57 protein-coding genes (2 of these 57 cut by a window edge) are annotated in these 56,460 nt (G+C 61.6%); 9 read left to right on the top strand and 48 right to left on the bottom strand.

What is annotated here, in order from left to right; translation table 11 throughout:
• The 19 genes from A4F85_RS06730 to A4F85_RS30370 form a co-directional block, all read right to left on the bottom strand.
• Positions 1-1,606: the 5' portion of a DEAD/DEAH box helicase gene (locus A4F85_RS06730; protein ID WP_156516965.1), read on the bottom strand. The gene continues 782 nt to the left of window position 1, outside the view; the window shows 1,606 of its 2,388 coding nt (coding positions 1-1,606); its start codon is at positions 1,604-1,606; its stop codon lies off the left edge, out of view.
• A gap of 116 nt (positions 1,607-1,722) precedes the next feature.
• Positions 1,723-2,325 (bottom strand): hypothetical protein, encoded by a 603-nt coding sequence (locus A4F85_RS06725; RefSeq protein WP_063326099.1) that lies wholly within the window; start codon positions 2,323-2,325, stop codon positions 1,723-1,725.
• Between the two features lie 65 nt (positions 2,326-2,390).
• Positions 2,391-2,645, bottom strand: coding sequence for a hypothetical protein (locus tag A4F85_RS06720; RefSeq protein WP_063326098.1), 255 nt, complete (start codon positions 2,643-2,645; stop codon positions 2,391-2,393).
• Positions 2,638-3,129 (bottom strand): hypothetical protein, encoded by a 492-nt coding sequence (locus A4F85_RS06715; RefSeq protein ID WP_231890467.1) that lies wholly within the window; start codon positions 3,127-3,129, stop codon positions 2,638-2,640. Before A4F85_RS06715 ends, A4F85_RS06720 begins: the two co-directional genes overlap by 8 nt.
• Positions 3,130-3,215: 86 nt before the next feature.
• Positions 3,216-4,160 carry a hypothetical protein gene (locus A4F85_RS06710; RefSeq protein ID WP_156516964.1) on the bottom strand — a complete coding sequence of 315 codons (945 nt, stop codon included), beginning with the start codon at positions 4,158-4,160 and terminating at the stop codon, positions 3,216-3,218.
• 68 nt (positions 4,161-4,228) lie between these two features.
• Positions 4,229-4,516 (bottom strand): hypothetical protein, encoded by a 288-nt coding sequence (locus A4F85_RS06705; protein ID WP_063326095.1) that lies wholly within the window; start codon positions 4,514-4,516, stop codon positions 4,229-4,231.
• On the bottom strand, positions 4,516-4,833 hold the full coding sequence (locus A4F85_RS06700) for a type I restriction endonuclease subunit M (protein WP_156516963.1): 318 nt from the start codon (positions 4,831-4,833) through the stop codon (positions 4,516-4,518). The genes A4F85_RS06705 and A4F85_RS06700 overlap by 1 nt, the downstream gene beginning before the upstream one ends.
• Before the next feature lie 129 nt (positions 4,834-4,962).
• Positions 4,963-5,220: a hypothetical protein gene (locus A4F85_RS06695; RefSeq protein ID WP_156516962.1), complete on the bottom strand. Its 258-nt coding sequence runs from the start codon at positions 5,218-5,220 to the stop codon at positions 4,963-4,965.
• Between the two features lie 64 nt (positions 5,221-5,284).
• Positions 5,285-6,412 (bottom strand): DUF6094 domain-containing protein, encoded by a 1,128-nt coding sequence (locus tag A4F85_RS06690; RefSeq protein WP_063326092.1) that lies wholly within the window; start codon positions 6,410-6,412, stop codon positions 5,285-5,287.
• Positions 6,413-6,502: 90 nt separating this feature from the next.
• Entirely contained in the window at positions 6,503-6,733 is a 231-nt protein-coding gene (locus A4F85_RS06685) for a hypothetical protein (RefSeq protein WP_063326091.1), read from the bottom strand.
• Positions 6,734-6,855: 122 nt separating this feature from the next.
• Entirely contained in the window at positions 6,856-7,101 is a 246-nt protein-coding gene (locus tag A4F85_RS29370; RefSeq protein ID WP_082848135.1) for a hypothetical protein, read from the bottom strand.
• A 202-nt stretch (positions 7,102-7,303) separates the two neighbouring features.
• Positions 7,304-7,588 carry a hypothetical protein gene (locus A4F85_RS06680; protein WP_063326090.1) on the bottom strand — a complete coding sequence of 95 codons (285 nt, stop codon included), beginning with the start codon at positions 7,586-7,588 and terminating at the stop codon, positions 7,304-7,306.
• Between the two features lie 72 nt (positions 7,589-7,660).
• Positions 7,661-7,978 carry a hypothetical protein gene (locus A4F85_RS06675; RefSeq protein WP_043792687.1) on the bottom strand — a complete coding sequence of 106 codons (318 nt, stop codon included), beginning with the start codon at positions 7,976-7,978 and terminating at the stop codon, positions 7,661-7,663.
• A 450-nt stretch (positions 7,979-8,428) separates the two neighbouring features.
• Complete coding sequence (locus A4F85_RS06670; RefSeq protein WP_063327895.1) at positions 8,429-9,118, bottom strand: DUF3275 family protein; 690 nt, start codon at positions 9,116-9,118, stop codon at positions 8,429-8,431.
• A 449-nt stretch (positions 9,119-9,567) separates the two neighbouring features.
• Complete coding sequence (locus A4F85_RS31025; protein WP_231890466.1) at positions 9,568-9,981, bottom strand: hypothetical protein; 414 nt, start codon at positions 9,979-9,981, stop codon at positions 9,568-9,570.
• Between the two features lie 265 nt (positions 9,982-10,246).
• A complete protein-coding gene (locus tag A4F85_RS30380) occupies positions 10,247-10,534 on the bottom strand; it encodes a hypothetical protein (protein ID WP_156516961.1) in 288 nt (95 codons plus the stop codon).
• Between the two features lie 133 nt (positions 10,535-10,667).
• Positions 10,668-11,420, bottom strand: a complete 753-nt coding sequence (locus tag A4F85_RS29360) for a DUF3577 domain-containing protein (protein ID WP_082848257.1) — start codon at positions 11,418-11,420, stop codon at positions 10,668-10,670.
• 210 nt (positions 11,421-11,630) lie between these two features.
• Positions 11,631-12,230, bottom strand: a complete 600-nt coding sequence (locus tag A4F85_RS30375) for a hypothetical protein (protein ID WP_156516960.1) — start codon at positions 12,228-12,230, stop codon at positions 11,631-11,633.
• Between the two features lie 92 nt (positions 12,231-12,322).
• Complete coding sequence (locus A4F85_RS30370; protein ID WP_156516959.1) at positions 12,323-12,781, bottom strand: hypothetical protein; 459 nt, start codon at positions 12,779-12,781, stop codon at positions 12,323-12,325.
• A 291-nt stretch (positions 12,782-13,072) separates the two neighbouring features.
• Here A4F85_RS30370 and A4F85_RS29355 point away from each other — a divergent pair, with 291 nt between their 5' ends.
• Positions 13,073-13,354 (top strand): H-NS histone family protein, encoded by a 282-nt coding sequence (locus A4F85_RS29355; RefSeq protein ID WP_082848256.1) that lies wholly within the window; start codon positions 13,073-13,075, stop codon positions 13,352-13,354.
• Positions 13,355-13,761: 407 nt separating this feature from the next.
• Here A4F85_RS29355 and A4F85_RS30365 read toward each other — a convergent pair whose 3' ends face one another.
• From A4F85_RS30365 to A4F85_RS06605, 15 genes are all read right to left on the bottom strand, one after another.
• Positions 13,762-14,061 carry a hypothetical protein gene (locus A4F85_RS30365; protein WP_156516958.1) on the bottom strand — a complete coding sequence of 100 codons (300 nt, stop codon included), beginning with the start codon at positions 14,059-14,061 and terminating at the stop codon, positions 13,762-13,764.
• A gap of 214 nt (positions 14,062-14,275) precedes the next feature.
• Positions 14,276-16,300 carry a DEAD/DEAH box helicase gene (locus A4F85_RS06650; protein ID WP_231890465.1) on the bottom strand — a complete coding sequence of 675 codons (2,025 nt, stop codon included), beginning with the start codon at positions 16,298-16,300 and terminating at the stop codon, positions 14,276-14,278.
• Complete coding sequence (locus tag A4F85_RS30360; protein WP_156516957.1) at positions 16,300-16,641, bottom strand: hypothetical protein; 342 nt, start codon at positions 16,639-16,641, stop codon at positions 16,300-16,302. The genes A4F85_RS06650 and A4F85_RS30360 overlap by 1 nt, the downstream gene beginning before the upstream one ends.
• Positions 16,642-16,702: 61 nt before the next feature.
• Positions 16,703-17,035: a hypothetical protein gene (locus A4F85_RS29350; protein WP_082848134.1), complete on the bottom strand. Its 333-nt coding sequence runs from the start codon at positions 17,033-17,035 to the stop codon at positions 16,703-16,705.
• Between the two features lie 41 nt (positions 17,036-17,076).
• A complete protein-coding gene (locus A4F85_RS06645; RefSeq protein ID WP_063326085.1) occupies positions 17,077-17,499 on the bottom strand; it encodes a single-stranded DNA-binding protein in 423 nt (140 codons plus the stop codon).
• Between the two features lie 61 nt (positions 17,500-17,560).
• On the bottom strand, positions 17,561-18,157 hold the full coding sequence (locus A4F85_RS29345; RefSeq protein ID WP_231890464.1) for a hypothetical protein: 597 nt from the start codon (positions 18,155-18,157) through the stop codon (positions 17,561-17,563).
• Positions 18,114-19,262: a PFL_4669 family integrating conjugative element protein gene (locus tag A4F85_RS06640; protein WP_063326084.1), complete on the bottom strand. Its 1,149-nt coding sequence runs from the start codon at positions 19,260-19,262 to the stop codon at positions 18,114-18,116. Before A4F85_RS06640 ends, A4F85_RS29345 begins: the two co-directional genes overlap by 44 nt.
• A gap of 156 nt (positions 19,263-19,418) precedes the next feature.
• The gene (locus A4F85_RS29340; protein ID WP_082848132.1) at positions 19,419-19,784 is read right to left on the bottom strand and encodes a hypothetical protein; all 366 of its coding nucleotides are present in this window, start codon (positions 19,782-19,784) and stop codon (positions 19,419-19,421) included.
• 274 nt (positions 19,785-20,058) lie between these two features.
• The gene (locus A4F85_RS30355; protein WP_156516956.1) at positions 20,059-21,978 is read right to left on the bottom strand and encodes a hypothetical protein; all 1,920 of its coding nucleotides are present in this window, start codon (positions 21,976-21,978) and stop codon (positions 20,059-20,061) included.
• Positions 21,979-21,992: 14 nt separating this feature from the next.
• A complete protein-coding gene (locus tag A4F85_RS06630) occupies positions 21,993-22,421 on the bottom strand; it encodes a hypothetical protein (protein ID WP_063326082.1) in 429 nt (142 codons plus the stop codon).
• Between the two features lie 6 nt (positions 22,422-22,427).
• A complete protein-coding gene (locus A4F85_RS29335) occupies positions 22,428-23,051 on the bottom strand; it encodes an STY4526/YPO1902 family pathogenicity island replication protein (protein WP_082848131.1) in 624 nt (207 codons plus the stop codon).
• Between the two features lie 15 nt (positions 23,052-23,066).
• Positions 23,067-24,797, bottom strand: coding sequence for a hypothetical protein (locus A4F85_RS30350; protein WP_156516955.1), 1,731 nt, complete (start codon positions 24,795-24,797; stop codon positions 23,067-23,069).
• Positions 24,798-24,822: 25 nt separating this feature from the next.
• Positions 24,823-25,704: a ParA family protein gene (locus A4F85_RS06615; RefSeq protein WP_063326079.1), complete on the bottom strand. Its 882-nt coding sequence runs from the start codon at positions 25,702-25,704 to the stop codon at positions 24,823-24,825.
• Positions 25,705-25,942: 238 nt separating this feature from the next.
• On the bottom strand, positions 25,943-26,203 hold the full coding sequence (locus tag A4F85_RS06610) for a hypothetical protein (RefSeq protein WP_156516954.1): 261 nt from the start codon (positions 26,201-26,203) through the stop codon (positions 25,943-25,945).
• 766 nt (positions 26,204-26,969) lie between these two features.
• Positions 26,970-27,839 (bottom strand): LysR family transcriptional regulator, encoded by an 870-nt coding sequence (locus tag A4F85_RS06605; protein ID WP_063326077.1) that lies wholly within the window; start codon positions 27,837-27,839, stop codon positions 26,970-26,972.
• A gap of 82 nt (positions 27,840-27,921) precedes the next feature.
• Between A4F85_RS06605 and A4F85_RS06600 the strand changes: the two genes are divergently transcribed.
• From A4F85_RS06600 to A4F85_RS06580, 6 genes are all read left to right on the top strand, one after another.
• Positions 27,922-29,184, top strand: coding sequence for a multidrug effflux MFS transporter (locus tag A4F85_RS06600; RefSeq protein WP_224986315.1), 1,263 nt, complete (start codon positions 27,922-27,924; stop codon positions 29,182-29,184).
• The gene (locus A4F85_RS29330; RefSeq protein WP_080736894.1) at positions 29,181-29,717 is read left to right on the top strand and encodes an NADPH-dependent FMN reductase; all 537 of its coding nucleotides are present in this window, start codon (positions 29,181-29,183) and stop codon (positions 29,715-29,717) included. The genes A4F85_RS06600 and A4F85_RS29330 overlap by 4 nt, the downstream gene beginning before the upstream one ends.
• A gap of 294 nt (positions 29,718-30,011) precedes the next feature.
• Positions 30,012-30,959: a Dyp-type peroxidase gene (locus A4F85_RS06595; RefSeq protein WP_013802400.1), complete on the top strand. Its 948-nt coding sequence runs from the start codon at positions 30,012-30,014 to the stop codon at positions 30,957-30,959.
• 215 nt (positions 30,960-31,174) lie between these two features.
• Complete coding sequence (locus tag A4F85_RS06590; protein WP_034393786.1) at positions 31,175-31,747, top strand: DUF3455 domain-containing protein; 573 nt, start codon at positions 31,175-31,177, stop codon at positions 31,745-31,747.
• Positions 31,748-31,812: 65 nt separating this feature from the next.
• Positions 31,813-32,391, top strand: coding sequence for a sigma-70 family RNA polymerase sigma factor (locus tag A4F85_RS06585; protein ID WP_063326076.1), 579 nt, complete (start codon positions 31,813-31,815; stop codon positions 32,389-32,391).
• Entirely contained in the window at positions 32,388-33,134 is a 747-nt protein-coding gene (locus tag A4F85_RS06580; protein WP_063326075.1) for an anti-sigma factor, read from the top strand. Before A4F85_RS06585 ends, A4F85_RS06580 begins: the two co-directional genes overlap by 4 nt.
• 98 nt (positions 33,135-33,232) lie before the next feature.
• On the opposite strand, the gene A4F85_RS06575 is transcribed toward A4F85_RS06580, so the two are convergent.
• Together A4F85_RS06575 and A4F85_RS06570 are read right to left on the bottom strand one after the other, a co-directional pair.
• A complete protein-coding gene (locus tag A4F85_RS06575) occupies positions 33,233-34,411 on the bottom strand; it encodes a porin (RefSeq protein WP_063326074.1) in 1,179 nt (392 codons plus the stop codon).
• 119 nt (positions 34,412-34,530) lie between these two features.
• Complete coding sequence (locus A4F85_RS06570; RefSeq protein ID WP_063326073.1) at positions 34,531-34,983, bottom strand: nuclear transport factor 2 family protein; 453 nt, start codon at positions 34,981-34,983, stop codon at positions 34,531-34,533.
• Between the two features lie 169 nt (positions 34,984-35,152).
• On the opposite strand from A4F85_RS06570, the gene A4F85_RS06565 reads away from it, so the two are divergent.
• Positions 35,153-36,433 (top strand): LysR family transcriptional regulator, encoded by a 1,281-nt coding sequence (locus tag A4F85_RS06565; RefSeq protein WP_063326072.1) that lies wholly within the window; start codon positions 35,153-35,155, stop codon positions 36,431-36,433.
• An 18-nt stretch (positions 36,434-36,451) separates the two neighbouring features.
• Here A4F85_RS06565 and A4F85_RS06560 read toward each other — a convergent pair whose 3' ends face one another.
• The 12 genes from A4F85_RS06560 to A4F85_RS06505 all read right to left on the bottom strand — a co-directional run bounded on the left by A4F85_RS06560 (position 36,452) and on the right by A4F85_RS06505 (position 54,133).
• Positions 36,452-37,171 (bottom strand): alpha/beta fold hydrolase, encoded by a 720-nt coding sequence (locus A4F85_RS06560; RefSeq protein WP_063326071.1) that lies wholly within the window; start codon positions 37,169-37,171, stop codon positions 36,452-36,454.
• Positions 37,168-38,040, bottom strand: a complete 873-nt coding sequence (locus A4F85_RS06555; RefSeq protein ID WP_012205638.1) for a class III extradiol dioxygenase subunit beta — start codon at positions 38,038-38,040, stop codon at positions 37,168-37,170. Before A4F85_RS06555 ends, A4F85_RS06560 begins: the two co-directional genes overlap by 4 nt.
• Positions 38,040-38,447 (bottom strand): protocatechuate 4,5-dioxygenase subunit alpha, encoded by a 408-nt coding sequence (ligA, locus tag A4F85_RS06550; RefSeq protein WP_013802391.1) that lies wholly within the window; start codon positions 38,445-38,447, stop codon positions 38,040-38,042. The genes A4F85_RS06555 and ligA overlap by 1 nt, the downstream gene beginning before the upstream one ends.
• 68 nt (positions 38,448-38,515) lie before the next feature.
• A complete protein-coding gene (locus A4F85_RS06545; protein WP_063326070.1) occupies positions 38,516-39,856 on the bottom strand; it encodes an MFS transporter in 1,341 nt (446 codons plus the stop codon).
• A gap of 291 nt (positions 39,857-40,147) precedes the next feature.
• Complete coding sequence (paoC, locus tag A4F85_RS06540) at positions 40,148-42,400, bottom strand: aldehyde oxidoreductase molybdenum-binding subunit PaoC (RefSeq protein ID WP_063326069.1); 2,253 nt, start codon at positions 42,398-42,400, stop codon at positions 40,148-40,150.
• A gap of 4 nt (positions 42,401-42,404) precedes the next feature.
• Positions 42,405-43,355: an FAD binding domain-containing protein gene (locus A4F85_RS06535; protein ID WP_063326068.1), complete on the bottom strand. Its 951-nt coding sequence runs from the start codon at positions 43,353-43,355 to the stop codon at positions 42,405-42,407.
• Positions 43,352-43,996 carry an aldehyde dehydrogenase iron-sulfur subunit PaoA gene (gene paoA, locus A4F85_RS06530; protein ID WP_013802387.1) on the bottom strand — a complete coding sequence of 215 codons (645 nt, stop codon included), beginning with the start codon at positions 43,994-43,996 and terminating at the stop codon, positions 43,352-43,354. Before paoA ends, A4F85_RS06535 begins: the two co-directional genes overlap by 4 nt.
• Positions 43,997-44,252: 256 nt before the next feature.
• Positions 44,253-49,841: a DNA repair ATPase gene (locus tag A4F85_RS06525; RefSeq protein WP_231890463.1), complete on the bottom strand. Its 5,589-nt coding sequence runs from the start codon at positions 49,839-49,841 to the stop codon at positions 44,253-44,255.
• A gap of 140 nt (positions 49,842-49,981) precedes the next feature.
• Positions 49,982-52,057 carry a hypothetical protein gene (locus A4F85_RS06520; protein ID WP_012205645.1) on the bottom strand — a complete coding sequence of 692 codons (2,076 nt, stop codon included), beginning with the start codon at positions 52,055-52,057 and terminating at the stop codon, positions 49,982-49,984.
• A 98-nt stretch (positions 52,058-52,155) separates the two neighbouring features.
• Positions 52,156-52,824, bottom strand: a complete 669-nt coding sequence (locus tag A4F85_RS06515) for a hypothetical protein (protein WP_063326066.1) — start codon at positions 52,822-52,824, stop codon at positions 52,156-52,158.
• 74 nt (positions 52,825-52,898) lie between these two features.
• Positions 52,899-53,609 carry a PspA/IM30 family protein gene (locus A4F85_RS06510; protein WP_063326065.1) on the bottom strand — a complete coding sequence of 237 codons (711 nt, stop codon included), beginning with the start codon at positions 53,607-53,609 and terminating at the stop codon, positions 52,899-52,901.
• 41 nt (positions 53,610-53,650) lie between these two features.
• Positions 53,651-54,133 carry a YjfI family protein gene (locus A4F85_RS06505; protein WP_231890462.1) on the bottom strand — a complete coding sequence of 161 codons (483 nt, stop codon included), beginning with the start codon at positions 54,131-54,133 and terminating at the stop codon, positions 53,651-53,653.
• Positions 54,134-54,573: 440 nt separating this feature from the next.
• Here A4F85_RS06505 and A4F85_RS06500 point away from each other — a divergent pair, with 440 nt between their 5' ends.
• A protein-coding gene (locus A4F85_RS06500) for a bifunctional diguanylate cyclase/phosphodiesterase (RefSeq protein WP_063326063.1) crosses the window boundary here: on the top strand, positions 54,574-56,460 show its 5' portion. It continues 747 nt past the right edge of the window; only the first 1,887 of its 2,634 coding nucleotides appear in the window; its start codon is at positions 54,574-54,576; its stop codon lies beyond the right edge, outside the window.

The raw sequence follows: 56,460 nt of genomic DNA, 5'->3' as shown, positions 1-56,460 counted from the left end.
AGGACTCGGCATAGGACGGAAGCACCTTCTGCCCGATGTCGCGCAGTTTCAGGAAGACGGTGATGGGCAGCACGTAGCGCATGATGCCCACAGGGCCAAAGCCCGGGGCCTTGGAAGTGCGCACCGTGAGCTGCTTGCCCTTGGCCGTGCGGTGGGAGGTCGATGCCGACTCCTTGTACACGTCCTTGAGCACGCCGTGCGTTCGCATGAAACCCATCGTGGCCGCAGCCATGGAGCCATTCTTTGACGGCTTGAATCCGTCCTCGATCAGAGCGGCCGGGTTGATCCGCCAAAGCAGATGGAAGAGATCGTCTGCATAACCGCCCATGAGCGTTCCCGTCAGCAGCAGCACCTTGGAGCACTGGCTGGCCAGCACCCCCATGGCCTGACCCTGGGCCGAGCCCTCGTTCTTGTACTCATGGCCTTCATCGACCACCAGCAGCCCAAAGTATTCCTTGGGCAGATAGCGCTTAATGAACTCGGTGGGCTGATATCCCCCCTGCCCTATCGAGAACTCGAAGTTGGCCAGGCGCCGCTCCATGCGCTTGGCTTGTCTGTCGGAAAACACCAGATCACCGTTCTCGTCCATCAAGTTCACGAACTCGTAGACGTTGTCCTCCAGCATGGCCGCCAAGGTCTTCTCCCCGAAGGTTTTGAGCAGACGCTTGGCCGCCACCGGCCCGATGGTCGGCAGCTGCTGCAGCGCGTCGAGCACCAGGTCGTACATGGACTGGATGGGCTTGCCACTGCGAATGAGCGTCCACAGCGTGGAGCTGCAGCTGTCGCACTTGCGCCGGCGTTCGCTCAGCAGCTGCTTGGCCAGAGGCGCAGACAGCGGCAGAGTCTCGCCCTCTTCCCCCTTGGATTCGAGCGGCCGCATGCAGTTGGGACAGCACGCTGCAGAGAACATCTGGCCCTCGATCAGCAGCTTGCGTTCGATGAACGCCGGCCGCCAGTGAAAGCCCATGCGCATACGCACGCGACCGAGCACGAAAAACTCCGGCTGGCTGGATTCCAGGCCCAGGCGCGATCGCAAGGCCAGCAGCTTGCGCAGCGTGTCAGGGCCGTTGAGCACCCACACGCGTGCACCGGGAACGGTCTCCAGGATCTCGCGCCGCCACTTGTAGACCAGGTGGGGCGGCGAGATGATCAGTGTGCGTGGATTGCGCTGCTGCAGGCGCTGCAGCAGCACGGCAGTGCAGATGGCCATCATGGTCTTGCCCGTGCCCATTTCGGCGTTCAGCACGGCCGCAGGCTCGCCCTGGTCGGCCAGCAGCTTGACGATGGCCTGGACGGCCTCCGACTGCGCGGCGAACGGTTTGCGTTTGAGCCCCTGCAGGATCTCCTGGCGTTCCTGCCAGACGCTTGTCTTGCTGTCTCGCTCAGGCATGTAGACAGGCGGGTGCTGGGCCCGAACTTGGTCAAGCAGGCCCTGGCCAAACTCGCGGATGAAATCGCCCAGCGGGATGGTCTCGCTGATCACATCGGCCAGGAAGTCCTCGCCCTCGATCTGGCCAAATTCGCCCGTGGCATCCGATGCTGCAACAGGTGCAACTGTAGTTGTGTCCTGCTCCAGGACGGGTGTGGTGGGTGTGGAAACTTCCATGATTTGCTCCAAAAAATAAGGGCGCACCGCTGAAGAACAGCGGTGCGCCCTGGTAGGTGGTTGAGAAAGCGGGCCCGAGGCCTGGCGCGCTGCCAGGTAGGACTCACAAGGATGGTTCAGGCGACGAGCAGACGCTCGCGGACGCCGGCACTGACGTGCCGGATGAAGTGGTCGGTGATGCTCACGCGGAGCGCGCGAAGATCCCCGATGCGCGGATAGAGACCTTGACCGAGCTCGTGCACAGCGCCTTTGTCTTGACACCATGCCAGCAGCGGCTGCTGCCAGGCGTCGAGCAAGGCGATGGGCGCCAGTTCCTTGACAAGGCTCCACACACGCGCCTCGATGTCACCAGTGGTGGCCAGCACCCAGCCGATGCGATTTGCCTTGTCCAGGGCACGCAGGCGTTTGTCGTAGAGCCACAGGTGGCTCAGCGGCCCGAACAGGTTCTGGCGTGGCAGCCGGCCGCTGAACTTGGCCAGGCGGTCGGTAGGCCCGAGGTCCACCAGCTGACGCTGGCCGCCGGCGCCGACCAGGCTGAAGCGGCTGATGCCGGCATCAGCCTGGCTGCCGAGCTCGGCGGCCGCGATGAACTGCATGGCAGAGGCATCACGGCCGTAGAACGACAGGAACATGAGCTCGCCTTCGTCGTTGCGCAGGCACGCGTCAACCCAGAGATCCGCGTAGCCTTCGATACGGTAGAGGCTGCGATGAGGTGTCAAAAGATGCTCCAAAGAAGACGGAGCAGCCCCATGCGGGGCGTGCCCCACATGGGTTGAAGGTTGGATCAGCGAGCGTTTGGCACCCACAGCCACGCCGCTACGAAGGTGCCCTCTTGCGAGGGCGCCACCAGTGGAAGCGTGTCAATCAGGCAGGTCTCGGAACAGTAGATCTCGCGCGCCCGGGCGATGGCCACTGCATAGTCCAAGCGCCATTGGTTCTGGTCCTGCAGCGAACAGTCCAGAGCACTGACGGCCTGGGCCAGGTTGCCCTGTTCCCAGGTGTTCACAACGCCGCGCGCAGCAACTTCGAGGTCATGCATGAGCAGGCTCCTTGCGTTCCTGCGCCGCGTAGTGCATTTCCACGGCCAGCTTGATGGATTCGACTTGGGCCAGGATCAGCGTGTGCTGTTCCCGTGCCACCTTCTCGGTGACACGCTTGGGGCTGGTCGAAAGGAAGAGGCGATTGAAGTCGCCATCGCCGTTGAAACCAATCACGTGGCGGCGAGAGTTTCCGGAGCAAAGGTGGACCGAGGCACGGGACTCCAGTGCGCCTCCGAGTCCCTTGCGGGTGCTGATGTCGAGTTCCCGGGCGCCGCCCAGTTCGATGATCGTGACGAGTTTGTGGCCATCGCGTGTGGAGTGGCTGTAGTGAGTACGCATGAGATGCTCCTTCAAGTTGGATTGAGAGAGCGAGCGCCGCCCTTGCGGGACGATGCCCGCAGGGGTGGTTGGAAAAATGCCTGGTCTTGCGACCGGCGCGCTTTCAAGGCTCAGCGCGCCTAAAACCGTTTTTGAGTGGTTCAAACGGTTTTCCGCAGCTCACCCCTTGGCAAGCTCTGGAAAACCGGCTGTAGCCGGTTTTGGTTGAATTCAGCGATGCTGAAAGGTGGTTAAGACGACCGTGTGCGCTCGAAGGCGATCACGTCCGCAGTAGAGAAGACCTGCACGAGCTCAGCGCGCGCCAGGGCTTCAAGATCCGGTGCTGGATCTGTGTCGCCCCAGGCCTCGGGATCGCAGTCGGTTGCATCATCGAGTTCCTTGCCCTCCGCGACGTGCATCAGCTCGCCATCGATAATGAAGATCGCTCCACGCGCATCCTTGAGGCCCGTGCCTTTGGGATGTCCGACCAGCAACTCCATCACCGCGCATTCGTACTCCAGTGCACTCATGCGAGAGGTATCCACTGGCGCCGACAGTGCGAACCTGCTGCACGTCGATGGCTCTTCCTGCAGGTACGCCTCCAACTCTTCGGCGGTGAACCGCTGAATGAACTTTGGCGCAATCAGTGCCTTCAGATCAGCCTCCATCGAGGACCAGTCGCTGGCATCTCGCAAGCAAATGCCGTCGATGCTGGACTGGCTCTCGATGCAGCTGAGCAGACCACCGACCAGGATGTAGTCGAGGTGTCCAGGCACTTGCAAGGCAGTGCCGGCAGGATGCCGAATGAGCACCGCACGAACGAGACGGGCGAAGTCTGTATAGGTTGGATCTCGATGTGGCTGCCGCTGCAGGAAGAAGTTGAGGATCTCCAGCTCATGCGACTCCACCTGGTCGGGAGTGCACCGCTGAAAGAGCTCTCGGGCATACAGAGCCCGCTTGCAAGACGCAGCGTTTTCTTCGTCCCAGGCCGATGAATCGCAGCTGCCGCCATCCCTTACATCGTCTCCTGTCTCAAGGTAAATAAGCTCCCCCATTACCAGCAGAATCGCACCGTGCTGACCCAGCTTCAGGGCACAGCCTTTGGGCTGCTTCACAAGAAGCTCGATCACGGCTGATTCCCATTGCTGGAACGACAAAACCGCTTCGGGAGCAGGCAGGTGTGTAGTTTGGTTCATGGCTATCTCCATAAGAAATGGGACAGCCTCCCCCGAGGGCTGCTGCCCCGGGTGGGTGATGAAAGGTGTCAGTGCAGCCTGCTGCCAGGCTGCCCCGAGAGGACCTGCAGGGACTGCAGGAGCTCGGTGGCCACAAGGTCGCGCGCACGAAGATCGGCGGCGGTCATGCGGTTGCCAAGATGGCAGAGGACGTTCTCCAACGATGCTTGCGCATCGCTGGCCAGGTCCAAGGTTTTCAGGATGTCCGGCACCAGTGCCGGCAGCGTTGCAAGCAGATCCAGCATCGATTCATCCAGGGCCGTAAGGCCATGGCGATCCAACGCTGCAATCTGCTTGAGGGTCTCGATCGCGGACATCAACGCTCGTAGGGCAGCAACAACGTGGTTGTCTGCCACCCCGCATCGGTGATGACCCAGATCGTGTGTTTGCCCACCTTGTAGACGGACATCACGATGGCGCGATCGACCAGCGAGTGCTGGTTGAGCGCGCGATCGAGCGAGTGGATCTCACCCCAGTCCCCGCATTGGTGCCGGCGCAGCAGCTCGTGCGGATCGACTTCACCTTTGCAGATGAGATCGTCCACACCGAGCGATGTCGCCCAGCGGCCCGCGTGGAAAAGGGGTGTGGTCTGTGGAGTGGTGGCGGCCGGCCGCACCAGGTCATCAATTTCCATGGTCATCTCCTGTGGTGCAGGGACGGCCCCCCAATGGGGCTGTCCCCATTGGGTGAAAAGAAAAGAAGTTCTGCCCTGACTTGCCTTGCTCAACGCCAGGCCAGGCGGGGGCCTCAGCAAATTTGTAGGTCAGTCAATCGCAGGCTGGTTGCGGTTGTAGTCGCCATATTTCTCGGCCATTTGCCGGGCCACATCCCGGGCAATCTCTTGCCAGTACGTGCCGTCAAAAAGCCCGCAGTCATAGCGCTCCGGATGGGGATCATTGGCGATCTCGTCCGCCTTCTCGTGCAAGGCCTGAATCACGAAGCCCTGAACCATTGGCCCGAACTTCGAGTACTCCATGAGCTCGGTGAGGAACTCCACATTGGTTTGGTGTTGACGTGGCATGGCCACCTCCTTGGTTGTCGAGGCGGCCGGCCCGTGGGGCTCGGTGCCCCAGGGGGTTAAAAAATCAGGCGATCTTGACGATCTGCCCAAGGCGCGCATCGGGCGTGAGCTCGATGGCGTTGATGACGGGAACGAAACGGTCCAGCAGCACGGTGGACTGCGAGGTATTGCCCTTCTCGTCCACGTCGATGCTGAGTTTTCGCTCCTTGCGTTTGTAGGTATCACCCTTGATCAGGAAGGTGCGGCCGTTGCCGGCCGTGATCTTTCCTGTGACCTGCCCAGCGGCCAAGGCCAAAGCCAGGTGCCAAGGTGTCAAGTCACGAAGCGGCGGCCGGCATGCGCCGGTTGCCTGGGCGAAGTGCCCCTGCAGGCCCTCCCACAGCAGGCTGTGAGAGAACTTGGCCAGCTCATCGACCAGCTGCTCTTCATCGATCTGCACGGCATGGAAGTCGAGCTCCAGATCCCCCTGCAGCGCAGGGATCACATAGGGCTCCAGCTCCCACGAGTCCGGTAGCAAGGGTGCACCCTCCTCCGAGGCCTGCGCGTCCACCAGAGGCTGCAATGCGGCCTTGGTCGCATGCGTGGGCCGACAGCGGGTGCCGATCACGATGCATTGCTTGAAGCGCCGCTCAGGTGCCATGAACACCCGCAGGTCCTGGAAGTTGCGAACCAGGTAACCGCGGATCTCGTCGTCAAGGGCGTAGTGCGGAATGAGGTAGACCAGCACACCGCCGTAGGCTAGATAGGGCACAGACTTGCGTAGGAACGTTCGTTCCAGTCGCTCGGCCTTTTCCGCATCGTCAATTAGGGAGCGCTGCGCAGCCTGGTCAGAAACACCGTAGCCGTATGGCGGGTTGAGAAACAGAAGACCCATGCTGCGCGGCCGCACGATGACATCGTGGACATCGGCTTGCAACACGCGATCGAGGATCTGCTTGGCGTGCCGCGCACGTTCGCGGTCCAGCTCGATGCCGAAGGCCTCGGCGCCGGCGGCCGTACCGCGTGCCACGGTCAGCAGTTGGCGCACATCGGCCAGGGCCGTGCCCTCGCCGCAGCAGGGATCCAACAGGCGCACATTGCCGTGATCGGGCATGCGCAGCAGATTGGCAATGCGGGCAATCGATTCTTCATCGGTCGGAAAGTACCCGGCCTTGATGTAGTTGCGCGCCAGGCGCGCGAAGATCAGGGCCATGGCCTGCTCTCCCCAAAAAAGAAAGCCAGCCCAAGGAGATCCCTGGTGCTGGCTGGTTGGAAGATGGCAAAGCAAGCTTTGCCTGGTAGATCACAGCTGGGTCCACATTCCGGAGTTCCAGGCCGAGATGGCTTGGCGCTCGCTGTTCCAGGACTCATCAGACTCCCGCGTGAATGGACCATGCTCAGACCTCGTACCGAGGTAGAAGTCTCCATTGCTGGACAGCACCTGCAGCTGCAGGAACTCTCCGCGTTGGGCTGCGAGCAGGCCGAAGGGCGCGATTGAAGACTGTGTGGACGTTGCGAATTGAACTTGCGACATGTCATTTCTCCTTGGGGGGAAATGGACGAGCGCCCCCGGACGGGACGGCCCATCCGGGTTGAAGTTGAGTTGAGGTATTGAAAGTCCCAGCCACAGGAGGACCTGTGAACTGGGTGGTGGGGTCAGAGATAGGTGCGCTGTGTCCAGCGTCCTTCATCCCATGCCTTCTTGGCCTTCTCACGGGTCGGCCAGTACTGGGTTGATTCGCGCGTGTACGGACCATCTTCGTCGGAATAGGTCCCAAGGTAGAAGCCCGCAGCACTTTGCAGAATCTCCATCGGATACTCCTTTCCGCTAGCACGGGCAAGAGCACCAACTTGAACGGTTTCATCTGCCTTGGCTGCGCTTGGGTTTTCGGTTTGCGTCATGACATTTCTCCTTGAGAGGGGGGAAATGGACGAGCGCGCCCGGACGGGACACGGCCCATCCGGGTTGGGGGGAAGTTGAAATCGTGAGACACTTTTCGGATGACCGAAACGCGCCCCACACTGAGAGTGATTGAAGGAAGCCCCGTCGAAGAACTGGACCTGGTCCACCTCTTCGAGGAGCTCGATGCGCGGGATGCGCTTCCTATCCTGCGGCAGCGGATGCGACAGCAAAGGGCTGCGGCAAATTCCGTTCTCGCATCAGTTGAACCAGGCCGGCAGGCAGACCAGCAAGCAGCTCCGGACGTGCGTAGCACGATTGGACCAGCTTGACGATCGAACAGACCTCACCAGGCGCGACCTGCTCGCGCAGATCCATCAGCTTCTGATACTCCTGCTCCGTACAGGCCAGCAGCCAGCGATTGAACGCTTGATGCGTGCGCGCGCGCTGCTCGGCCGTCCAGATTGGGAGAACTTGGGGGTTCGACATGGCTGTCTCCAAAGAAATGGGGGCAACCGGCCCTGGGGGACGATGGTCCCCGAGGGTGGAAAAGAAGCAGAACTACAGAAGTTTGACCGCCGCGATGGCAAGCCCGACAACCGTAATTTGCGTAGTGATGATCCAGCGGAGCTGGTCATTGAGACGGGCATTGAGACGAGTCTCAGATGCCGAGATTTCAGTTCGCACATTGGCGATCTGAGATTTCAGCTCGGCGCCATCCGATTTGGTCATGACTTGGTCGCGCATCTCTGCACGCACAGCATCCTGACCTGTCTGGATGGCGTTTTCAAGCTCACGCTCCACAGCACGGGCCTTGTCTGGCGTGACGCCAGCCTCGGTTAGTGCTTCAAAGACGCTCAGTTTGATGGGCATGCCCATGAGTCTACTCCTCCCGAAAAAAAGAGCGGGCACGCCTTCCCTGGCGGGCTCTTGTGCCCGCGAAAGGGTGGTGATGATGGCAATGCCCAAGCAGCGAACTGCTTTGCACATTTGCGGGGCTCAATGTGCTCGAAACCATACTGAATGGTTGGATGGTTTCCCTCAGCAGCCGCAGCTGCAGCTGCTGAGGGAACCCATCGGGTTCCACAGATTTCACAATGCTCCTGGCCGCCAGTAGAAGGCCGGTCACCAGTTGGAGCTCAGGTGACCAAGGAAGGGCGCGGTCACAGGCACGGCTTGGCTTTCACCGTGGCTGCACTATCGCAAAGCCGCTGCGCATCAGGTCGCAGCCACCCCAATTTGAGAGCCCCCTACCCTATTGGGTCCAGCGGGTTGTCTATTGAGCACCGCTCGATGCGCAAGAGACAACCCGCTACGCGGGCTGAAGTGTCAGATGGGATGCCAGGTCTGGCTCTGGATGTCTGCCATGCTGTAGCCTAGGTCTTTCAGGGCCGCCACTTGCTGACGCAAGCGAAGACGATCGACGGTCGGGTCGAGCTTCACAGCATCACGGTTATGCACCCGCGGCCAAAGCTCCCCGAAAAGCTCCTGCAGCTGCGCCTGTTGAGCTGACTGCGGATCTTCAGCAGGTTCGGGGTCAGAAGCCGACACAGCTGTCGAAGACTGGTCCCCTCTCGCCAGCCGCTTCTGGATGCGCTTTTTGAGCTCTTCCACATTCGCTCTGGACTGGGCCGGGCTCGAACCTGGTGGAGGCGTCGATGTGGTGCTGACAGGTGCCGCGCGAGGTGGCGGTGCCGTAACGGCTCGCGGCTCTTCATCCGCTGGGTCAGCCTCGACAAGATGGGTTTCTGCAGGCCTCTCTTCCATGTCATCGACCTGAAGATCGTGCAGCACGGCGCGGATCTCAGTGATGGACTTGTTGAAGTGGATGTACTGCTTCAAGAAGATGCGCTCAACCCAAGCCGTGCCTTTGTAGACGCCGTCATCGAACTGGTCGAGCAGCTGGTCGAAGACGCGGAATTCACCGATCTCGGTGAACAACTCTCCCACGCAAAAGTCGCCGTTGCGACCACCACGAATTTTCTTGACTCTCAGCGTGATGCCGGAGAGCTTAATCATGTGCTCTTGCTCCAAAAGACGGAGCCTGAGCCCATGGGCAAGGCCCCATGGGTGAAAAAAAACACTCCATACGAAAAACGCATGGAGTGCTGGTTGGATGTTCCGGGAGATTTCCAGTCAGCCGGCTATGTGACCTCGCACACGTGCCGAAGGGTGTGCGTCAACGAGGTAGTGTGCCAGATCAAAGTGCTTCAACCCGAGGGCGCGCATGTCTCAGAAGCTCACATGCCTTGCCACAAAGTGGCCGCAGGTTTGAGCGATACCTGCAAACGCTTGGAAGCCTTGAGCATAGCGCAAAACTTGGGGCTAGGGACGAAAACACTTCAACGCACGCAGAAGCGCAAAAGTCGTCTTCTAGCGCATCCAGTCGCTTCTCACCGTGCGGCACCGAACGTGTCTTCAAAAAGTGCAAACTCGTGAGGCTCCATTGCCAGAAGCTAGGTCTGTACCTAAGCTCTCACTCTTCTCTTTCTTGCGGTGACGGCAGCTTTGGCAGCACTGAGCCGGTCCTTTGCTAGCGAATATTCATTTTCACTCAGCAGCTTAGTATCCGGGGGTAAAAACCAGCCTAGAACACATTTGTTGTTCTTTAGTGCAATTTGTACATGCGTACGCAGCCGAAATCCACTATTTACCGATACCTGATCACCTTGAGCGAAAGCTCCACGAACCGCATCGAATTCACCAGGCTTTGCTTCGTGGATGAAGTTGAAAACTGCTCTATCTCGTGCACGATGAAGAATATCTACATCGTTCTCATGAGCTGGCGAATTTTTAGGAACTTCACTACGATTTTCCACAAGGGAATTAATTAGAACCTCATCTGCTTCCCTAAAAAGTTGCAAACCATCTTGATTCGTCATGTCAATCCAATTCCGCACTCTCAGGATGACACCAACCGCCGACGGCGTAGTAATCGGTTGAGCAGAATACCGCATCTCAGGGCATCAGCTGAGGCCTTAGCGAAAATAAGCGCACGTTCAAGATCATTCTCGAAAAAATAAGCGCCTGGACCCAACCAGTCATACTTATTGTTGCTGTGGTTCAGATGAGCAATTTTTCCTGTAACAAGATCATCGCGCAATGTTACATCACAACCGTGGTAAGCCACCACCAGGCTACCAGCACTCACTTAAAAGTCTCGGTGAGTTTTTTATCAGATGTAACTATACCTGCCTTGACAGCCATCTGAAACACCTTCCCTGAAGAAGCCGAAAATCGATTGTTTGAGACAAGCATAGTTTTATTATGATGATCCGTGTCAGGTGGCACATTCCTCGTTTCCGACTTTAAAGAACCGGCTGCAGAATGGATAGTCTCCTTGCCCAAAACGGCCTTGCCCGGACCTGCCTTGACCGTAGCGGCCTTGACCGGACCTGCCTTGACAGATTGATGTTTGGATTGAGATTTAGACATGTAGTTATTTTCTCACAACGCTGAACTGTAGCTGGTACACCCCAGCGCGAGAAGTGTCATTGGAAGTGTACGAGCATGAGCGAAAAAGCCCCCGGTCTGCTAATGCAGAACGGGGGCTTTTTTGCTGTTCAGCTTAACGCTGACCGGCATGCTGCGTGTAGCCAGCTCCGCTGTGCGGTGCTGGACGACGGGCATATGCCGACGGACCATGGCCACGAGCAGCCGGCGCGGCTGCTTGTCGCGGCTGGGCGTAGGCGCCCGGCCGTTGGGCATCCACAGGTCGTTGCTGCTGAGCACCCTGACGGACCTCTTGCTGTGACGCATGCTGTGAAGCTTGACGCGGCGGCTCCTGCTGTTGCTGCTCTTCAGGCCAGGACTCGTCCTGGTAGAAGCCTTCGCCCTGTGGTGCATGCTCACGAGGAGCATTCTCACCTGCAGGTGCAGCAGCATCAGAATCAGCGTTGCGCTTGTACACCGACTCCCCATCGACCGAAATCGAATAGATGAGAATCAGGCGTCCTTTGATGAGCGCGGCCATTTCCTTCTGCCCTGTGGGGCGTCCGGTTTGCTGGTCGCGCACATCGCGCTCGTAGACATGAGGATAGGTGTCTGCGATGCGGAAGGTCACAGTGACCTTGCGACGTTCGTCAACACTTTGCTTCATGCTTTCGATCAAGCCGATGGCTTCTTCCCCGCTTACACGGAGGTCGAAGTAGGTCGTGTCGGAAGAATCAGAGCTCCCACGCAACGCACTGATGGCGCATGCGAGGAAAGGCTCAGACTTGCGGCCACGGCCTTGCGGCGTAACCCAGCGGACACGGCTCAGATAGCCGACACCGCTGGTGTGCAGGTTGAAATACTCGCGTTGTGCGTTCGATGCTTGCATGGTGATCTCCAAAGTTTCCAGAATATGGAAAGGGAGCGCAGATGCACGCACCGGACCACGAGGTCTGGATGGGGCAGCTGGTCCCCATCCGGGTTGCGAAAAGTGCTCTACATAGTCCTTGGGAGACCATGCTGTGACTAGAAAGAGCTCAGTCACTGTGTGCCTTGCGGCGGTTCACGAAATGAAGGCTAACAGACCGTTTTCAACAAGTCAAATGCGGTTGACAGTTTCCTCCAGCCCAGCCTTGTCCTGCTCCAGCATGTCCGTGATCCGCAAGATCAAGGCTGCATGTTTCTGCTTAAGAGAGGGAAGTTTTTCCTGAAAATTGCTCCAGGCTCTATCCAATTGTTCGGCAACTGGCTCAGAGCTATAAGCAATACTATCAACCATAGATTTCAGGCATTCTCTATGGCAATCACGGTAAAAATACAAAACGCCTGATCTGTCATCATTGAACCAGGAAATTTTATGGAAGTCTATAAGACTTAAAAGTGCTATATTCTCGCCAACGGTATTCAGCTTAGCAAAGAGGCTAGCATTCACAGCTTTCTCAACTTCTGCACGTCGCTTCGCTCTACGCTGTTCATCTTCAAGCCTGAGCTTTGCTGTTTTTTTCAGGATTTGAGCGCCTTTTTCCAGTATAGAGATAGCCTCTACTATAGCAAGGGACTCTTTGGCATCCAACTCAAGATCGCCATTCTTAAAATTTCGCAGCCCACCGATCAAACGCATCATGGTAGTTGCTTGAGTCTTCCTGGCGTTACTATTCTTTGATATCAGTCCCTTGGCCAATTCTTCAGCTTTAATCATTTTCAATCTCCAAGATACAAAGGAAACTACACAGTAAAAATCCCATCACCAAGCGCGTGCTCGATGATGGGATTCGTTTGAAGCCGAAAGGCTTAGCGGTCTGTTCCAGTTGGCCGTTGAGCCATTGGAAGGCAGATCACGTTATCGCCTTGTGGCTTAAAGGGTGCAGTTTTATTAGCTTGTTTCACAGTTGACTCAGCACGAGCTTTTAGGATTTCTTGTCGCACAAGGCGATAGAAATCACGCAAGAGACGCACTGACCAGGTTACGCATTTGGCTACCTTGCGGCGCCGATCTGCATACTTCTGCCCTGCTTCGTAAGCTCTTTCCCGGATCTGCTCAGCTCGACGCAGAGTTTCCCAGGCTTTGGTGTAGACACCCAGGTACTGCATCTTTAGATCGGGATGCTCTTCGAGCAGCCCAATCAAAATATCAGCGACCAGGGGATCTTGAACCCGCGAAACCATATCTGCCAGATGCTTGGCATCCCACTGGGAGGCGCTGACAAAGGCGGATGCGGCTTGTTGGGGTTTGCGCGTGGAGGAGGACATGTCGTTGCTTTCAAGTGAAGGACAACGACTCCCAGCTGGGACTCGTTGGTCCCGGTGGGAAGGTGAAGAGGTGTGCCCTGCCTGCATCTGCAGGCGCGCGTCTCACAAGGGCTCAGACGCTACGTGGTGCTCAGAGAGCGGTCACGAGGCAATTGTACCGGCTCTGAACCAACAGCGAAAGCTCAAGATAAAGGCGCCACCAATACGTAGTACCCACAACGAATTTAATATCAACAAACCATCTGAAATTTAGTTATCATTTACGCTTCATTAACTTTGAAGGCGAACACCGTGAGCACCTCATACAAAGAACTTCTCGCCCAGCGTGAAGCACTGGAAGCCCAGATTGAAGCCGCTCGCAAACAGGAAGTTAGTGATGTGGTTGCAAAAGTTCGAAGCCTTGTGGCGGACTACGGTCTTACTGCAACAGATATTTTCACTTCAAAGCGCCCCAACAAGGCAACAGCTGGCGAAGCAAAGTTTCGTGATCCCGCTACAGGAAAGACTTGGACTGGACGTGGCAAGCCGCCAGATTGGATCAAGGGCAAGGACCGTTCTTCTTATGCCCTATGAGAGCACGCAAAAAAAGACTACCAAGGTAGTCTTTTTTTTCGTTCAATCACCGTGAATAATTCCTGAGCACTCAGCATTTGCGAAGCTCGATATGCTCCAGCTTTTCAATATCAGCTGGCCGTGGTAGCTTCCATAGCATCGGAGATCGTGCTTTCGTGCACTTTCACGTATATGTGACGAAGTGCCCCTTCCGAGGTGCGCAAGCCAATCCTAGTGTTGTGGCCGCTTTTCCGGCTGTAACTCGGAACCAACGCATACGCAACGATTTCATCAACACGCACCTTCCATTTTCCAACGTCTTGCGTTGAGCAATTGACTTCCTCAACGACTGTCACAGTGAGAAATTTTGGTGTTGTTGGCATATCCCTACCCTGGGCTCATCTACTTTGGGCGCTGCACCACTTGATTTATCTTTTAGGCCCACTCCGACCTTCTTGTAGCTTTTCAAGCTCAGTCGCTTTGGAATCCAACTCTTTCGCAAGGGTGCGCAGAAATTCGGGCGAAGCGGGTATTTCAAATTTAATTCCTGATTCATCGGACCTTTCACCCATATAGTGAATCTCTGCCGCTTCAGGCGTGAACTCAATGTGGATTCCATCGGGCTCCCATTCAAAAAGCTTGCCCTTGAGGTTATTTTTAGGCGTCGAGACCGTAAACTTCTCTGGGAACTTAACGCGAACTGCGTTATCACTTCTTCCTTTTGGCATAGCGATTTCCTATTAAATGCTTGGCGGACCGTTGCGCGGAATGCAGTAGTTTACAGAAGCTGCAGGCGCTGTAGCCGTCATCGCAGCATCTGCGTTAAGTTGCCTCGCCCTGGTCTATCCATCTTTAAGCTGGAAGTTGCCACGCTCAACGTGGTGATGGGGACGCGTCCACGCTGGCCAATCTTCAGAGCCAGAAGCACCTTGCAGCATCACCTCACACCAAAAGAGCCGCCCCCTCCTCAACTACTTCAGGTGGCACCACCACAACCATCGACCGCTGTGCTGGAGGCAGCGCCGTTTTGGCTGCTTCAATGACCTCCTCCTCGGTCATGCGTTTGTTCTCCTGCAGAGCGAGAACTCCTTCGTCGATAGTTTCAGGAATCACCGGCACCAGCACCAGGACATCCCTTTTCTGTCCCAGGCGGTAGGCCCGATCTTCCGCCTGGCGCATCAGCGCTGGGGTCCAGGGCATGGAGGCGAAGGCCACGATGTTCGCGGCCGTCAGCGTGATGCCCACGCCGGCCGCCATGGTGGTGCCGATGAACACCTTGATCCCAGCATCGGTCTGGAAGGCATCTACAGCGGCCTGGCGGCGCTTCGCACTGTCTGCGCCTACCAGGCTGACGCTGCGCATGCCCATCGCTTCCAGGGCCTGTTTCAGCGCCTCCACGGTGCTCATGTACTCGCAGAAGATGATGAGTTTGTCGTCCTCGCCCAGTGCCTCTGCAGTCTCGACCAGGAACGGGATCTTGAGAGTCTCCAGGGCCTTGCGCAGCCGCACGATCTTGGGCATCGCCTGCAGGCTCATGTCCCCATAGATCTCTTTGTAGGCATCCAAGCCCTCGGCCGGCGACAGGTAGCGCATCTGCCGCTCCTTGCTGCCCAAGTCTTTGAGCACCGACTTGCTGCGGCGGATCATCCAGCCCTGGATCGCCTCGGCCAGGGCCGCACGCTTCTCAGGCGCACCGGCGAAGCGCTTTCGGAAGTCGGCCAACGTCAAGTGTCCCAGCTCGTGGCCAGTGATGCGCAGCAGCGTGTGCATCTCGACTTCCCGGTTTAGCAGCGGCGTGCCCGTAACCACATAGCAGCGCTCGATGCGAGCGCCGAGCAGGAAGACGTTGCGCGTGCGCCCGCTTTGGTATTCCTTGAGGTAGTGGGCCTCGTCAACAGCCATCACGGCGAAATCCAACCCTGCTTCGCGCACCAGGCCGCCCATGCGTTCATAGTTGCCGATCACCCAATCGCAGCCCTGCAGAGTGGCCATACGATCCTCGCCCACCATGCCGATTCGGGCGTCCGGGTAAATCACGCGAATCTCGCGCTCCCAGTTCAACCGCAGCGATGCAGGGCACACGATCAGCACCCGGCCGGTGCCGGCGGCCATGCGCGAGGCAACCACAGTCTGGCGGCTCTTGCCCAGGCCCATATCGTCGCCCATGCACGCGCCCGACTGGCGCAACATGTGGACCACGCCCTCGGCCTGGTAGTCGCGCAGCGTGCCGCACGCGACCATGCTGGCCAGGGCCACAGCGTCATACGGTAAATCCGCGACATGGCAGCGCTCCGTCGAGAGAAAGCCACTGCCCTCCTCCTCGCCTGTGCCTGGTCCACCACCAGAGGGCGGTGGCGCAGACGGCACGCTGATGGGAGAGCCTTGATTGCCAGTGCTTGCCAGCTCCTCAATGACAACCGGCTGCTCATGTACAAATACGAACTCAGGCGCCACCCCAGCAATCGACTTCAGGCGGTCTTGGATCTCCTGTGGTGTGGCCCTGACCTGCCAGGCAGAGGCATGCTTGTGAAAGTAGCCGCCCAGAGCGCGCATGGCACGCACGCACAGCGGGTCGTATGTGAAGCTGACGGCGTACCGGCCTCGGCTGAGATCACCCTTCGCAAGCGGGAACACCTGCACGTCGAGCAGCTGCGTGAAGTAGTCCTGCTGGGGCGCCGCCGCAGCGGCCCGGAGCGTCACATCAATGCGCTCCAAGTCCACGAACTGACCGGCGAAGGCGTGCTGCAGGATCTTCTCGACGCGCGAGGGATCATTGACATCCAGCATCCACATGCGGCGTGATGCACACCACCAGGCATCGTAGGCTGCCAAGGGCCGTTTCAGGCCTGGCACATGCGTGAGCTGCAAGCCAAACCTGAGCCCGTCGAAGGCAGCCTGCAAAAGCAGGTCCGGGGGCGTGATGGTGACTGGGCCGATATGCACAGGTTTGATCGGACGATCAACCATTAGGCCACCCACTCCACCTGGTCAAAAGCGGTACGCTTTTCAATGGGGTACAGCCCCCGCCCCTTCAATTCATCTATTCTCAGATGCCTAATGTCAGAAGATTCATAACCCCAGTTTTTGGCTATTTTTATTGCCTGAGGATGTACTGCAAAAGGGAGAAGAGCTATCGCATCATTAAAGTCTTCACATGCCATCAAGATAAATTGATCGAACGATGCACCATATTCAATAATATTCTTCTCGAATATGGCATTGCAATAATCATCCCAATTCGACTCAACCAAACGGCCATCTTGAATCAATGGTCTGCCATTGAAATTGCAGCAACAATTTAAATTCACCACCTACTCCTGTGACAGCTTATATATTGGCTGGCGGTCGCAAATGTGTCACTAGGAGATATTATTTATTGTGCAGAAAATAGCTTGATTCGTGACGGCGGCGCCACATTAAAACGATGGCCTCAACACGGCTGTCAAAATCGCCAACATGAACCGAATCTGACTCGGAAACTTCGTCGTATGTGACGGTGATTCGTGTATTCCAAGCGCCATCGAGCTCAAGTATCGCGCTGCCGACGCATGGATCTTTTCCTCCCCTAGTCTCGCGCATCAGCAGAAAAGCAGAAGCGTCTTCTTCACGCTGACCCGCACTCTTGACAACTACGACATAGAAACGGCCGTCGTCCAGGACGCATATCTCATCGCAGCTTGCCGGTTGGCTCGTACTTTTCAAGGCTTTCTCCTTCAGTTGCTACACAGTCCTTAAAAGGTCGCTCAAGCGGCGGGCGCCATTTCTTGCTCGCCTTCGGGCTCTGGTGCTTGCCGTCGAGCCGTCTCAAATTCGATGCTCTTCACACGCGACAACTGGAGGGCGATGTCTTCAGCAACGACCTTGATGACCTGCACCTCAGCGCCCGTTGACCCATCCTTGGCCATGAAGTCCCGCTCTTCTCCGAAGACCAGGACGCGACTTCCCTTGCGCAGTAGGCGCGCTGCATCCCGGGCTTTCTGCCCATAGATTTCCACTTCCCGCCAGAAGCCCCCAACTTGCTCAACGTCCCCCGTGGTTTTGTTGCGCGCATAACGGCCAAACATAATGCGCATATTCGCAACTTCGAAATCGCCATTAGTTCCGGCAATAACGCGCAGGTCGGGCGACTGGGCCAGGTTTCCCTTACCGATAAAAATATTCTGCATTTAAAGCTCCAATAGTGCGTGCTAGAGAATTGCCCGGCTGCACCACTGCCAGGCAACTCGATTAAGAAGAAAAACTAGAACGAGGGTAAAGATGGGGCTCAGAAACCTCCAAAGCCCTTCGCGCAATCTTGATTTTTGAGCGCAGTTGAAGGTGCTCTTCGTTGAGTAGTTGGGCCTCCCTAGATGCGCGAATACACCAAGCGCGAAGATCACCAGGCAGATTTGAAGCAATCTCTTCGAGCTCTTCCCAACTCAGATGCCGGTTTGCGCCCAGCCGCTGACGCCAGCGCAGAAACACAGAGCCACGGGAACTGCGCTGATGAACCACGAGATATGCTCCGACGCCCTTAACAGTCTTGGACTGCTCCGAAAGGCGCCGCATCTTCTCAGCCACCTCATCAAGACTGGCAACACCTTGGCGCAGGGCGGCGAGTCCGCCCCTACCCGTAAGGGCCTTTACGTCAACCTGATTTTGACAGTCTTGATTCACTGCGGTATGCCTTGCCCAAACCACATGATTGACGATACGTTCATCGCCGGCATGCTGGGATTGCCCTTTCAACACCTGCCCTTTCACACCATCCCCTTTCATACCAATACCCCCGATATTCAAATCACACAGTTTCTGTGCTGCTCGTTGGCTCTGCTGGAGCCTCATTAGCAGACTCAGTCTCGTCATGACGCTGAGCCTGCTCATCGGCCTCCAGTTGCGCGCCGACCTGCTGCAAGACTGCACGCTCCGCATCAGAGAGCGAATAGCGACGACGCGAATGCGAAGGTGCAACTTCGACCTTGTAAATCACTGCTGGTACAGGACCGAAGACTTGCATGGCAAACTCAATGCGCTTACGTGCATGCTCGTCTGCACCGACCCAGTCTGCGCGGTTGAGATCAGCCATCTCACTGCGAGACAACCACCGTGAAAAGCGCGCCGTGTCATAGAACACTTTCAGGATTGCCCGGGAGGCAATGCTCAGGGACTCTCGCATTTGCGAATCACTTTGCAGGCTCTTGCGGTTCAGCGTCTTTTGCAAGCGGACGAAGTAGTCGTATTGAACGATCAGTGTCGAGATGTCGTAGCCATATGGACTCTTGAATCCGAGATTCACATTGACGGGCTTCGAAGAGGCTGCAACCGTGTAGATGAGCCCCAGCTTGCGCTGTTGATCCATACTCTCCTCGCAGTGCTGGATTGCCCCGCGCAGATGCTCTTGCACCTCCTGCAGGCCTCGCTCGTACCGCACCAGCGCCCAATCGGCATAGGGATTGTTGTTGGCCGTCAGCAGCCACAAGTTCCGAAGTGAGGCCGCGATTCGCCGACCACCGATGATGGGAGCCACTTTCGAGCCGGGTTCACGGGCACGGCCATAAAACATCCGCAGTGCTTCGATGGTATGGATCGTCATCTGGTCAACACCATCATCGATCAGCATGCCCAGATCATCTATGGCTTGAGCATCCGAGATGGGCACCAACGGGTCCGCCCCTCTGCGTTCGTGATGCTCTGCCTTCATTTGAGACAAGCGTTCACGGCGGTCGAGCAGTTCGACATACCGATCGAATCGAGGATCACTCTCAGAAGCGCCGGATGCGATGAATTCAGCCAACACCTTTTCTTCACCTTGGATGGAATAACCATCCGCGAAAGGTGAGCCCGCTTCCTTCTCGAAATTCATTCTTGCCGCACCCAAAATGCTCTGCAGGTCAATGGCTTCAATACCATTGCCGCGCTTAGTCTCTTGTTTACCTTGATTTGTCGCCATCTTCTTCTCCCAGTTAGTGTTGTTCCAAAAATTTGACCCCGTGGTCAGGGTAGCAAGTCCAGCTAATTCATAAGTCACTTGATGATCAGGAACTCAAGAAGCAGCAACACAGCTAAACATAAGCACCAAAAAATGAATTCCACATTCATCATTAGCCTAACCTGCCTCGTCTGCTGCCCAAGCATTTAAAAACTCGAACTCTTTTTTGCTGATCGCGGGCAGTCGCGCTGGTAATGGATCACGAAGAAAATTCAGAACAGCTTCCCGGTCTACGGATACGAGTGTCTTTGTGTTTTTGTGCACACGAACAGATATGAATCCTGCACCCGCCAAACGATCGATTGCTCGTCGCACTGTGCTTTCAGAGACTGTTCGACAAAGGTGCTCTTCAGCCATTTTGCCGGCCGTCATTCCAAATTCTTTGACATCTGCCTCTTCTTTCAAAAGGACCCAAAGTACCGCTGCGACCTCGTAGTTATGAAATCGTTGCACCAATTGAACGAACAGCGAACTAGCATTCATCAAATATCTCCTATCATTAAATTAGGTATAGCTTTCTAGATAACAAAATTCATGCTCATCTCGGTACGTCATGCGCGGTGCACCAATTTGGCGGACTCGGCACGCCGTGCGCGGTACTCCAATTTGACGGACTCGGCACGCCGTGCGCGGTAATCCAATTTGACGGACTCGGCACGCCATGCGTGGTGACCCGAAACGGTTTACGCGGGCAAACTGAAGAGATGCCAAGCCAGCCTTTAGATCGTTGACTTGAATTGAAATCGAGTTCATCAATTCATTCCTCGGCTGGGAAAAGATCGTTCTCTCGCAAGGCACGAACAACAGGGCCAGCGTTTAGCCAGACAAACCACGCTCGCTGATCCGCCTTTTTGATGCGCAGCACGTTTGAAGAAACGTCAATCTGCACAAGCGAACCCGTAGAACGAATGACGTAAACCACGCCCGGCGTCAGTTTTGAAAACACCTCGTTCATCTCGATGTCCTGCACAAACCGCTGATTTGGCTCCGCCGGCTGCCCAAGCCTCTCTCCAAGTTCCTCAAATTTCTCGCGCGTCATTGTTTCCATGCGAGCTTGCGCAACTTGAGCTGCATAGACGAAGGCCACGGGTTGCCCTTTGGACTTCTTCGAAATGATTCCGTGCAGCCAGCCAGCAGGGCTGCGAATCTCTTTGCCGCGCGTCATTTGTCCGTGCAACTCATCCAGCAGTTCTTGCTGATCAGGAAAAGCCAGTCCGCGTATGACGCCCTCAACAGCTTCGCGTTGGGAGGGTGACAGGGCGATAGGGAACACAAGCGGGGCTTTTCCCTCCTGCAGACCGACTTCTACTTCTTCAGGAGCAAACTCAAGACCACTACTACTACCTTCAAGTTCTTGAGCAACCTCTGTTGTAGTAGTAGTTATTGAAAAATCGTCTTGTATATAGAGTGCAGGAAACGGCAAATCGAGCCTGCAGGATTGGGCAGAACTTTGGAAAGTTTCGTTGCAGGAAACGGCAGATTCGGAAGACCCAAGGATGCAGGAAACGGCATTTTTCTGAGGTGGTGCATGCACTCGATCAAGGGGGCTCGGAAGATCACGTAAGTCACTGTCGCTATTACGTTTTACGGATGATTCCAGCGGCCTTTCGGAGTCATAGGTCACCTTGCCAACCTGTCGATTTCCGACAGGTGCAGGGAAGCTGTCCTCCAGGAAGTGAAGGAGCAAATCCCGTGAACGCTTCGGCTCAGGAGGTCGAGTCGATGTAACTCCTTCAAGAGTCAGGGTGAGTTGCTGCAGACCGATCCCTAGACCAGACAAGTCCAGACCAAGCCCAGACACAGCTGGACGCTTAGGCAATGCGTTGGAGGCGTCTGGGGCCTCGCTGGTCGTGGGTGTCGTGGTGCCAGCACCCAAGTCCGCAGTACGCGCCGATTTCTTCAGAGGCTTGATGGCCTGGCCACGCAAGCACAGCAACAACGCTTCAAAGTTGAGCCGGACAAGCGAGCCACCTGGGCCGCACTCCTGGATGAGACCGGCTTTTTTCAAGCGGTCACGGGCGTTTCGCTGCACCTTCGTTCCAAGTGCCAGGGATTCGCTGATGTCGAGTTGAGGGGCAGAAATACAGCCGTTGTCCAGCTGGCCAGACCGCAACTGATCGCGATGGCATTGAAGAAGGTATGAGAGGTAGAGGCCTGCGGCGATGTTGCTGGCGATGTCGGCCAGGGGCTTGTAATAGACACGGCAGCTTCGCATCCAGGATGCGACCGCATCCAGGCTGGGCTTTGATGGCCCGTGCTTTGTGCCTCCCAGCGCTGCGGTGAGAGCTTTGACGTTGATGCGGTAGTTCAGCACGCTGGGGCGACCGATCAGCTGTTCTTCGAGAACCCCGGCCTCCATCAACTCGGAGCGCACAGTGGCTTGCTCAGTCCTGGTCAGACCTATCGAGGTTTGCCACTGCGCTATGGACATGTGGAACCATCCACCGCGTTGTGGATGGTTGCGCAGGCTATGGCGTGTCCAGTACAAAGCCATTCCAACAAAGATGGCTGCCTTGTGCCCAAACCTTTCGGAGAGAGCGGGGTGAAAGGGCACGAAGCCGCGGTCTTCGAGATGAAGGATGATTTGTTGGGCAATAGGCCCGGAGCTTTCGACTGCACCGGAGTCATTGCCACCCGCCATGGGTGCATGCTCAGCAAGCAGTGGTTGAAGACGCACTGAGTGACTCCTACTCAGTCCCGGCTTGCAGGCATGTCGGCTGCCGCAAGCTCAATCCCCAGATCACCTTTGGCCATGGCGGCAGCAAGGGGCTGTGCCTGCTTCTGCAGCTGCTCCATGAGCCGGTCGAGATGCACGCGATACATGAGCGTGCGGCCCTTGCCGCCCTCTTCTGTCAGCAGACCCATTGCGGCCAGGGTGCGGCGGCATGTCTGCTGCTGAGCACGCGTTATGCCCGTATCCTTTTCCACATCACTAGCGGAAAGCTCCAGGACAAAGGAGGGTCCATTGTCCCTATCCAAACCCTTCTCAACTGCATAGGACAGCCAGAGAGCAGCGAGAACATTCCCGGTCAGATCAACAAATGCACGATTAATTGTTATAGGCGCCTGACCGACCAGGTCAAGAAGCATTGCGGATTGGATATAGTTTTCGTCCGTCATACTGAATCAGTGGTTACCTAGTGCTTTTTGGCTTGTATTGGAATCGTCACTCCCATAGAAGCTTTCATATTCCTTCACGCACGTATGAAGTGAATCTATAGAGTAGTCTGGAAATTTCTGATGAAGCGCAAATAGCCAGTCCCTCAAATTCTCAGCGGGGCCGGCATTACGCCTTATTTCGTGCCAAACGATATGAATATGGTCAACAACATCGTGTTCTTTTGGGAGCTTTGTTCTCCCAACACTGGCACCACCCAGCAAATCGCGCAATCTCCGAACTTCGTCGGAGGAACGCTTAAATAATCTTGTGACCAGCGATCTTGTTGCACCGTTGCGAACAAAATACTCACACATTTCATCATCACGACGCTGACGATCAATTCCATCCAAATGTCCAGCAATCTCATTCACAGCTAAAGTTATACGTATACTTCGCATCCGCGATGCCAGATCCATCAGATCGCGCGTTTGGCGAGTCCGGAGCGTATCAATTAGCTCCGGAGTCAGTCCTAGCAGCAACAACTGATCGAGTCCAGCCTCTGTTTCAATCACGCGAATAACTTCCGTCAGAACAATAAAATTGAACTTCTCGTTACCACGAATATCAACAGGAACGCTTCGACTTGTCATTGCACACACCAAAAATTAGGAAAACAAAGGTTTATAAGGAATCTGCGCTTTTGCTGGATAGGCAGCAAAAAACTCAGAAACTGTTCCTAGAAACTTTACAAATGGAGTCCCGATTACCGGAGAACCCAAAAGCCGAGCAAAATGCAGAGAATGCGTATATAAAACGCCTGATTTGAACGCGAGACCAGCAGCAGCGCATACCTCTCGCATTTCAGCTTCGCTAGTTTTCAATGCTTGGCTCCAACGGGTATCTTTGGTGCACAGGCTAGCAAGCTCTTGATTGAATTGACCCGTGAACACTGCCAGGACTGACCAAAGAGCAGTGCGCAGGTCTTGTTTTTCCTCATCAAGTGTTTGGCCGCCGACCATCTGAACATCATTGGGGAAATCAACAATGAATCCCAAAGGCATCTGACTCTCTACGACGATAAAATCAGATATAGGTACAACTGAATTCAGCGCGAGAATATCCTCAGAAAGTCGCTTGGCAAAGCTGGCCAATGTATCTGCATCGGAATTTGCAGGCTTGACTTGACTGGACTTGCGTGAAGCTGCGGTCTGTTGATTGGTGGCCCTGCCCCCCACAGCGCCCAGCATTCCGCCCAACGGTGCTTGTTGCCCACTAGGTTTCGCATCGGGGGCAGCAGCTTTCACGCTGGCGAGCTCCTCCACTGTGATTTTGGGATTGGCCACCAATGCAGAAACAGCCGCTGGAAGATTATCAATCTCTATGCCAATGGCTTTCGCGCCAACGGTTTGCAAATCAAGAACCAGACTTTGCAAATCGACAACTACTTCCTTGCGTTCAGCCGGGTCCTTGGCTACATTGGAGGCTTCCAGGCTTTCGAGATCTTGGCCATGCATGAGGAAAATCTCCTCAAGTGCAACTCGTGCCTCCTTCGATTTATCGAATTTTTCAGCAATTTCGTATATTCCGCTGATAAGCGGCTTCAATACGTTATTGACTTCATCGGTGCGAAGCCAATTGCCGACGAAATGCATGTGCTCAACGGCAAATGCAAAATTTTGGATCATACGAATGCCGTAGTTAAGCCCTTGTTTTTTCAGTGCTTTATTAAGCTCTGTCGAGGAAAGAGCGCAACCATTCTCCTCCTCAAACTTTGACTTATACGAAGCAACACCTTTGGCGCGCTCCCAGAATGAAATATCGCCGCGATTGTCATTCTCGCTAAGATGGGCGGAAATAACAGCAGCTTCACCTGGCCACTGACGAGTGATGACAGTAAGCTTGTCAAAGCGTGTATCGCCTTCACGCTTGAGTTCTTGAGCTATGGACACTCGCGTATTGCCGCCGCCATATGGAAAATACTTTTCAGCAGGCGAACGACGCGTAACCATGATCGTATTTGTGATACGACCTTCGGCAATCATGCTCGCCTTGATTTCTTCCCTTTTCGGGTTAGGGCGAGTTCGCGGGTTGTGTTTGTAGATCTCGATATCGTCTGGATCAAGGGTTGAGACCGCACCGTCCACTTCTCCAAGTGGATCAACACCTGCTGTCGCGTTGCGAGGGATTGCAGTGGTTGCAGCAAGCGCCTTGCGCGCCGCTTCCAGTTGCTGCGCTTGCTTATTCGGTTTTGTGGCGGAATCGTTCATGCTCTTTGGTTTCTCTTCTGGCTGTGCAGTCCGCAAATCGGCTTTTGCGTTGACGCCTGTTTCTGACGGATGAGTTCGCTGCAAATCTGCAGCGCGCTGCGCTGCATTCAGCGTTACGGGTGTACGCATATAACCTCCTGGTTAATAAGGAGGATTAAGCAGCGTAATTAACGAAGCTCTTGTGATTAGGCGCGTACATTTCCGCAACGCTTGGGATGAGCTCCCAAAGCAGTTCATGCATCGTTTCAGCGGCTTTAATGCTGTCGATCCAGTGCACAGGAACTTGAGCGGTTGCAGCTTTTCTGTATGCCACCGTTGATGGCACAGCCGTGTTCAGCATATTGACTCGGCCGCGCATCGTGATGAAGTTCTCGCGAATGATCTCCGTCATCACGCGGCAATCGTTCGTTTTCTCCGAACGACTGAGCACGGCTTTCATGGGTGGCATCTTCATGCCGAAGTTGGCAACGCATTCGTGTCGCTCGATCAGCGCTGCGGTTCCATGAAGAAATTCACGGGCGGAAACCACGTCTGGAGACACAGGCACCAGCAGCAGGTCTGCAGCCATCACGGCAGCGTCCTGCAAGTGCCCTACAGCGCCCTGGGTGTCGATGATCACCACGTCATATGCGTGCGTCACGTCAGCATGCTGCAATGGCCGGTTAAGCCGCAAGAGCATGTCCATGGGGTTGCGGGTGGCCATCCAGTCCTGGAGTACGCCATCCCTAGTGTCCGACTGGACAAGGTGCAACTTGGCGTTGGAGGCGGGGCTGATGACCGGCTTGCCGAGGTAGCCTGCCGGGCTCAGCTTGCAATGAGAGATGCAGTCGGCAGTGAGCACGCCCGACCTCACGAATTCGGTGAGGCCTTTTTCAGCTTGGTGGCTGAGCTCGTAATAGCGAGAAAGCGACGGCTGGATGTCTGCGTCAATGAGCAGAACACTGAGGCCCAGGTCGTGAAGGAGGCCGCCCAGGTTGGCAGCAAGTGTGGTTTTACCGACTCCGCCTTTGGTGGAGACCACGGTGATTGTGAGCATAGATACCTCGTTGAATGGTTGAACCAAACAACAAGAAATCGTCTGTAAATGCCGTTAAAACACCCTATCTACTCCCAACAAGTCGCCAAAATTCGTTACAACTTGTTAGAGAATATACATCGTATCAATCAAATGACGGCCAGAAAAGTGCGCTTTAAAGCGACTCATATCGGTAGCATTCACCAACTATGCGGACGTTATGTTCAGAAGTTTCTTCGTTGACTCCAGCGCTAGGCTTTCAGAACACCTGATGAGGATTGCGCAAGCCACTCCAGACCAGGCTCCACCAGAACCACGCACGATCGACCAAGCCCTGCTGTACCCACCGCATGAAGTCAAACGCCAACTCGCTGGGCTCGTGGGCAGGCCTTTCCTGGCCTTCGATCTTGAGTCGTTGCTGCAAGAGCAGCACCGGCTGGGGCTCATCCGCGCGTGAAGCCTGCGGCTCCGTCCTGGAACGCACCACGACCGGTGGCAAGTCATCGAGTTCGTCGCTCAAGCTCCGAAACTCCGCAGCTACGCTCATATGGCGCTTCGTTGCCGCGGATACAGGCGTGCGTGTCATGGCCGCCTCAGTGGGTATTGCGGCAGTTTCGTATGAAAGAATTTGGGCGGTAGGCGGTGCTGGAGGCTCTGGCGAAGCCGGGGCCTCGTCCAGGCCTGCGGCAGCTTCCGATGATTGCTCGCGCATCGCACCGCCCTCCTCCCTGGCCCGCGCCGGCTTCGGCGGCCGTGGGCCTTTCTTCGGTCGCATCGCCGGTTCCGCGTTCGGATTTCGCCGCAGGCCGCTTTGCCGTACCAGGTGGCGCCCTGAATGCCGGTTCACGCATGACTGCCGCAAGCTTCAATTCCTGCTTGCTGAGCGCCTTGGGAGCAGCTGCAGGCGCGCGAGCACTGGCACCTGCCGCAGGAATCTGCAGCTGCACGGCCTGCTGTGAGGCACCGCCCTCACCGGCCTCATCCTTGCGTTTTTGCCGCAGGACCAATCTGCCTTGCATGGGCGCCGGATACTTGCCAGGTGTCGAATAGCCGATCGTTCTTCGAGTCCCCTGGTACAGCCTCATCGGACTCATTGCGCTTGATCCATTCGCGCACCGAATCCGCCAAGCGCTTGGCCACGACCAAGGTCGTAGCACTCACCTCGGTGCTCACATCTGAACTGCCCGCAGCTCAGTTCATTGTTCGAAGATGAAACGCTGCTCGTCCTTATCGCCTCTCGGCCGTCGCCACCCAAATCAAATATGTGGCTTGCACATGTCTGCCTTTCAATCGCCGAAAGCCGCGGTGATCGACTCCACTACGACACGCACCCTGGCCGTGCGCGCCAGGTCCTGGTGCAACACCAACCACGCCTCGTAGGGCTTGGCCCGCTGGCACTGCGGCCATATCCTGACCAGCGTGGGGTCGCGTCGGGCCACGTATTCGGGTAATTCGCCTAGGGCCAGGCCAGCGCGCACGAAGGTCGCAAGCATCAGGCTCGAATCCAGTTCGGCAACTATGCGACCCTGTGCCCTGGATTCACCTGCCAGCGTGTCGTCCTGCCGGCCGGTCACACCCTCCTGGTAGAGCGCGATGTCGTGGTCTGCAAAGCCTTTTCCGGGCTGCGGTTCCCCATTTTTTGCCAGATAGCCTTCGGTAGCGTACAAGCCCACTTCCCAGCAGCCGAGTTGGCGAACGATCAGGTCCGGTTGCTCCGGCCGCAGGGTGCGGACAGCAATGTCGGCTTCCCGTCGCGCTAGATCGAGCTGGCGCCTCGTGGTGCTCAGGATCACCCGCACCTCGGGATGGCGGGCACGCAGGTGTTCGAGGGCGGGAACCACGAAATCCACCGCCAAGGCGTCGGTGGTGGTCACACGCACCTCCCCGGCCACGCGCGCATCGGCACCTTCGCCGCGGCGCTCGAAGGAGACGGCCATGCGCTCCATGTCTTCGGCCATGCGCAGCACTTCCTGGCCGGTTCCGGCCAGCACCAGGCCGCCCGTGGTGCGCAGGAACAGCCGGCTGCCCAGCGACCGCTCCAGCCCGGCCAGGCGCCGGCCCACCGTGGTCTGGTCGATGGCCAGTTGCTGAGCCGCCCCACGCAGGGTGCCTGCACGGTGGATTGCCAGGAATATCCGCACGTCATCCCAATTCATCGCTGCCCCATTGCTCGTACTGCAAATATGCAGCTACAGGCTGCTATTTTGTGCATTTTCACATTGAAGGCAGCTCCGTAGCATGGCGCTCATCCCTTCTGAACCCTTGACGCGCAGCCCGTTCGCCTGGCTGCCAGGAACTGCCATGCCTCGCTTATCTTTCACCTTGACCGTCGCCATGCTCAGTGCCTTCGGCCTGATCGCGTCGGACGTCTATCTGCCCGCCATGCCGGGCATGGCCACGGAGTTTGGCGTTGCCGACTGGCAGATGCCGCAGACCGTCTCGTTCTACCTGCTGGCACTGGCAATTGCCCAGCTGGCCTACGGCCCGCTGTCGGATCGCAATGGCCGCAAGCCCGTGCTGCTGGCTGGCATCGCTCTCTACATCGTCGGCTCGGTCGGCTGCGCCATCTCCGCCAGCTACAACGGTTTCCTGGCGTGGCGCATGCTGCAAGCGGTCGGCGCGGCTGCGGGCCTGGTCGTGGGCCGGGCACTGATCGCCGACACCTGCGACAAACGTACCTCTGCCAAGGTCTATGCGGTGATCTACCCGCTGGTGTCGCTGTCGCCCGCCCTGGCGCCTGCCATCGGCGGGCACCTGGCTGCGGCTTTCGGCTGGCGGTCTGACTTCCTGTTCGTCGCTGCGTTTGGCGTCGTGGCCCTGCTGATGGTGATGAAGTGGCTGCCGGAAACGCTTCCCTCTGCCGCCCGTACCCGCACCGCGCCCTTTGCTGGCTTCAGTCATGTTCTGCGGGACCGGATTTTTCGCCGCTATACGCTGGTGGTCTGCGCGATCTATTGCGCCTGGTTCGTCTACCTGACCCAGTCGCCGTTTCTTTTTGCGCGCCAAGGGCTGAGCGAGGAACAAAGCGGCTGGCTGTACCTGCCGCTGACGGCGGGCATCATCGGCGCGAACCTGCTTGCCAGGCAGCTGCTTGATCGCTGGCCCTACGACCGCATCCTCTTTGCCGGCGTCGTGTGCTTCGTGCTTGGCGGCGTGGCATTCGCGGCCGTGGTGGAATCGGGGCTGCAGGGCGCGGCAGCCGTGGTGCTGCCGATGTGCCTGGTCAGTCTCTCCAATGGCTCGTCGCTGTCGCTGGGCGTGTCCGGGGCCATCGCCAGCGAACACGGGCATGCGGCCACTGCATCGGGGCTGGTCGGGTTCTGTCAGATCGGCAGCGCAGCGCTGGTGGCGATGGGCGTGAGCGCGGCCTTCGGTACGGGCCTCGGCGTGCTTGGAGGCGCGGTATTGGTGCTGGGCCTGATTGCGCTGTGCGCCTGCCTGCCATGGTCCGGACGCCGGCCCGGCATGGCCGATGCTTGGCAAGCAAAGAGGACTTCATGAAAATCCTGGCTATTTCAGGCAGTACGCGCGAAGCATCCACGAATACGACGTTGTTGCAAACCATGAAAAACCTGGCGCCGCTGGGCATTGATGTCTCAGTTTTTCATGGTCTCCAGGCATTACCCGTTTTCTCGCCGGATGCGCAAGGGGAGAGAACGCCCATGGCCGTGCGTGAATTCCTGGAAATTGTCTGCGCACACGATTGCATCATCATCTCGAGCCCCGAATACATCCGTGCAATTCCCGGCGGCCTCAAGAATGCAATCGACTGGTTGGTTTCACGCGTCGAAGTGATCGGCAAGCCGATTGCCTTGGTACATGCATCGCACCGAGGTGACGATATGTTGGCTTCGCTGAGGCTGGTACTTTCGACCGTAAGCAGCAATTTTCTTGAACATCTGTTTTTGCGTATCCCGCTCATTGGGAAATCCCCGGAAGACGCGGTGAAGTTTCTATGCCTACCCGAGAACGAGTCACAAATCAGGTCATTTCTACTTGATCTTGAAGCGCTGGTTATAAGTGCTCGTGCTTGACCCGCTCAGTCACGTAAGACGTGAAGGCTAAGTTCACCGACGGTAACTGAACTACTTCGGCAATGGCTGACCGTCGTGGCTGGCGAAGTTCTGCTAGCGCAGAGGGCGACCATGCAGACGTTACTCGACATAGCCCAGCGAAGCGAGCAGGCCAAACGCGAAACCGTCCGTGATGTTGCTCCTGGTGCCGGTTGGGCCGGTTGGGCCGGTTGGGCCGGTTGGGCCGGCTGCTCCGGTTGGGCCAGATAATGCGCCATCCCTGACGCCCATTTCGTCCATCTGCCGGTACTTCCAATGACCACACCCACGATCCCGCGCCAGGCCGAGCCCCAGCAAATTGATGCAGCGCTGTCGATCGCCGCATCCTTCCTGGTCCTTACCGTTGCAAGAGACGCAGCGTCCCTCTCCACCGTGCGATCCGTGCTCGGCGATCTGGACGGCCTGATCAAGAACGTCCTTGTCCGGGATGTGACCGGGACCTTTACCTGCAACGTGGGCATCGGTGCCGATGTGTGGGGTCCGCTCGTCGGTACCCCGCTTCCGGCCGAGCTCCATCCATTCCGCGAAATCCGGGGCGCCACCCATGTGGCAGTCTCTACTTCGGGGGACCTGCTGTTCCACATCCGCGCCAGGTCCATGGATCTCATCGTGGCGTTCGAGCAGATGCTCCTGGAGGCCCTGGAAGGGACAGTCGCGGCCATGGATGAGGTCGCCGGATTCCGGTACTTCGACGGACGCGACCTGCTGGATTTTGTCGATGGCACGGCGAATCCGGTCGGCCTGGCGCTGCCGGCCTCAACGATAGTGGGCGAGGAAGATCCTGAACATGCGGGCGGAAGCTATGTCGTCGTACAGAAGTACCTCCACGACCTCCCGGCATGGAAAAGCCTGAGCACGGAAGCCCAGGAGCAGATCATTGGACGAAAGAAGTTCACCAACACCGAGCTTCCCGATGCCTCGGAGGCGGAACAGAAGTCACACAAGACGCTGTGCACCATCACGCAGGACGGCGTCGAGCACGACATCCTGCGAGACAACATGCCCTTCGCGAGGCCTGCACTCAAGGAGTACGGAACCTATTTCATCGGTTACTCCAGGCACCTTTGGGTGATCGAGCAGATGCTCGAACGGATGTTCATCGGAAGCCCGCCCCCGCTCCACGACCGCATCCTTGACTTCTCGGCGGCGGTGACAGGCATTGCCTTCTTCGTTCCGTCAAAGGACATGCTCGCCCATCTTTGAGATCGTACTGGGAGCAGCGCGCCTCGGGAGAGGTGGCCCGGGTGCTGCAGGTCAAGAATGTCACCAACCGCAGTCTGATGGAGTCTGGCGCCGGCATTTCTCGAAAATATTTTTGCATGGGGTGCATCCAAACGATGCGATGGCGGGTAGTACCAGCAGCAGCCCAAAAGATGCGCTGCTCCAGTCCCCTTCACAAAACCGTTTGGAGAATTGCAATGTTGACCTCTCGTTCCGCATCCCGCACTGCCGCCGTTTCTTTCGCTGTAGCCACAGCGGCCCTGCTCGCTGCCTGTGGCTCGATGCACAAGCCGGCCAGCACTTTCTCCCAGGCATCGCTGCCCGCCCCCATCCAGGTTCCAGCAGGGAACAAGGTCGCGTGGGAAACCGTGGGCAGCGGTGACATCACCTACGAGTGCCGCGACAAGGCCAACGCGCCTGGCCAGACGGAATGGGTCTTTGTGGGACCCGATGCTGTGCTGAAGGACCGCATGGGCAAACAAGTGGGCCGCTACTACGGCCCCCCTGCAACCTGGGAGGCCAACGACGGCTCCAAACTCACCGCCACCCAGCTGGCTGTGGCGCCGTCCGGCGCAGGCAATCTGCCTTACCAGCTGGTGAAGGCAAACCCAGCCATGGGCAGCGGTGCGCTGGAGGGTGTGAGCTACATCCAGCGCGTGGCGCTCCAGGGCGGAGTGGCGCCGGCTGACAAGCCCTGCATGGCTGCCAACAAGGGCCAGAAGACCACCGTGAAGTACCAGGCCGACTACATCTTCTGGAAGCCCATGTAAGAGCCGGCAGCGGCGCGGATACACTGGACGAAGGATTTCCCGCAACGCCCCCTTCGCTCCATTTCGTGCCGCCCGCTGCCTCCCAGAACAACGAAGCTTTCGACCATGACGCAGCATTGCATGCATGTGCACGCGGCGAACGCGATGCTTTGCAGCGGATTTATGAGGCCGAGGCGCGCTTTCTCCTCGGCGTGGCACTGCGCATCGTCCGCGATCGCGCCGCTGCGGAAGACGTGCTTCACGATGCGTTTGTCTCCATCTGGAACCGCTCATCCACCTTCGACGGCAATCGCGGAAGTGGTCGAGGGTGGATCTACAGCGTGGTGCGGCACGCTGCCCTCAACCGTGTACGGGATGGCGCACGCGAAACCGTGCTGGATGAAACGGCCCATGAAGCGCATGACGCCCAGGCCGCACTTTCGGCATGGAAGGAAGGCGGCAGTGAATGGGAGCGGCAGGCGACGCTGGGTCGTCTTGGCGATTGCCTCGACCGGCTGGAGCCCGAGCGCCGCGCCTGCCTGTTGCACGCCTACGTGGACGGCTGCAGCCACAGCGAAATTGCGGCGCGTGTGCACGCGCCGCTTGGTACGGTCAAGGCCTGGGTTCAACGCGGACTGCGTGCCCTGAGAGAGTGCATGCAATGAGCGGCGACACCCACCCCAATCCCTCAGAGTCGACGGATGGCGGCTCCCCGGACGATCTCCAGATGCAGGCCGGCGAGTACGTATTGGGCACCCTCAATGCAGCCCAGCGCCGCTCCATCGAATCCCGTCTGCCCTACGAGCCTGCGTTGCGCACGGCCGTGCAGGCGTGGGAGCAACGGCTCCTGCCGCTGGTTCAGCTGACTCCCCCCATCGAGCCCTCGGCATCGCTGTGGCAGCGCATCGCGGCCAGCGTCAAGCCGGCCCGGCCAGCGGTCCGCGCACAGCGTGGTGCCTGGTGGCACTGGGATAGCCTCGCCCTTTGGCGCGGCTTGGCGGGTGGCGGCTTTGCAGCTGCAGCACTGCTCGCGGCTGTGCTGGTTGTGCGAGAGGCATCACCGCCGGCTGCCCCGCGCTATTTCGTCGTGCTGGCAGCGCCGCAGAATCAGGCCCCCGGGTGGGTGGTCCAGGCCCAGTCTGAAGGCCGTCTGCGCCTTTTGCCACTGGGCAAGGATGCCATTCCGGCGGAAAAATCCCTGCAGTTCTGGACCAAGGCCGACGGCTGGAAGGCGCCGGTGTCCCTGGGTCTGGTCAAACCGGGCGAAGCCATCGAAGTGCCGGTAGACCAGTTGCCGCCTCTGCAGCCGAATCAGCTTTTCGAGCTCACCCTGGAGCCAGAAGGCGGCTCCCCGAGCGGACGCCCGACAGGGCCCATTCAGTTCATCGGCCGCGCTGTACAGATCTAGAGCGTGGTGTGCACTTTCAAGTGCCCGCGTCGGCTCTTCGCGCTGGTGATCACACGCTCCAGGCGTCGCATTGGATGCGGCCGGCCTGGCCTTCGGTTTCAGAACGAGTGGCGCAGGCCCAGCATCAGGCCAGTCTGCGATGCGCCCGCCAGCGGGCTGCCGCCGGCTGCGGCCGAGCTGACCGAGATGGCCAGGCGCTGTCCGTTGTCAATGCGCGCGGCCTGGGCATAGACCGCCGTGCGCTTGGAGAACCTGTAGGTGGCGCGCAGGGCCAGCAGGGTGGAGCGGTCGCCGCCCTGGGCATAGCGCAGTTGCTGCAGCTGGCCATCGACCACGACGGCGGCGCTGGGGGACCAGGACAGGCCGCCCCAGGCCAGGGTGCTGCGCGGCGTGGCGCCGTTGCTGGCCGAGGCCGCCTGGGCCGCGTCGTTGTCGCGGCGCATGAGACCGGCGCCCAGCTTGATGGTGGGTGACAGCGCGGCATAGCCGTTGAGCATGATGCGGCGGTCCTTCAGGTCCGAGCGCGTCAGGCCTGCAAATGCGCCGGCGCCGCCGCGCATCTCGTCCACGGCCAGCGCAAAGCCCCAGGGCGCGGTGTCGTACTTCAGCATGGCGGACCACTGGCGGCAGGCCTGCCTGTCCGTGGCCGATTCGCCGGCGCAGTTGGTGCCGGCCGGGCTGGGGCCGGCGTTGACGGAATCGCGTCCCAGGCTGTAGGCCGCACCCAGGCTCCAGGCGCCGAAGCGCCCCCGGTAGGCCAGGGAGTTGTCGGTGCGCGTGTTGGGGATGTAGCTGTCCAGGCTGCTCAGACCGAAGGCGTTGGGACCCAGCAGGTCGGCATCGAACAGCGCCCAGTACAGCATGGTGTAGTTGCGCCCCAGCGAGACGCTGCCCCAGCCTCCGGACAGCCCCACCCAGGCCTGGCGCCCGAAACCCCGCCCGCCCTGGTTGAAGGTGCCGGCATCCGGACCAAAGCCTGACTCCAGAGCAAAGACGGCGCTCAGGCCGCCGCCCAGATCCTCGCTGCCGCGCAGCCCCCAGCGCGACGGTGCCGTTCCCGTGAGGCCGGGCATGCGCGTCAGCGATCCGCCGCCTTGCACATTCGTCAGGTGCTCGATGCCGGTGTCCAGATGGCCGTACAGCGTCACGGATGCGCCGGCCTGGGCCTGGGCGCCGTCGGCAGCCGCCAGCGCGGCGAGCGAAGCCAGACAGGCCAGACAAGCCCGCAGTGGGCACCTGGCTGGGGGTTGGGGAATGCTCTTGAGAGTGCGCTTCATGCTTGTGTCTCCTGTCGTTGTCGTCGTGGAATCGGCACGCCGCAACGCTGCGCCTTGGATAGGGCTGCAGTGGCGGGTGCGGGGAAATGGAGCGGGAAAGCGGCTGGGCGCCCTGCTCTTCAGGCGCCCGGGAGGTCCCGGTACATGACGAAGCGCGCCACGCGGCGCGTGATCAGCCAATGGCCTTCAGGACTGCGGCCAAAGGTGTCATCGAACTCGCCAACGAGCTGGCGCGGTTGGGCCGGGCGGCCGTGCGGCGTGATGGCATCGGCCTCGTTGCAGGACCACAGCAGCACCTGGCTGCGCGCGCTGGCGCGGTCCGGGCCTTGCAGTTCCACCAGCGTGTTGGTGACCAGATGCCGGGTCATGCGGCCCGCAGGACGCTGGGAGTACGCGGCGGCGATGGCCGTGCGCCCGCCGAGCACCTCGCCGCCGGGCCGTTGCAGCTGGCCGTCTTCGGCAAACAGCTGCGCCAGGGCCTGGGCATCACCGGCATCCGCAAAGGCAGCAGCGCGCAGCACCAGGTCCAAGCAGGCCTGGCGGGCCAGCAGCCGGTCGATTTCATGGTTCATGTTTCTTGTCTCCCCGGAATTCGCCGCCTGCGATGGGCTGTCTTGATCCAGGCCCCAAGCATTCCACGCCGGCATCGATCCGGCCAATGCCGGAGCCCCGGCCATCAATGCGTTTTTCTTATGGGACAATCAAAACAGGGTTTTCCAACGTGCCGTTCAGCGCCTTTCCATGAACCTTTACCTTGCCCCCTGGACCGGCCCGGCCACCAGCAATCCTTCGCGTTTTCCCGAGTTGGCAGGCCATTTGCGGGCCATGCGCGCCATGCTGGGCGTGGTGCGCCACGGCAGCACCACGCGGGCCGCCCAGGCTATGCATCTTTCTCAGCCGGCCGTGGCGCGCTCGGTGCTGCAACTGGAAGAGGCCTGTGGCCTGCCGCTGTTCATGCGGGGGGCGCGCGGCATGATGCCGACCCCGCTGGGCAGCCAGCTGGCCGGCCGCATCGAGGCCATGCTCCAGCATCTGGGCAGCGGCGCGGCCGACGCCCAGGCCGCCGCCACGCTGGCGGCCAGGCGCCCTCCCCTGCCCGAGCGTTTTGCCGAGACCGTGCCTGCGGGCCAGCTGCGCGCCCTCATGGCCATTGCCGACTGCGGCAGCGAATCCCTGGCCGCGCAGTGGCTGGGCCTGACGCAGCCCGCCGTGCATGCGGCGCTGCAGGGGCTGGAAACCAGTCTGGGCATGCAGCTGTTCTACAAGCTGGCCTTCGGCACGCGGCTGACGCCGTCCGGCGAAGCGCTGCTGCGCCGTGTCAAGCTGGCCCTGGCCGAGGTGCGCGGCATGGACAGCGATATTTCCGCCTGGCGCGGCGAGATCCGGGGGCGCGTGGTGGTCGGCGTGCTGCCGCTGTCGGTGGGAATCTTCCTGCCGCGCGCGGTCGACAGCCTGGCCGCCAGCCACCCGGACATCGAGGTCAGCATCGTGGACGGCACCTACGAGAGCCTGGTGCAGCACCTGCTGAGCGCCGACATCGACGCCATCGCCGGCGCTCTGCGCGCCGACATGCCCTCCGATGAGGTACGCCAGTTGCACCTGTTCGACGATGACCTGGTGGTGGTGGCACCGGCCGGCCATGCCTGCCTGGACCGCGGCCAGCTGGTTCTGGAGGATTTGCTGCAATGGCCCTGGGTGTCGCCCCTGCCCGGCACGCCGGCCGACCGCGCCATGGTCCAGCTGTTCCTCAGCCAGGGCCTGGAGCCGCCGCGCGCCAGCCTGCGCGCCAGCAGCCCGACCATGACGCTGGCCTTTGTGCTGCAGACGGGCCGGCTGGCCCTGGCCTCGCGCGGACAGGCCCTGCAGGATGACCACGGCGGGCAGTTGTCCATCGTGCCCGTGGACCTGCCTTCCACACGCAGGCGCATCGGGCTGGCCACGCGTGCGCTGAGCACGGCATCGCAGGACCTGGAGCTGTTCATGCAGGCCTGCCGGCGGGCCGTGGGCGATCCGCCAGCCTAGCCTGAGCGCAGCGCTCGCTCAGCGCCCCATCCAGTCGAGCAGTGCCCGCGACACCTGCTGCGGCTGCTCCATGGTGCTCATGTGGCCGCTGTCCTCGATCACCACCAGCTCGGCGCCCGGGCACAGGGCCTGCATGCGCTCATGGCGTGACAGCGGGCTCCAGGCATCCTGGCGACCGCAGGCCAGCAGGGTCGGGCAGCGCAGTTGCCGGAGCACATCGCACGCGTCGGGGCGGTTCAGCAAGGCATTGATCTGCGCAGCAAACACCTCGGGCGTGAAGCGCGCCACCATGTCGAGCACCTCGCCAAACAGTGGCGTGTCAAGCCGGTCGGGATGCACCATGCCGCGCGCCCATTGCAGGCCCATCTCGCGCATGCCGCTGTGCCGGGCGATCTGCAGGAGCGCCATGCGCTTGGCGCGCTCGCTCTCGCCGGCTTCACCCTGGGCGATGGGGTCCATGCCGGTGTCCAGCAAGGCCAGCCGTTCCACGCGCTGGGGCGCCATGCCGGCAATGACCAGGGCCACGCGCCCGCCCATGGAATGGCCCGCCAGCGAAAACCGCTCGGCCGCCACGCAGTCCAGCACAAGGCGCGCCATGTCTTCGATGGTGGCCGCCGCGCCATAGGACGGAACAATGCACTCGGCAACACCGGCAAAGGACAGGGCCGCCTGCTGCTCGTGCCAGACCGTCTCGTCGCACAGCAGGCCCGGCAGAAGTACCACGCAAGGCCGGCTCATGCTGCGTTCTCCAGGATGAGGTGTCCGACGGCCGTATTGGACGCGGGCACATGGTAGAAGCGATGGTTGACCTTGGGCAGCGGCGCGGGGCCATCCACATCGGCCATGGCGCCGCGCGCGATCAGCCACATCACCAGCTCGATGCCTTCGGAGCCGGCCTCGCGCACGTAGTCGATATGCGGCATCTTGGCCAGGCCGGCCGGGTTCTCGATCAGCAGGTCCAGGAAGCGGTTGTCCCACTCCTTGTTGATCAGGCCTGCGCGCGCGCCCTGCAGCTGGTGGCTCATGCCGCCCGTGCCCCAGATCTGCACGTTCAGGTCTTCGTCGAAGCTCTCCACGGCGCGGCGGATGGCACGGCCCAGGTTGAAGCAGCGCTGGCCCGACGGCACGGGGTACTGCACCACGTTGACGGCAAACGGAATCACCGGGCAGGGCCAGGCGCCCGTGCGTGCGTCCTGCTGGCCGCACATCAGCGACAGCGGCACGGTCAGGCCGTGGTCCACGTCCATCTTGTTGACGATGGTCAGGTCGAAGTCCTGCTGTATCACCGACTGCGCAATGTGGCTGGCCAGCTCCGGATGGCCGACGACCTTGGGCACGGGGCGAGGGCCCCAGCCTTCGTCGGCGGGCTGGTATTCAGCGGCCGTGCCGATGGCAAACGTCGGGATGAAGTCCAGGCTGAACGCGGTCGCGTGGTCGTTGTAGACCAGGAAGATCACGTCGGGCCTGTTGTCCTTGAGCCATTGGCGCGAGTGCTCGAAGCCCTTGAACAAAGGCTGCCAATAGGGGTCGCCCGCCTTGCCCAGGTCCATGGCCGCGCCGATGGCGGGCACATGCGAGGTGTAGACGGATGCGGTGATGCGTGCCATCAGATGCCTTTTTCTTGTCGTTCCTGCTCATGCAGGTAGCGGTTTCCTTCGATGCTGCGTCCGCCGCCCAGCATCATCTGGCGGTAATCCTCCTCGTTCATGCCGCTCATGGTGGAGACCATGTTCTGCACGCTGACGCCGTCGGTGGCGCCGATCTTCACGAGGAAGTAGATGTTTCCGCCCAGCGCAATGCAGCGGTTCAGGTCGCGGTCCAGCACGGCCTGTCTTTGCTCGGCCGTCATGGCCCATTCGCCCAGATAGGCGCGCTCGTCGGCCCGAAAGCGCTCGCGGTTCTCGGCCTTCATCAGCGACATGCAGAACTGGTTGAGCCAGTAGCCCTGGCGGGATTGCTCGGCGTCGAAGACCGTGGTTCCCGGTACGTCGAGATAGGGTTTGTCCAATGCCATGGAAGTGTTTCTCCTGCGCTTGAGCGCTTGGGCGCTCGGGCGCGTGCTTACGGATAGGGGTTCAAGGATCAAGCACCAGGCGCTCGCAGCGCGCCACCCCCCGGCGCCAGGGTGCGGCCGGCGCCCGTGGCCCACACGGCCAGCGCAGCGGCAATCAGCGGCAAGGCAAAGACGTAGTACAGCGAGGCAGGCTGCCAGCCACCGTCCAGCAGCAGGCCGGCCATGGTGGGCGCCACGATGGCGCCTATGCGCCCAATGCCTATGGCCCAGCCCATACCGGTGGCGCGCACCTGGGCCGGATAGGTGGCCGGCACCAACCCGTACAGCCCGGCCATGGAGGCGAACAGGAACACGCCCACGCCCACCGCTGCGGCGAACGCCCAGCCCAGGCTGGCCGAGGCCAGGCCGAACAGCGCGGTGAACAAGGCATTCAGCAGCAGGCTGCCCATGGCCAGATGCCGCAGCTTGGCCTTGACCGCCAGCAGGCCGAACAGGCTGCCGCCGGCAATGCCGCCCAGGTTGAGCAGCACGCCGCCCGTCACGCCCTGCTGTGCCGACAGGCCGGCCTGCACCAGCAGCTTGGGCGTCCAGCTCAGGGAAAAGTAGACGCTGAACATCAGCAGGAAGAAGCCGGCCCAGAGCATGAGCGTGGGGCGCGCCAGGCCGTTCTTGAACAAGGCGGCCACGGTATTGCCCTGCTGGACGTCACCGCCGGCTTGCGCGGGCAACTGCAGCATGGCGGGGTGCCCCATGAGTGCCATCAGGCGGTTGAGCTTTTCCAGCGCACGCGCCGGGCGACGGCCCATCAGGAAATCCACCGACTCCGGCAGGCGCCACAGCACGATGGGCACCATCAGCGCCGTGGCCAGGCCGCCGAACACAAAGACCGAGCGCCAACCATGGTGTGTCAGCAGCCAGGCGGCCATGAGTCCGCCCAGCGTGGCGCCAATCGGATAGCCCGTGGCCTGCAGCGCAATCGCCGTGCTGCGCCATTTGTTCGATGAATACTCAGAGGTGATCACCCCCACGCTGGCCAGCATGCCGCCAATGCCCACGCCCGTCATGGCGCGCAGGGCTGCCAGCTCGACGTGGCTGCGCGCTGCCGCAGACAGCAGCATGCCCACGGACACCAGCACCAGGCACAGCACGATGATGGGTTGCCGGCCACGGCGGTCGGCCATGGGCGCCAGGAACAGCGAGCCCAGGGCCATGCCGATCAGACCGGCGCTGAACAGCACGCCCAGCTGCGCCCCGTTGAGCTTCCATTCGGCAGCGACGGCCGAGGCGGTGAAGGCCATCACCAGCACATCGAAGCCGTCCAGCATGATGAGCAGGGTGCAGATGGCCACGGCCAGCCACTGGAACGGCGCCATGGCGCCCTCGTCCATCGTCTTGCGGATATCTTTCATACAAGTCCTTGTCGGAGCAGGTTGTCTCTTTGCCCTGGCAGGCGCTTTGCGCCCAGGCCAGGTTCTTTTGTGGGAAAACTGGGGGCGGCCTGCATTCGGAGCGCACAGCGCCGACATTCCCCAGTGCAAAAAGTATCTCCACGCCAGCCTTTCCAGGCCAATGCCGACGGACGCGCAAGCTATGCGTTCTATTGATGGTCACATGCAAAAAGGCCGGCCACCCAGAGGTGACCGGCCTTCGTTCATCAAGAATCCTGGGCCTGAGCGGGCTGCCTCAGGTGCAGTCCCCTGTCATGCCAGCCTCCCCAGTCCTGCCAGCAGCTTGTCCAGTGTGATCGGGTAGTCGCGCACCCGCACGCCGGTGGCGTTGTGGATGGCGTTGGCAATGGCTGCGCTCACGCCGCAGATACCCAGCTCTCCCACACCCTTGGCTTTCATGGGCGAGGCCATGGGATCGACCTCGTCCAGAAAGATCACTTCCTGGTGCGGGATGTCGGCATGCACGGGCACCTCGTAGCCTGCCAGGTCATGGTTGACAAAATAGCCCAGGCGCGTGTCCACGGCCAGCTCTTCCATCAGGGCCGCTCCCACGCCCATGGTCATGGCGCCGATGACCTGGCTGCGGGCCGTCTTGGGATTGAGGATGCGGCCGGCCGCGCAAACGGCCAGCATGCGGCGCACGCGGACTTCGGCGGTGAATGCGTCCACGGCGACCTCCACGAAGTGCGCGCCAAAGGTGGACTGCTGCATCTTCTTGTCCAGCACGCCGAATTCGATGGCATCCTCGGCCGTCAGGTCAGCGTCGCCGGCAGCGCTGGCCAGGGCCCGGCGCTTGCCGCCCGCCTGCACATGCCCATCCGAGAATTCGGCCGTCGCCGGGTCCATGCCCAGCTTGCGCGCCACGGCCTCGCGCAGCTTCAGGCAGGCGGCATAGACGCCGGAGGTGGCACTGGCCGCACCCCATTGCCCTCCCGAACCGGCCGAGACGGGAAAGCCGGAATCGCCCAGCCGCACGCGCACCTGCTGCAGCGGCAGGCCCAGCATCTCGGCCGCCGTCTGGGCAATGATGGTGTAGCTGCCCGTGCCGATGTCGGTCATGTCGGTTTCCACGGTGAGCATGCCCTGCCTGTCCAGGCGCACGCGGGCGGCGGACTTCATGACAGGGGCGCCTCGATAGGCGCCGGCCATGCCCAGGCCGATCAGCCAGCGCCCTTCGCGTCGTTGGGCCGGCTGGGGATTGCGCTGGCTCCATCCGAAGCGCTCGGCGCCCGTGCGCAGGCACTGCACGAACTCACGGCGGGAAAACGGCTTGTGCTCCTGGCCAGGGGTGCCCTCCTTCGCCTTGGGTTGCGGCTTCTTGCCGCTGTCCGGCACCACCTGGGTGTCGTTGCGGATGCGCAGCTCCACGGGATCAATGCCGAGCTTTTCCGCCAGCTCGTCCATGGCAACTTCCAGGGCCATGTGTCCCGTGGCTTCGCCGGGAGCGCGCATGGCATTGGCCTCGGGCAGGTCCAGCACGGCCAGGCGGGTGGCGGTCATGCGATGGGTGCCGGCATACATGCGGCGGGTCTGGTCCACGGCACCGTCCGCCGATCCTCCGGTCTGGTCTCCCGACCAGCTTTCATGGCCGATGGCGGTGATCCTGCCGTCCCGCCCTGCGGCGATGCGCACACGCTGGATGGTGGCCGGGCGGTGCGTGGTGTTGTTGGCCATCAGCGGGCGCTGCAGTGCGACCTTGACGGGCCGGCCTGCCGCGCGGGCGCCCAATGCGGCCAGCAGTGCATCGGCCCGCAGGAACAGCTTGCCGCCAAAACCGCCGCCAATGAATGGCGAGACCAGGCGCACCTTGTCCTTGGGAATGCCCAGCGTCTTTGCCAGCTCGCCCTGGCCCCAGGCAATCATCTGGTTCGAGGTCCATACCGTGAGCTGGTCGCCCTTCCATGCGGCCAGCGTGGCATGGGGCTCCATCATGGCGTGCGACTGGTCTGGCGTGGTGTATGTGGCGTCCACCTTCACGGGGGCCGAAGCGAAGGCGCCCTCGAAATCGCCAATGGCCGTATCCGGCGCATCGCCATTGATGCTGTCGGGTGGCACGGCGGAGTCCTTGGCCTTGGCCAGGTCGTAGGCGCCAGCCACGGGCTCGTAGTCCACACGGACCAATTGCGCGGCAGCGCGCGCCTGCTCGAAGGTTTCCGCCACCACCAGGGCCACGGCCTGGTGGTAGTGGGCCACCTGGGGGCCTGCCAGCAGCGGCGCGGTATTCATCTTGCCCTGGCCCAGCTTGCCAGCGGTCTGTGCGGTGACGATGGCGAGCACGCCGGGCGCGCGGCTTGCCTGCGCCAGCCCGATGCTGCGGATGCGGCCCTTGGCGATGGCCGAGCCCACCACGTAGCCATAGGCCGGGTGCTGGACCACGTCATGCCGTTCATAGGCATACGGCGCCGTGCCGGTGGTCTTGAGCAGGCCGTCGATGCGGTTCATCGGCTGGCCGATGATTTTGAGCTGGTCAATGGGGTTGACCGTTGCGGGGGTGTCGAATTTCATAGCGTCAGTTCCTGGCCTGGTCCAGCACCGCGGCGAGCGTGCGCTCCGCCAGCGGGAGTTTGAAGGCGTTGTCCCGCGTGGGCCGGGCGCCTGCCAGCAGGCGGTCGGTGACGGCCTTGGCTCCCTGCGGCATCTGTGCTTCGGCCGCCTCCAGACGCCAGGGCTTGTGCGCCACGCCGCCCAGGGCCACGCGCCCGCTGCCGTCGCGCTGCACGATGGCGGCCACCGACACCAGCGCAAACGCATAGGAAGCGCGGTCACGCACCTTGTGATAGATGTGCGTGCCGCCCGGCGGGGGCGGCAGGGTGACGGAGGTGATCAGTTCGCCGGCCTGCAAGGCCGTCTCTACGTGCGGCGTGCTGCCGGGCAGCCGGTGGAAGTCGGCAATGGGGATGACGCGGGCCTTGCCGTCGGCCTGGACGGTCTCCACCGTGGCATCCAGTGCGTGCAGCGCCACGGCCATGTCGCTGGGGTGGGTGGCAATGCAGGCCTCGCTGCCGCCGATCACCGCATGCTGGCGGCTCACGCCGGCAATGGCCGAACAGCCGCTGCCCGGCACGCGCTTGTTGCACGGCATATTGGTGTCGTAGAAATACGGGCAGCGGGTGCGTTGCAGCAGGTTGCCGCCTGTGGTCGCCATGTTGCGCAACTGGCCCGAGGCGCCGGCCACCAGGGCGCGGGTCAGCACGCCGTAGTCGCGCCGCACGCGCGCATGGGCGGCCAGGTCGCTGTTGCGCACCAGCGCGCCTATGCGCAAGCCGCCCTGCGCGGTGGGCTCCACGGTGTCCATGCCGGTGCTGTTCACATCGACCAGATGCACGGGGGTTTCTATCTGCAGCTTCATCAGGTCCAGCAGATTCGTGCCCCCGGCGATGAAGCGGGCGCCCGGCCGGGCCGCCACGGCGGCGGCAGCCTGCGCGGGGGATTGGGCGCGTTCGTAGGTGAAGGCAATCATGTCCGCCCCTCCCCCGCCACTTCGGTGATGGCATCGACGATGTTGGAATACGCCCCGCAGCGGCACAGGTTGCCGCTCATGCGTTCACGCAGTTCATGGGCCGACACCAGGGGCTGGGCCACGATGTCTTCGCTGGCATGGCTGGGCATGCCGCGTTTGATTTCATCGAGCACGCCCACGGCAGAGCAGATCTGCCCCGGCGTGCAGTAGCCGCACTGGAAACCGTCGTGCCGCACGAAGGCGGCCTGCATGGCGTGCGGGGATTGCGGCGTGCCCAGGCCTTCGATGGTGGTCACGGCGGCGCCCTGGTTCATCACGGCCAGGCTCAGGCAGGACACCACGCGCCGGCCATTGACCAGCACCGTGCAGGCCCCGCACTGGCCATGGTCGCAGCCTTTCTTGGTGCCGGTCAGGTGCAGATGCTCGCGCAGGGCGTCGAGCAGCGTGGTGCGGGTGTCCAGGTCCAGGCGGTGTTCCTTGCCGTTGACTTGCAGGGTGACGGGCAGCTGGACCCCTTCGGGGATGGAGGGAGGCTGCACTTGCGCGCCGGCCGATCGAGGCACGGCCGTTGCCGCAGCCGTGGAGGCACCTGCAATCAGCAGGTCCCTGCGCGAAACGGAAAGCTGGGTGTTGTGTTCCATGGGGCGTCCATCGTGTTGGCTCTTCGTGGGGCGTGCACACTGCTGCGAACACGCCACTCCAAGCATCGGTTCGGGACGCGCCCCGGGTTGTAGGTGATGGTCCAACGTCCGGGACATCGGGTTGTCCGATGACGGATCAGCGCATGCAGACGTGCGAGGGCCCCCCGCCCATGCAAAGGCAGCGCCAGCAAGGCGCCCCAGCCTTTGCCGATGCGCCCTGCCCCGCCTTTGCCCCGGCTTTGCCCCGGCGCTGCGCCTAGGCCGCAGGCGGCACGTCGCCGCGCTGCATGCGCTCGAAAGCCTTGTCGATTTCCTCGGAGCGTATGGCGCCCGCAGCCGGCACGGGACGGCCCGCGCGCTGGGCGTCGATCTGCTCCTGCATGCGCGTGGCCACCTGCATCAGCACGCGGTGCAGGCCCAGCTGCTGGCGACGGGCCTGGTCCAGGTGCGTGACCACGGGCTCCAGGGACTGGGCCAGCGACCGGGTCAGCAGTTGGCCCAGCATGTGGACCAGGGCCTGACGGTGCTGGGCGGCCTGTACCTCCGACGGGGTGCTGGCCTGGGTGCGGACGGGCTCGCCGGCCGCCCTTTGCGCCATCAGCTCGCGTATGCCGTGCAGCGAGTCGCCTGCGGCACTTTGGGTTTGCAGCAGCCGCGCCAGCAGAGCTTGAAGCGCCTGTAGCGTCTGGGATTGGTCAGCGTCCCTGGCGGCGGCCTGCGCGGCCGCTGCCGATGCGTGGGCCTGGCCGGCGGCGTCTTCCTGCACCGCCTGCTGCTGGGACTGGGACACCGACTGGGCCACCTCGCGCGTGGCAGCGACCAGATCGACCAGCTGTGCCGTCACGCGCGTGGCGGCGTCGGCATTGGCGCCGCCTGCGGCCTGGCGGCGCAGGAACTGCTGGCGTATCTGCTGCCAGCGGGCGCTGTCCTCGTCGCTCATCTGCCCGCGCAGCTCGGCGAGCTTGAGCAGGTTCTCCTCGGCGCCCGTGGTCAGCATCTGCGCTTCGCCCTGGTAGTGGTCGGCCAGCATCTGCTGCATTTCCTGGTCGTTCATCACGGGCGTGATCTTCTCGGCCAGCTTGTTCATGTTGCGGTAGCTGCCCTGCAGCCGGAAGGCCGGCTCGGTGCGGTAGCCGTCGTCCTGCGCGGCGCTCTGGATGTACTGCTGGTTGACCTTGAACACCAGCTCGCGCACCTGCACCATGCGGGCCAGCACGGCCTCGATCTCGCGCAGCTCGGCCGATGAATAGTCGTGCGACAGCGCATTGCCCGAGACCTCCCGGCCCTGCGCCTTGTCCAGCAGCAGGTACAGGTCCTGCAGGCTGCGCGTGGCCATCGGCGCCAGCACGGCGTTCGAGGTCATGCTGTTTTCGATGTAGCTGAGCTTGAACACCTCCTGCATGCCGCCCAGCACGTCGCCCAGGTTGTAGATGTCGGCACGGTTGGCCAGCATGTCGGGGATCTTGAAGACCTCGCCCGACTCGGTGTACGGGTTGCCCGACATGACCACGCAAAAGCGCTTGCCGCGCATGTCGTGGGTGCGGGTCTGGCCCTTCCACACGCCCTCGATGCGGCGCGTGCCGTCCGACAGCGAGATGAATTTCTGCAGGAACTCGGGGTGCGTGTGCTGTATGTCGTCGATGTACAGCATCACGTTGTTGGCCATCTCCAGCGCCAGATTGAGCTTTTCCAGTTCCTTGGCCGCCGTGGCGTCCGGTGCCTGGGCCGGGTCCAGCGAGCGCACGGAGTGGCCCAGCGCCGGGCCGTTGATCTTCATGAAGATCAGGCCCAGCCGGTTGGCCACGTACTCCATCAGCGTGGTCTTGCCGTAGCCGGGCGGCGAGATCATCATCAGCAGGCCCATCTGGTCGGTGCGCTTGTTCTCGCCGGCCACGCCGATCTGCTTGGCCAGGTTGTCCCCGATCACGGGCAAGTAGATCTCGTTGATGAGCCGGTTGCGCACAAAGGACGACAGCGGCCGGGCCTTGAATTCCTCCACCCGCACGCGCGAGCGCCAGTCCTGCAGCAGCTGCTGGCGCAGCGCCTGGTAGCGGCCGAATTCGGGAACAAAGGTTCGGAAATGGCGCGCGGCGCGCTGGCCCAGGTCGTCGATCTGCAGCCACATGCGGCCGTCCGCAATGCGCGGATGCTGGCCCAGCAGGCCCGGCACTTCGTGGCGCAGGTCCACGCTGCTGACCTTGCAGGGCAACTGGCCGGCACAGCACAGCCATGCCGCGGCCTCGCCGCAATAGGCCAGCCAGGCCTGCCCTTGCCCGTCGTCCAGCGTGCGGCAGGCGGTCTGCAGCCAGTGCAGCGCGCTGCGCCAGCGCTGGTCCAGCGGCGCCACGGCTTTGTCGCGCCGGTCCTCGCCCTGCCAGTAGGCCTGCATTTCTTCCCAGCGCTGCAGCGGCTGGGCCTGTTGCTGCACGGCGGCCTGCAGCGCGGCAATGGCCGACTGGCTGTAGCTGGAGAAGGAAAAGCGCACGGCCTTTTGCGCCAGCTCGGCCTGCAGGTAGTCGGCGGCGCCGTGGATCAGGCTGTCGATATCGCTGTCTGCGGGCACCGCCTGTCCTGGCAGCAGGTCGCGCAGCAGGCCCCGCTCTTCGGCATAGGCGCGCAGGCGCTCGGAGATGTCGGTGCGCAGGCTCAGCTGTTCGGCCTCGCTGCCGAACATCTGCTGCATGGCCTGGGCCTGCTGGGCGCGCAGCGGCCACTGCGCCATGGCGGCAGCCAGCTGCGGCTGCTGCACCTGGGCCTGTGCGCTCCAGAACAGCAGGGCCAGCGCACGGGCGTCGGGCGCAAAGCGCAGCACGCCGGCGGCATCGCGCAGGGGCAGCAGCACCTGCAGGATGCGGGCCGCATCATGGTCGTGGATGCCGCGCTCATAGCCTTCGCGGTAGCGCGGCGCGGAGAACTCGCGGATGGCCTGGGTCAGCGCCGCCTCGTCGGGCAGCAACTGGGCCAGCCGGGCCTCGCTCCAGCCGTCACGGCGCTGGCGCGCGGCCAGCACCACTTCCAGCGCCAGGTATTCGCCCCGGTAGAACTGCGGCGATTCGGCCGGCGTGGAGGCATCCCAGTAGGCCTGCAGGGCGGCCAGCTCCGGGTTGTCCATGGGCTCGAAATACTCGGTGCCGACCAGGTGCAGGAACAGTTCGCCGTTGCGCGGCAGCAGGGTCAGGTCCAGCTCCTGGTTGCCCACGCTGAAGCGGTGGCGGCCCAGGCGGATGATGGCGCCGTCGCCTTCGTACAGCTCGGTGCGGTCCTGCAGCGCGCGAAACGCCTGGTCGCGCAGGTTCTTGACGCGGCCGTCGATGTCGTCGGCCTTGACCGGGTCGTGCAGTTGCTCGCGCAGGCGCTGGGCCAGCTCCTTGAGCTTGCCGATCAGCGGATCGCCCGCAAAAAAAGCATGCAGGGCATCGGCGCTGGCGAGCTTTTCGGTGCGCTTGGGCAGGCTTTGCACGATGCGCAGGGCCGCGTCCAACACGCCTTGCGCCTTGCGCTGGCGCTCGTCCTGCAGCGACTGGCGGCGCGCCTCGAAGCTCTCCAGCACCTCCTCGCGCTTGGCCATGATGTCGCCGAGGAACTGCTCGTGCTCGCCGAAGCGGCTTTCGATCTCCTCCAGCTGCACCAGCAGGCGCGCCAGCTGCTCGTCGCATTTCTCGGGCGTCTGCGCCAGGCCCAGGGCGCTGACGATGCTTTGCGAGAACAGCGCCAGCTGGGCGGCGAACTGGGCCACGTTCTCGGCGCCGCCCAGGCCCGACCTGCGCTGCTCGGCGCGTGCACGCACCTGGTTCAGGCGCGCGTAGACGGCCGAGATGCGATCCACCACCTGGGTGCGCTGCGTGGCGTCGTCGATGGACAGGCTGCCCATGAGCTCGGACAGCATGTCCAGCGCAGCCGCCATGTCGGCCATGCGCGCCAGCGGCTCGTTGATCTGCGCCACCGTGGCTGCCGCCTGCGCGGCCTGATCCAGCGCCTGCAGCTGGTCGGCATAGGGCTGCATGGCCTCGTCGGTGGCAATGAAGGCGGCCGTGCGCTGGGAGACTTCGGCCTGGGCCTCGTTGACGCCCTGCACCATGGTGTCGATGGCGGCCTGGTCCACATAGCGCAGGTCGCGCGTGGCCATGAGCTGGCCGCGCAACTGGCCCAGCTGGGTGAGCGCGTCCACGTACTCGCCAATGCTTTTCCAGTCGGCGAGCCGCAGTGTCTTGAGCAACTGGCCGTGGCGGCTGGAAACCTCGCCCATGGCCTTGGCCGAGGCGTTGCGGATGCTCTCGACCTTTTCGTACTCGTCGATGACCGCATCACCCGTGGCGACAATGCCCAGCAGGGTCTCGTGCACGCCCTTGAGCTGCGGCGCGCCCAGCCAGTGGTAGCGCTCGAACAGGCGGCGCGCGGCGTCGATCAGGCGCTCGTAGCGCGGCAGCGAGACCTCGGTGGCCGCGATTTCCTTGCGCACGCTGTACAGGTCGGAGATGCCGCTGACCAGCTCGGCATTGCCGATGCGGCCCAGGAAGCTGTCGCGCTGCGGCTGGCGTGCCGCATAGTCGTCCGAGGCGAAGGGCGTGCGCCAGACCTGCATGGGGTGCACGCGCGAGGCCTCGTTGCTCTCGGCCGCGAAGATGACGACGCGCCCGTCGTCCATGCGCGCATAGCCGTGGCCGATGATGGGCGGCTGCAGCGCGCGCTCGATCAGGTTGTACTTGAACAGCGCCATGCGCCCGCTCTCGGGCTCATAGAACACGTAGAGCACATCCTCGCCGTTGGGCGAGCGGATGCTGCGCCGGTAGCGCATGCCCTGCATGTTCTGCTCGAACGAGCGGTTCTCGCCGCTTTGCAGGTAGTAGCCGCCGGGGAAGATGATGCCGTGGTCCTGCGGCAGCTGGATGCAGGCCGCGCCGATGGCGTCCATGCGCAGCACCTGGCGCGAAAGGGTGTTGAAGATCAGGTAGCGCCACTGCTCTTCGCGGTAGGGCAGGATCTTCAGCAGGATCAGGCTGCCGACGGCGGCGTACTCGAACACGGCGTCGTCCAGCGACTGGTTCTTCTCCTGCACGGGCTCGCTGTAGATGCCCAGTCCGTCGTTGGTGTTGTTCTCGACCTTGATGGTCAGCGTGCCGCCCAGGGTCTCGACGAAGACCTTGTCCAGCACGTTGATGTGCGGGTGGCGCCCCTGCACCAGTTGCTCGCGCCCGGCGCGCTGCCATTCGAAGTCATGGGGCGCAGGCAGTTCGATGTCGCGCTCGCCGCGGTTGTCTATGTAGCGGATGGGCTGGCCATCGACGGGCACGGACCAGCGGAATACGCGCACATCGGACAGGCGCTCGCCGATCTGAAAGCTCGCCAGCAGCTTGCCGTCGCGCACGGCAAGCTGCATCAGCCGGGTGTTCTTGTAGTAGGCGTACAGCTCCTGGAAGTCCTGCACGAAGCTCTGTATGCCCAGAAAGCTGTCCTTGAGATCGACCGGCGTGACCTCGTAGCCCTGCTCTCCCTCGTGCAGGCGGTACAGCACGAACACGTCTTCCACGCGCGTGGACTGCTTCAGACCCATGAAGACGTTGTAGCCAAACAGCAGGTAGCCGCCGACCTGGGCGATGTCGCGGCCCAGGCAGTTGTTTTCGGTACGCACGCGCATGCGCCCGATGACTTCCATCTGACTGCGGCCGAATTCCTCCAGCCGCTCCTCGTTGAGCTGGCGTGCCAGCGTCTCCAGTGCCTGCCCCTGGCCGTCAAGGCGCTTGGCCAGCACTTCGTAGGAGCCGCCGCTGGCGACTGCCTGGTCCACGGCAGAGGCCGCGGTGTCGGGGGACAGGGACTGTGAAGACGATGGGGACGGTTGGGACATGGGCGTCACGGGCTTTCGCGTGTCAGGGACCATTCACGCCCTCCCCGGCCAGCTGACTGGCTGGCAGGCAGGGGGACGGAGGAAGGCGGATGCGGGAGGCTGGGCAGCCGGTGGAGGGAGCGGCCGGGCGGCCGCTCCGTTCAGTCGACCCTCTGCGTGGGCGGCAGGCCCTTGCCGTCGCCCAGCGCGTTCAGCAGCGATGCGCCGCCCTTGCCGCTGAGGAACTTGCTGATCAGATCCTGCACGATGGGGCTCTTGCCCGCCACGCCTTCCACGGCCTTGCCCACGGACAGCGCCTTGGCGAAGTTGTCGAAGAAGGCTCCCTCGCCACCCACGATGTCGATGTTGGCCTTGCTGAGTGCGGCCGACAACACCTCGGACTGGTCCTTGGCCACGCTCTTGTTGGCTTCGATGGCGGCCAGCGCCTGCTCGAAGTTCTTCTCCAGCTGCATGCGGAACTCCTCATGCGAGCGCGCCTGGTCGGACAGCGAGGCCAGCGCGGTGAACTTCTCGGTCAGGCCCTTGGCCTCGGCGAAGAGCTTGTCGCGCAGCACATCGGCCTCGGACATGCCCACGTCGCGCGTGACCGTGGCCTTGGTGGCGCCCACCTGGGCTTCGCCGCGCGCCTGGGCCAGCAGTCGCTCTTCCAGCACCTTGGCATCGGCCAGGCCCTGCTTTTCGTTGGCGTCGGCCGTGGCCTCGATGACGCGCGCCTCGGCCAGGCCCTTTTCCTGATGGCCCTTGGCTTCGGCCATCAGCTTCTCGGCAATCACGCGGGCCTGGGCCAGGCCTTCCTTTTCCAGGGCGGCGGCGGTGACTTCGCGCACCTTGGCATCGGCCAGGCCGGGCGCGGCGCGCTCGACCTCGATGGCCTCGGCCAGCTTCTTCTTGGCTTCGGCGGTCTTGCTGGCCGCTTCCAGCTCGGCCTGGGCCATGGTCGTGACTTCCACGGCCTTGTGGCGCGAGGAAGCCTCTTCGGCCTCGGCCTTCTTGACCTGGCGCACCATGTCTTCCTCGGCCTGGGCCTGGGCGGTCAGCACGGTGACCTGCTTCATGCGCTCGGCCTCGGAGACCACGCGCACTTCCTTGATGCGTTCCTCTTCCTGGGCCACGGACTTCTCCACCACCACGCGCTCGCGCACCACGTTGGCGATGTTGGCCTTCTCGACCTCGATGGCCTTTTCCTTCTCGATGCGCTGCAGCTCCACCTCGCGCTGGCGGGCCACGATCTCCAGCTCCTTGGCGCGCGTGACCTTCTCGACCTCGATCACCACGGCACGCTCACGGTTTTGCTGGGCCACGGCCACTTCGCGCTGGCGGTTTTCCTCGCGGATGTCCAGTTGCTCCTGGGTCTGGATGCGCGCCTGCTCGGCCTTCAGGCGCTCTTCTTCCTGCACCTTCTGGGTTTCGGCCTGCTCGCGGGCCTGGATGGTGGCGATCTCGCGCTTTTGGCGCGCCTCGGCGTCGGCCTGCTGGCGCTCCAGCGCCAGCATGGCTTCCTTGGTCTCCACGTTCTTCTTGGTGATGGCCAGGTCCGAGTTGCGCTCCAGTTCGTTGGTGACGATGTTCTGGTTGGCCGTCAGCTCGGTGATCTTGCGGATGCCCTCGGCATCCAGGATGTTGTTGGGGTCCAGCGAGGACTTGGGCGTCTGCTCCAGGTAGTCGATGGCCACGTCCTCCAGCACATAGCCGTTGAGGTCGTTGCCGATGACATGGATGATCTGGTCGCGGAAATCCTGGCGGTTCTCGAACAGCTTGACGAACTCGATCTGCTTGCCCACGGTCTTGAGCGCTTCGGAGAACTTGGCGTTGAACAGCTCGTTGACGGCCGTCTTGTCCGAGGCCCGGTCCACGCCGATGGCCTTGGCCACCTTGAGCACGTCTTCCGCCGTTTCATTGACGCGCAGGTAGAAGGCCACGGTGATGTCGGCGCGCATGTTGTCGCGGCAGATCAGGCCTTCCTTGCCGCGCCGGTCGATCTCCAGCGTCAGCAGCGAGATCTGCATGAACTCCTTCTTGTGGATCACCGGCAGCACCAGGCCGCCCGTGAACTTGACCTTGGGCTGCGACGTGGTGTCGTTGATGATCAGCGCCGTGCCCTGCGGAACCTTGATGTAGAAGGCCTTGACCAGGGCGAACAGCCCGAGGATGACGACGAAGACGGAACCGATCACCACCCCGGCGACGATGTACCACTCCATGTTGCTCATGTTCATGCGAATCTCCCCTGTGAATTGCTATCTGTGAAAACGCTGAAAAAACGGAAAGGCCGCGCCCGCCGAACGGACGCTCGGGCCTTGTGGGAATCCTGGAACTAGCGCGGCAGCTCGGTGCCGTCGAACTCGGCCTTGCTGACCACGCGCCAGGCGTTGTGCTCGGGCAGGTGCTCGATGAGCACGATCTCGGTGCCCCGGCCCAGTGCGCGCTCGGGCGAGCGCATCTGCACGTTCAGGCCCGCGCCGCCGTCCTCGACACTGCCGTAGCCCTGCGTGCCGTCCACCACGGCGCTGCGCACCAGGCCGGCGCGGCCCAGCAGCACCTTGGGCTCCTCTGCAGGCGCCACCTTGTTGACGATGCCCCGCAGTGGGCGCAGCAGCAGCACGGTGGCGGCAAAGCCCAGCACCATGGCTGCCGCAGCCACCAGGGAGCCGGTCAGCAGGTTCACCAGGGTCCAGCCCTGGGGCATGGGCACGAAATGGCACAGCACATACGAGGCCAGCCAGGACATCAGGAACAGCGCGGTGAGGATGACCGTGAGCGGAATGCCGCCCAGGCCCACCTTGAGCAGCAGCCCGGCCAGCGCGCTGACCGAATGCTCCACGCCGTGCGCATGGTCGCTGCCGTCGAACAGCACCCAGTGGTCCAGCGAGTCCACCTCCAGCAGGCCCAGCATGGCGATCAGCCAGTACAGCAGCATGAACAGCAGCAAGGCGCCAAAGATGAAAGTCGGAAAGCCAAACGCGTATTGCAGGAATGCAGACATGTTTTTCCCCTCCCCTCAAATCCGGCAGCCGAGGCGGCAGGCCTGGCAGTGCCTGCCTGGACAACGGCCGCGCATCAAGCGTTTTTTCCGCCAGTTGCGGCGCGCTGCGCCTTCAGGCGTTCCAGCACCGATTGCGCATTGCCCGCCTGGGGCGTGATGCCGGCAGCGCGCAGCTTGGCATCCAGCGCGTCTTCGCTGCTGTCGCGCGCCAGCTCGGCCGCGCTTTCCATGCGCGCACCGCGCTCGGCCTGCTTTTGCTTGATGCGCTCCAGAGAATCCAGCGCGCTTTGCACGCGCGTCTGCGAGCCTGCGTAGCGGCCGGCCACCGTGGCCTGGGCGCGCTGCACGCTTTCCGTGGCCTTGACCGTGTCGGCCTGCTGCTTGAGGCGCTTGATATGCGTTTGCGCCGTCTGTATGGCCACGCGCAGCTGCTCCACGCTTTGCGTGTAGGCGTGCAGCTGGGATTGCTCCTCGTCGCGCTGCGTCTCCAGCACGGAGACCTTGCCGGCCACTTCCAGCGCCAGCGCCTCGTCGCTGGTGTCCAGCGCCTTGACGGCATAGCCCTCGTACTCGGCAATGCGTTCCTGGGTCTGCTTGAGCTTGCCGGCCGCCAGCTTTTGCTTGGCCATGATGTCGGCCAGCGCTTCCTTGGACTTGTTCAGGTCGCTGTCGGCATCGCGGATTTCCTGGTCCAGGATGCGCAGGGCCTGGCTGTCGGTCACCGCCTCGCCGGCCTCGTGGGCGGCGCCGCGCAACGCTGTCACCAGCTTGTTCCAGATGGTCATGATGATCTCCTAGGGGCTCAGTGTCTTCAACGGGCGGGGCGTCAGGCCTGCACGGATGCGGATGCGGATGTGGGTGCGGGCACAGGCGTCAGGTAGTGGGCCAGCGCCTCGGTGGCCTGGATGACGCTGTCGGCCAGGGTCAGGATCTCGGCAATGATGTCGCCCTCGCTGCTGCTGGCGTGCAGGGCGGCGAACATCACATAGCCCTCGCCGCCGTGGGCCTGGGGTTCCAGCGCCATCGTGGTGAAGGGAAACAGTTTTTGCAGGCGCAGCATCTGCTCGTTGAGACCGGCGCGGTCGTGCACCTGGTCGGCGGGCCACAGAAAGGCCTCCACCACCAATTGGTCGCCCGAGAGCGCCACATGCACGGGCAGATCGCCGAATTCGGGCAGGCTGACCAGCAAACTTGCGTCTGCGCCTTCCAGCACCTCGATATGGAGCCGGCCGCCTTGCACCAGTGCCGATTGCTGCAGATCGCCCGCCAAGGCGTGAATATCCCGATATGCCTGTCTGCTGTTGTCCATGCCGCCCTCCTTGTGGATGAGAACCATTGATTCCGGTTGCAATCCCGGCACGCGCATTTGCTTTTCCAATTGCTGCAATGCCGCGCCGTACTCTGGAAGAATCCAGACCTCCTTTTTCACCAGCCCCTGTTCGCGCAGCCGTTGCCGGTGCAGGCGCTGGTAATGGGCTGATGTCTTTTGTTCCATGCGGATACCATAGCGGCCATTACATGTGATGTCTACATGTAATGGCGATCAATTTGTAAACAGATATGTAAACCGATTGGCGCAATGGTCGGCTTTGCGCAGGCCACGGCCCGCCTTTGCGTTCTGGCAAATCACCATTAAGAATTCATTTTTTCTACCGAAAACCATTTATCAACAAATTTTCCTATCAACCACAGGAGCGCCCAGGCGCGGACTGCGGCGGCGGCTGCGCAGGGCTGCGAAGGCACTGCACAATGGCCGCTGTCGCAGGCAGATCCGGCCCTTGGCTGCCCGGCGCACGCTACGGAAACCTCTGCATGCCCGCCTTCAGGCTCTCACTTCGCACGGCAGTCACAGCCCCCTTCATAGCGGTGTTCGTGGTCACGGCCGGGCTGTTGGCGGCATGGCAGCAGCGCCAGGTGGACCAACTCATCAACCGCGAAAGCCTGCGGCTGCTGGACTCCCTGTCCACTACCACGCGCCACCAATTGGCCGATTACCTGGAGACCCCGCTGCGCGTGCAGCAGGCCTTGGCCGAGACCGTGGCCCGGCAGGCGCTCTACACCCCCGGCGACCTGCGCCCCATCTATGGCTATCTGACACGCTCATTCACCGAGCTGTATGCCCAGCACCACCAGATCAGCCTGTTGAGCTTTGGCGGCATACAAGGTGAATACACGGGTGTGCGGCTGGAGCCCGATGGCCGCTACCGCCTGATTCTCCAGGACCACAGCACCCAGGGCGCCCTGCAGATCTTCGAGGGGCTGGAGCCCGGCCCGCCCATGTCCAGCCTTGCCGGCTACGACCCCCGCGTGCGCCCCTGGTACCAGCCTGCCATCCACAAAGACGGCCCGCACTGGTCGCCCATCTACACGGTGACTGGCGACCGTGGCGATACCACGATTTCCGCATCCACGTCCGTGCGGGTGTCCGGCCAGCTGGCCGGCGTGGTGGCCGCCGATGTGCGGCTGAGCAGCATGAACCGCTTTCTGCGCGACGAGCCCTTGCGTGGCAACGGCCATATCGCCGTGGTCGACGCACAGGGCTACATGGTGGCGCACTCGTCCGAGCTGTCGGTGCTGAAACGGCGCGAAGGCCCCTATGACCCACCCGTGCGCCTGCGGCTGTCCGAAAGTCCCGATCTTGCGCTGCGCAGCCTGGCCGCCCTGCTGCCTGCGCATCTGAGCGCGGATCCGTCGGCGCCAGCGGCCCCCCAGAACACCATCAACCTGAGCTTCAAGGAACAGGGGCAGATCTACCACGGCCAGGTCACCGCATTCCACGATGCACGCGGCATCGACTGGCGGATCCTGGTGCTGCAGCCCGAATCCGATCTGGTCAGCAGCATGCGGGCGGACAGCCGCCATGCGCTGGTCCTCGCTTTCGGCCTGGCCTTGCTGGGGCTGGGGCTGGGCGTGTGGTGCCTGCGCCGGGCGCTGCGCCCCCTGGCGGTGACGGCCGATGCGGCCAACCGCCTGGCCAAGGGCGACTGGAGCGCGGTAGGGGCGCTGCCGGATACGTCCCTGGTCGAGACATCGTCCCTGGTTTCGGCCTTCCACAATATGGCGCAGCGGCTGCAGGAATCGTTCGAGCACATGCGCACCCTGCTGCAGTACGACAGCCTGACGCAGCTGCTCACGCGCGCCGGCCTGATCGAGCAGGCCGATGCGGCGGCAGCCGCCAACACGCCCTGCCCTGCCGCGCTGTGCCTGCTGGAGCTGCAGAATTTCCGCAGCGTCCGCGACGATGTGGGCCACGGCACGGGCGAGCAGCTGCTGCGGGCCGTGGCCGAGCGGCTGCGCAACCACCATCTGCAGTTTCCTGCCCTGCTGGCGCGCACGGCCAGCAACGAGTTCGCCATGCTGTGGCTACATGACTGCACGCCGCAGCAGATGCAGGACAAATGCCGCCACCTGCTGGAAATCTTCGACCAGCCATTTTCCGTGGGCAAGGACGACATCGTGCTGCGCGCCTGCGCGGGCGCCGTCAGCGGCGAGCTGCTGCCGGGCGCGCTGCCCGAGTGGCTGCGCAACGCCAGCATTGCGCTGGGTGAGGCGCAGCGCGGCTCGCACCCCTTCCTGCTGTTCGAGCCCAGCCTGGCGCAGAAAATGCTGGGCCGCACGCAGCTGGCCATGGAGCTG

Origin of the sequence: Delftia sp. GW456-R20 (assembly GCF_001622915.1) — a bacterium.
GTDB classification, from domain to species: Bacteria; Pseudomonadota; Gammaproteobacteria; order Burkholderiales; family Burkholderiaceae_C; genus Comamonas; species Comamonas acidovorans.
The sequence above is the reverse complement of the archived record's forward strand: the minus strand, read 5'-3'. Positions and strand labels throughout refer to the sequence as shown.

Excerpts from the sequence above, each read along its gene's own strand:
- A4F85_RS06720 (WP_063326098.1), bottom strand. The coding sequence starts at position 2,645 with ATGCATGACCTCGAAGTTGCTGCGCGCGGCGTTGTGAACACCTGGGAA.
- A4F85_RS06710 (WP_156516964.1), bottom strand. The coding sequence starts at position 4,160 with ATGAACCAAACTACACACCTGCCTGCTCCCGAAGCGGTTTTGTCGTTC.
- A4F85_RS06705 (WP_063326095.1), bottom strand. The coding sequence starts at position 4,516 with ATGTCCGCGATCGAGACCCTCAAGCAGATTGCAGCGTTGGATCGCCAT.
- A4F85_RS06700 (WP_156516963.1), bottom strand. The coding sequence starts at position 4,833 with ATGGAAATTGATGACCTGGTGCGGCCGGCCGCCACCACTCCACAGACC.
- A4F85_RS06695 (WP_156516962.1), bottom strand. The coding sequence starts at position 5,220 with ATGCCACGTCAACACCAAACCAATGTGGAGTTCCTCACCGAGCTCATG.
- A4F85_RS06690 (WP_063326092.1), bottom strand. The coding sequence starts at position 6,412 with ATGGCCCTGATCTTCGCGCGCCTGGCGCGCAACTACATCAAGGCCGGG.
- A4F85_RS06685 (WP_063326091.1), bottom strand. The coding sequence starts at position 6,733 with ATGTCGCAAGTTCAATTCGCAACGTCCACACAGTCTTCAATCGCGCCC.
- A4F85_RS29370 (WP_082848135.1), bottom strand. The coding sequence starts at position 7,101 with ATGACGCAAACCGAAAACCCAAGCGCAGCCAAGGCAGATGAAACCGTT.
- A4F85_RS06680 (WP_063326090.1), bottom strand. The coding sequence starts at position 7,588 with ATGTCGAACCCCCAAGTTCTCCCAATCTGGACGGCCGAGCAGCGCGCG.
- A4F85_RS06675 (WP_043792687.1), bottom strand. The coding sequence starts at position 7,978 with ATGGGCATGCCCATCAAACTGAGCGTCTTTGAAGCACTAACCGAGGCT.
- A4F85_RS06670 (WP_063327895.1), bottom strand. The coding sequence starts at position 9,118 with ATGATTAAGCTCTCCGGCATCACGCTGAGAGTCAAGAAAATTCGTGGT.
- A4F85_RS31025 (WP_231890466.1), bottom strand. The coding sequence starts at position 9,981 with ATGACGAATCAAGATGGTTTGCAACTTTTTAGGGAAGCAGATGAGGTT.
- A4F85_RS30380 (WP_156516961.1), bottom strand. The coding sequence starts at position 10,534 with ATGTCTAAATCTCAATCCAAACATCAATCTGTCAAGGCAGGTCCGGTC.
- A4F85_RS29360 (WP_082848257.1), bottom strand. The coding sequence starts at position 11,420 with ATGCAAGCATCGAACGCACAACGCGAGTATTTCAACCTGCACACCAGC.
- A4F85_RS30375 (WP_156516960.1), bottom strand. The coding sequence starts at position 12,230 with ATGATTAAAGCTGAAGAATTGGCCAAGGGACTGATATCAAAGAATAGT.
- A4F85_RS30370 (WP_156516959.1), bottom strand. The coding sequence starts at position 12,781 with ATGTCCTCCTCCACGCGCAAACCCCAACAAGCCGCATCCGCCTTTGTC.
- A4F85_RS30365 (WP_156516958.1), bottom strand. The coding sequence starts at position 14,061 with ATGCCAAAAGGAAGAAGTGATAACGCAGTTCGCGTTAAGTTCCCAGAG.
- A4F85_RS06650 (WP_231890465.1), bottom strand. The coding sequence starts at position 16,300 with ATGGTTGATCGTCCGATCAAACCTGTGCATATCGGCCCAGTCACCATC.
- A4F85_RS06645 (WP_063326085.1), bottom strand. The coding sequence starts at position 17,499 with ATGCAGAATATTTTTATCGGTAAGGGAAACCTGGCCCAGTCGCCCGAC.
- A4F85_RS29345 (WP_231890464.1), bottom strand. The coding sequence starts at position 18,157 with ATGAGGCTCCAGCAGAGCCAACGAGCAGCACAGAAACTGTGTGATTTG.
- A4F85_RS06640 (WP_063326084.1), bottom strand. The coding sequence starts at position 19,262 with ATGGCGACAAATCAAGGTAAACAAGAGACTAAGCGCGGCAATGGTATT.
- A4F85_RS29340 (WP_082848132.1), bottom strand. The coding sequence starts at position 19,784 with ATGAATGCTAGTTCGCTGTTCGTTCAATTGGTGCAACGATTTCATAAC.
- A4F85_RS06630 (WP_063326082.1), bottom strand. The coding sequence starts at position 22,421 with ATGACGGACGAAAACTATATCCAATCCGCAATGCTTCTTGACCTGGTC.
- A4F85_RS29335 (WP_082848131.1), bottom strand. The coding sequence starts at position 23,051 with ATGACAAGTCGAAGCGTTCCTGTTGATATTCGTGGTAACGAGAAGTTC.
- A4F85_RS30350 (WP_156516955.1), bottom strand. The coding sequence starts at position 24,797 with ATGCGTACACCCGTAACGCTGAATGCAGCGCAGCGCGCTGCAGATTTG.
- A4F85_RS06615 (WP_063326079.1), bottom strand. The coding sequence starts at position 25,704 with ATGCTCACAATCACCGTGGTCTCCACCAAAGGCGGAGTCGGTAAAACC.
- A4F85_RS06605 (WP_063326077.1), bottom strand. The coding sequence starts at position 27,839 with ATGAATTGGGATGACGTGCGGATATTCCTGGCAATCCACCGTGCAGGC.
- A4F85_RS06600 (WP_224986315.1), top strand. The coding sequence starts at position 27,922 with ATGGCGCTCATCCCTTCTGAACCCTTGACGCGCAGCCCGTTCGCCTGG.
- A4F85_RS29330 (WP_080736894.1), top strand. The coding sequence starts at position 29,181 with ATGAAAATCCTGGCTATTTCAGGCAGTACGCGCGAAGCATCCACGAAT.
- A4F85_RS06595 (WP_013802400.1), top strand. The coding sequence starts at position 30,012 with ATGACCACACCCACGATCCCGCGCCAGGCCGAGCCCCAGCAAATTGAT.
- A4F85_RS06590 (WP_034393786.1), top strand. The coding sequence starts at position 31,175 with ATGTTGACCTCTCGTTCCGCATCCCGCACTGCCGCCGTTTCTTTCGCT.
- A4F85_RS06580 (WP_063326075.1), top strand. The coding sequence starts at position 32,388 with ATGAGCGGCGACACCCACCCCAATCCCTCAGAGTCGACGGATGGCGGC.
- A4F85_RS06575 (WP_063326074.1), bottom strand. The coding sequence starts at position 34,411 with ATGAAGCGCACTCTCAAGAGCATTCCCCAACCCCCAGCCAGGTGCCCA.
- A4F85_RS06570 (WP_063326073.1), bottom strand. The coding sequence starts at position 34,983 with ATGAACCATGAAATCGACCGGCTGCTGGCCCGCCAGGCCTGCTTGGAC.
- A4F85_RS06565 (WP_063326072.1), top strand. The coding sequence starts at position 35,153 with ATGAACCTTTACCTTGCCCCCTGGACCGGCCCGGCCACCAGCAATCCT.
- A4F85_RS06560 (WP_063326071.1), bottom strand. The coding sequence starts at position 37,171 with ATGAGCCGGCCTTGCGTGGTACTTCTGCCGGGCCTGCTGTGCGACGAG.
- A4F85_RS06555 (WP_012205638.1), bottom strand. The coding sequence starts at position 38,040 with ATGGCACGCATCACCGCATCCGTCTACACCTCGCATGTGCCCGCCATC.
- ligA (WP_013802391.1), bottom strand. The coding sequence starts at position 38,447 with ATGGCATTGGACAAACCCTATCTCGACGTACCGGGAACCACGGTCTTC.
- A4F85_RS06545 (WP_063326070.1), bottom strand. The coding sequence starts at position 39,856 with ATGAAAGATATCCGCAAGACGATGGACGAGGGCGCCATGGCGCCGTTC.
- paoC (WP_063326069.1), bottom strand. The coding sequence starts at position 42,400 with ATGAAATTCGACACCCCCGCAACGGTCAACCCCATTGACCAGCTCAAA.
- A4F85_RS06535 (WP_063326068.1), bottom strand. The coding sequence starts at position 43,355 with ATGATTGCCTTCACCTACGAACGCGCCCAATCCCCCGCGCAGGCTGCC.
- paoA (WP_013802387.1), bottom strand. The coding sequence starts at position 43,996 with ATGGAACACAACACCCAGCTTTCCGTTTCGCGCAGGGACCTGCTGATT.
- A4F85_RS06525 (WP_231890463.1), bottom strand. The coding sequence starts at position 49,841 with ATGTCCCAACCGTCCCCATCGTCTTCACAGTCCCTGTCCCCCGACACC.
- A4F85_RS06520 (WP_012205645.1), bottom strand. The coding sequence starts at position 52,057 with ATGAACATGAGCAACATGGAGTGGTACATCGTCGCCGGGGTGGTGATC.
- A4F85_RS06515 (WP_063326066.1), bottom strand. The coding sequence starts at position 52,824 with ATGTCTGCATTCCTGCAATACGCGTTTGGCTTTCCGACTTTCATCTTT.
- A4F85_RS06510 (WP_063326065.1), bottom strand. The coding sequence starts at position 53,609 with ATGACCATCTGGAACAAGCTGGTGACAGCGTTGCGCGGCGCCGCCCAC.
- A4F85_RS06505 (WP_231890462.1), bottom strand. The coding sequence starts at position 54,133 with ATGGACAACAGCAGACAGGCATATCGGGATATTCACGCCTTGGCGGGC.